This window comes from Polynucleobacter sp. HIN11 (assembly GCF_030297675.1).
Taxonomy (GTDB): domain Bacteria; phylum Pseudomonadota; class Gammaproteobacteria; order Burkholderiales; family Burkholderiaceae; genus Polynucleobacter.
On sequence record NZ_AP028142.1, the window covers coordinates 1,258,304 to 1,315,974 of the forward strand.

The 57,671-nt window shown below is 50.3% G+C and carries 38 protein-coding genes (2 of these 38 running past the window's edge); 10 read left to right on the plus strand and 28 right to left on the minus strand.

Features of this window, described 5'->3' with window-relative positions; all coding sequences use genetic code 11:
* The 4 genes in view from bchL to bchF are tightly spaced (at most 18 nt apart) and all read right to left on the minus strand, a layout consistent with a single transcriptional unit that may run on beyond the window.
* A protein-coding gene (gene bchL / locus QUE60_RS06565) for a ferredoxin:protochlorophyllide reductase (ATP-dependent) iron-sulfur ATP-binding protein (protein WP_108508824.1) crosses the window boundary here: on the minus strand, window positions 1-493 show its 5' portion. The gene continues 413 nt to the left of window position 1, outside the view; only the first 493 of its 906 coding nucleotides appear in the window; the start codon lies at window positions 491-493; its stop codon lies off the left edge, out of view.
* Window positions 494-511: 18 nt separating this feature from the next.
* The gene (gene bchB / locus QUE60_RS06570; RefSeq protein WP_286226469.1) at window positions 512-2,110 is read right to left on the minus strand and encodes a ferredoxin:protochlorophyllide reductase (ATP-dependent) subunit B; all 1,599 of its coding nucleotides are present in this window, start codon (window positions 2,108-2,110) and stop codon (window positions 512-514) included.
* Between the two features lie 8 nt (window positions 2,111-2,118).
* A complete protein-coding gene (locus tag QUE60_RS06575) occupies window positions 2,119-3,423 on the minus strand; it encodes a ferredoxin:protochlorophyllide reductase (ATP-dependent) subunit N (protein WP_286226470.1) in 1,305 nt (434 codons plus the stop codon).
* Window positions 3,420-3,908 carry a 2-vinyl bacteriochlorophyllide hydratase gene (gene bchF / locus QUE60_RS06580; protein WP_286223292.1) on the minus strand — a complete coding sequence of 163 codons (489 nt, stop codon included), beginning with the start codon at window positions 3,906-3,908 and terminating at the stop codon, window positions 3,420-3,422. Before bchF ends, QUE60_RS06575 begins: the two co-directional genes overlap by 4 nt.
* Before the next feature lie 284 nt (window positions 3,909-4,192).
* Here bchF and QUE60_RS06585 point away from each other — a divergent pair, with 284 nt between their 5' ends.
* From QUE60_RS06585 to QUE60_RS06605, 5 genes are read left to right on the plus strand one after another with little or no spacing between them, the layout of a single operon-like run.
* Complete coding sequence (locus tag QUE60_RS06585) at window positions 4,193-5,089, plus strand: cobalamin B12-binding domain-containing protein (RefSeq protein ID WP_286226471.1); 897 nt, start codon at window positions 4,193-4,195, stop codon at window positions 5,087-5,089.
* A gap of 25 nt (window positions 5,090-5,114) precedes the next feature.
* Entirely contained in the window at window positions 5,115-6,530 is a 1,416-nt protein-coding gene (ppsR, locus tag QUE60_RS06590; RefSeq protein WP_286226472.1) for a transcriptional regulator PpsR, read from the plus strand.
* Window position 6,531: 1 nt separating this feature from the next.
* Complete coding sequence (locus QUE60_RS06595) at window positions 6,532-7,218, plus strand: spheroidene monooxygenase (RefSeq protein ID WP_286226473.1); 687 nt, start codon at window positions 6,532-6,534, stop codon at window positions 7,216-7,218.
* Window positions 7,211-8,758: a 1-hydroxycarotenoid 3,4-desaturase CrtD gene (gene crtD, locus QUE60_RS06600; RefSeq protein WP_286226474.1), complete on the plus strand. Its 1,548-nt coding sequence runs from the start codon at window positions 7,211-7,213 to the stop codon at window positions 8,756-8,758. Before QUE60_RS06595 ends, crtD begins: the two co-directional genes overlap by 8 nt.
* A 26-nt stretch (window positions 8,759-8,784) precedes the next feature.
* The gene (locus tag QUE60_RS06605; protein WP_286226475.1) at window positions 8,785-9,627 is read left to right on the plus strand and encodes a carotenoid 1,2-hydratase; all 843 of its coding nucleotides are present in this window, start codon (window positions 8,785-8,787) and stop codon (window positions 9,625-9,627) included.
* An 11-nt stretch (window positions 9,628-9,638) separates the two neighbouring features.
* Here QUE60_RS06605 and QUE60_RS06610 read toward each other — a convergent pair whose 3' ends face one another.
* From QUE60_RS06610 to QUE60_RS06675, 14 genes are all read right to left on the minus strand, one after another.
* Window positions 9,639-10,706, minus strand: coding sequence for a phytoene/squalene synthase family protein (locus tag QUE60_RS06610; RefSeq protein ID WP_286226476.1), 1,068 nt, complete (start codon window positions 10,704-10,706; stop codon window positions 9,639-9,641).
* Window positions 10,703-12,232: a phytoene desaturase gene (locus tag QUE60_RS06615; protein ID WP_286226477.1), complete on the minus strand. Its 1,530-nt coding sequence runs from the start codon at window positions 12,230-12,232 to the stop codon at window positions 10,703-10,705. Before QUE60_RS06615 ends, QUE60_RS06610 begins: the two co-directional genes overlap by 4 nt.
* Before the next feature lie 64 nt (window positions 12,233-12,296).
* On the minus strand, window positions 12,297-13,358 hold the full coding sequence (gene pufC, locus QUE60_RS06620; protein WP_286223300.1) for a photosynthetic reaction center cytochrome PufC: 1,062 nt from the start codon (window positions 13,356-13,358) through the stop codon (window positions 12,297-12,299).
* A gap of 9 nt (window positions 13,359-13,367) precedes the next feature.
* Window positions 13,368-14,366: a photosynthetic reaction center subunit M gene (pufM, locus tag QUE60_RS06625; protein ID WP_286223301.1), complete on the minus strand. Its 999-nt coding sequence runs from the start codon at window positions 14,364-14,366 to the stop codon at window positions 13,368-13,370.
* Window positions 14,367-14,387: 21 nt separating this feature from the next.
* Window positions 14,388-15,212 carry a photosynthetic reaction center subunit L gene (gene pufL / locus QUE60_RS06630; RefSeq protein ID WP_286223302.1) on the minus strand — a complete coding sequence of 275 codons (825 nt, stop codon included), beginning with the start codon at window positions 15,210-15,212 and terminating at the stop codon, window positions 14,388-14,390.
* Between the two features lie 79 nt (window positions 15,213-15,291).
* Complete coding sequence (gene pufA / locus QUE60_RS06635; protein ID WP_108508839.1) at window positions 15,292-15,498, minus strand: light-harvesting antenna LH1, alpha subunit; 207 nt, start codon at window positions 15,496-15,498, stop codon at window positions 15,292-15,294.
* Window positions 15,499-15,508: 10 nt separating this feature from the next.
* Entirely contained in the window at window positions 15,509-15,733 is a 225-nt protein-coding gene (locus QUE60_RS06640; RefSeq protein ID WP_199908496.1) for a hypothetical protein, read from the minus strand.
* A 30-nt stretch (window positions 15,734-15,763) separates the two neighbouring features.
* Window positions 15,764-15,913 carry a light-harvesting antenna LH1, beta subunit gene (pufB, locus tag QUE60_RS06645; protein WP_108508840.1) on the minus strand — a complete coding sequence of 50 codons (150 nt, stop codon included), beginning with the start codon at window positions 15,911-15,913 and terminating at the stop codon, window positions 15,764-15,766.
* Window positions 15,914-16,024: 111 nt separating this feature from the next.
* A complete protein-coding gene (gene bchZ, locus QUE60_RS06650; protein ID WP_286226478.1) occupies window positions 16,025-17,503 on the minus strand; it encodes a chlorophyllide a reductase subunit Z in 1,479 nt (492 codons plus the stop codon).
* Window positions 17,503-19,038 (minus strand): chlorophyllide a reductase subunit Y, encoded by a 1,536-nt coding sequence (bchY, locus tag QUE60_RS06655; RefSeq protein WP_286226479.1) that lies wholly within the window; start codon window positions 19,036-19,038, stop codon window positions 17,503-17,505. The genes bchZ and bchY overlap by 1 nt, the downstream gene beginning before the upstream one ends.
* A gap of 4 nt (window positions 19,039-19,042) precedes the next feature.
* On the minus strand, window positions 19,043-20,065 hold the full coding sequence (locus QUE60_RS06660) for a chlorophyllide a reductase iron protein subunit X (protein ID WP_286223305.1): 1,023 nt from the start codon (window positions 20,063-20,065) through the stop codon (window positions 19,043-19,045).
* Window positions 20,062-21,012 (minus strand): chlorophyll synthesis pathway protein BchC, encoded by a 951-nt coding sequence (bchC, locus tag QUE60_RS06665; protein WP_286223306.1) that lies wholly within the window; start codon window positions 21,010-21,012, stop codon window positions 20,062-20,064. Before bchC ends, QUE60_RS06660 begins: the two co-directional genes overlap by 4 nt.
* Window positions 21,013-21,160: 148 nt before the next feature.
* Window positions 21,161-22,345 carry a methyltransferase gene (locus QUE60_RS06670; RefSeq protein WP_286226480.1) on the minus strand — a complete coding sequence of 395 codons (1,185 nt, stop codon included), beginning with the start codon at window positions 22,343-22,345 and terminating at the stop codon, window positions 21,161-21,163.
* Window positions 22,332-23,252, minus strand: a complete 921-nt coding sequence (locus QUE60_RS06675; RefSeq protein ID WP_286223308.1) for a polyprenyl synthetase family protein — start codon at window positions 23,250-23,252, stop codon at window positions 22,332-22,334. Before QUE60_RS06675 ends, QUE60_RS06670 begins: the two co-directional genes overlap by 14 nt.
* 131 nt (window positions 23,253-23,383) lie before the next feature.
* Here QUE60_RS06675 and bchO point away from each other — a divergent pair, with 131 nt between their 5' ends.
* Complete coding sequence (bchO, locus tag QUE60_RS06680) at window positions 23,384-24,256, plus strand: alpha/beta fold hydrolase BchO (protein ID WP_286226481.1); 873 nt, start codon at window positions 23,384-23,386, stop codon at window positions 24,254-24,256.
* Window positions 24,257-24,262: 6 nt separating this feature from the next.
* Here bchO and QUE60_RS06685 read toward each other — a convergent pair whose 3' ends face one another.
* Both QUE60_RS06685 and bchI read right to left on the minus strand, forming a co-directional pair.
* Window positions 24,263-26,062, minus strand: coding sequence for a magnesium chelatase subunit D (locus tag QUE60_RS06685; protein WP_286226482.1), 1,800 nt, complete (start codon window positions 26,060-26,062; stop codon window positions 24,263-24,265).
* A gap of 3 nt (window positions 26,063-26,065) precedes the next feature.
* Window positions 26,066-27,085: a magnesium chelatase ATPase subunit I gene (gene bchI / locus QUE60_RS06690; RefSeq protein WP_286226483.1), complete on the minus strand. Its 1,020-nt coding sequence runs from the start codon at window positions 27,083-27,085 to the stop codon at window positions 26,066-26,068.
* A 95-nt stretch (window positions 27,086-27,180) separates the two neighbouring features.
* On the opposite strand from bchI, the gene QUE60_RS06695 reads away from it, so the two are divergent.
* The 3 genes from QUE60_RS06695 to QUE60_RS06705 are packed head-to-tail and all read left to right on the plus strand — an operon-like array spanning window position 27,181 to window position 28,587.
* The gene (locus QUE60_RS06695; protein WP_286223312.1) at window positions 27,181-27,639 is read left to right on the plus strand and encodes a phosphate-starvation-inducible protein PsiE; all 459 of its coding nucleotides are present in this window, start codon (window positions 27,181-27,183) and stop codon (window positions 27,637-27,639) included.
* A 2-nt stretch (window positions 27,640-27,641) separates the two neighbouring features.
* Window positions 27,642-28,370 (plus strand): class II aldolase/adducin family protein, encoded by a 729-nt coding sequence (locus QUE60_RS06700; protein ID WP_286223313.1) that lies wholly within the window; start codon window positions 27,642-27,644, stop codon window positions 28,368-28,370.
* 28 nt (window positions 28,371-28,398) lie between these two features.
* Window positions 28,399-28,587: a 4-oxalocrotonate tautomerase gene (locus QUE60_RS06705; protein ID WP_108508852.1), complete on the plus strand. Its 189-nt coding sequence runs from the start codon at window positions 28,399-28,401 to the stop codon at window positions 28,585-28,587.
* On the opposite strand, the gene QUE60_RS06710 is transcribed toward QUE60_RS06705, so the two are convergent.
* The 3 genes from QUE60_RS06710 to QUE60_RS06720 all read right to left on the minus strand — a co-directional run bounded on the left by QUE60_RS06710 (window position 28,584) and on the right by QUE60_RS06720 (window position 30,247).
* Window positions 28,584-28,889, minus strand: coding sequence for an addiction module antidote protein (locus QUE60_RS06710; protein ID WP_286226484.1), 306 nt, complete (start codon window positions 28,887-28,889; stop codon window positions 28,584-28,586). The genes QUE60_RS06705 and QUE60_RS06710 overlap by 4 nt on opposite strands.
* The gene (locus tag QUE60_RS06715) at window positions 28,870-29,181 is read right to left on the minus strand and encodes a type II toxin-antitoxin system RelE/ParE family toxin (RefSeq protein ID WP_286226485.1); all 312 of its coding nucleotides are present in this window, start codon (window positions 29,179-29,181) and stop codon (window positions 28,870-28,872) included. The genes QUE60_RS06710 and QUE60_RS06715 overlap by 20 nt, the downstream gene beginning before the upstream one ends.
* A gap of 91 nt (window positions 29,182-29,272) precedes the next feature.
* Window positions 29,273-30,247 (minus strand): cobalamin B12-binding domain-containing protein, encoded by a 975-nt coding sequence (locus QUE60_RS06720; protein ID WP_286226486.1) that lies wholly within the window; start codon window positions 30,245-30,247, stop codon window positions 29,273-29,275.
* Between the two features lie 243 nt (window positions 30,248-30,490).
* On the opposite strand from QUE60_RS06720, the gene QUE60_RS06725 reads away from it, so the two are divergent.
* A complete protein-coding gene (locus QUE60_RS06725; protein WP_286226487.1) occupies window positions 30,491-34,309 on the plus strand; it encodes a magnesium chelatase subunit H in 3,819 nt (1,272 codons plus the stop codon).
* Here the strand turns inward: QUE60_RS06725 and QUE60_RS06730 are convergent.
* The 5 genes from QUE60_RS06730 to QUE60_RS06750 all read right to left on the minus strand — a co-directional run.
* The gene (locus QUE60_RS06730) at window positions 34,306-34,629 is read right to left on the minus strand and encodes a type II toxin-antitoxin system PemK/MazF family toxin (protein WP_286226488.1); all 324 of its coding nucleotides are present in this window, start codon (window positions 34,627-34,629) and stop codon (window positions 34,306-34,308) included. The two genes, QUE60_RS06725 and QUE60_RS06730, sit on opposite strands and share 4 nt — an antisense overlap.
* Complete coding sequence (locus QUE60_RS06735; RefSeq protein ID WP_286226489.1) at window positions 34,626-34,838, minus strand: antitoxin MazE family protein; 213 nt, start codon at window positions 34,836-34,838, stop codon at window positions 34,626-34,628. The genes QUE60_RS06730 and QUE60_RS06735 overlap by 4 nt, the downstream gene beginning before the upstream one ends.
* A gap of 84 nt (window positions 34,839-34,922) precedes the next feature.
* Window positions 34,923-35,762: an aldo/keto reductase gene (locus QUE60_RS06740; protein WP_286226490.1), complete on the minus strand. Its 840-nt coding sequence runs from the start codon at window positions 35,760-35,762 to the stop codon at window positions 34,923-34,925.
* Window positions 35,763-35,769: 7 nt separating this feature from the next.
* Window positions 35,770-36,579 carry a peptidylprolyl isomerase gene (locus QUE60_RS06745; RefSeq protein WP_286226491.1) on the minus strand — a complete coding sequence of 270 codons (810 nt, stop codon included), beginning with the start codon at window positions 36,577-36,579 and terminating at the stop codon, window positions 35,770-35,772.
* 44 nt (window positions 36,580-36,623) lie between these two features.
* Window positions 36,624-57,671, minus strand: the 3' portion of a protein-coding gene (locus QUE60_RS06750; protein WP_286226492.1) for an autotransporter-associated beta strand repeat-containing protein. 23,547 nt of this gene lie beyond the right edge of the window; 21,048 of the gene's 44,595 nt are visible here — the last part of the coding sequence; its start codon lies off the right edge, out of view; the stop codon is at window positions 36,624-36,626.

Here is a 57,671-nt window from a genome sequence, read left to right on the forward strand (position 1 = left end):
CACACACCACATCACCCAAGACATCAAAAATCACCACATCGGTGTCATCGAGTAAATGATGTTCTTTCAGTAACTTCACGGTCTGGCCTACCACATAGCCACCGCAGCCCGTACCTGCCGGAGGGCCACCGGCTTCCACACACATGACACCGTTGTAGCCTTCGTAGACAAAATCCTCGACGCGCAATTCTTCTGAATGAAAATCAACCTTCTCTAAGACATCAATCACAGTCGGCATCAATTTTTTAGTAAGCGTGAAGGTGGAGTCATGCTTTGGATCACAACCAATCTGAATCACACGCTTACCTAATTTGGAAAAAGCCACGGAGAGATTGGAGGAGGTCGTGCTCTTACCAATTCCACCCTTGCCATAAACCGCAAAGACTTTTGCCTTCCCAATCTTTAAATTGGGATCAAGTTGTACCTGAACACTGCCCTCTCCGTCAGCTCGTCGTGACTTCATCTCACTTACGGGAATATTGACTACGTTCATAACATGGCTCCAGTGCGCTTAGCGTCCAAAATGGGCTTTTGCGTCATACAAAGTTTCTAAAGAAATCGTTGGTAAACCGCGCTCAATCGCAAAGCGCTCGGTATTGCGCTTGGCTTTACCGCGCACAAAGAATGGGATCTTATTGAGCTCTTTCTGTGCTTCTGGCTCCCACACACTCTCAGTAACAGGGGCGCCATTAGCTACTGCTACCTCAGGAACCGGTGCAGGCTCAGATGCAACGCTCGCTTCGTTCGCGGGGGTGCGCTGATGTCCATGGCCCAAATGGGATGGAGCTGCGCCATCATGAAACTCAAAGTCTTCGCGGAACATACCAATCAAGTGCTCTTCTAATCCCATCATCAATGGATGGACCCAGGTATCAAAGAGAACATTGGCTCCCTCAAATCCCATTTGTGGCGAGTAGCGTGCTGGGAAATCTTGCACATGAATTGGTGCTGAGATAACAGCACATGGAATCTTCAGACGTTTAGCGATATGGCGCTCCATCTGGCTACCCAGAATCAACTCAGGCTGTAGTTCGGTAATGCGTTGCTCGACCTCTAGGTAATCATCCGTAATTAAGGCTTCAATGCCATACTGACTTGCGGCCTCTCGCACTTCCCTGGCCAATTCTCGGCTGTAGGTACCAAGACCAACGACCTGGAAGCCCATTTCTTGGGATGCAACTTTTGCAGCCGCAATTGCATGAGTTGCGTCACCAAAGATGAAGACACGTTTATTCGTTAAATAGGTTGAATCCACCGATAAGGCATACCAGCGTGCGCGTGAGCGTTTTGTCAACTCATCGATATCGCAATGGATTTGCGCTAGGGTGCATACCTCCTCGATAAAGGCACGTGTTGCATTAAATCCGATTGGGATGGTTTTAGTACTGGGCTGCCCAAAGTTTTTACTTAACCACTGGGCTGCACTATTAGCCACCTCGGGATAGAGCACCACGTTAAAGTCTGCCTCATGCAGGCGTGAAATGTCTTCAGGTTTAGCACCCAAGGGTGCGACAACATTGACTCTCACACCAATCTGTCGTAGTAGCTTCCGAATTTCCACCAAATCATCGCGATGCCGAAATCCTAAAGCGGTTGGTCCCAAAATATTGCAACTTGGTGGCAATCCAGCAGGCCGTGGTTTACGTTTCTCTCCAGGAGATAAAACGTAGTCTTTACCTAGCAAACGTACCATTTGATAAAAAGTTTCTGCGGCGCCCCAGTTTTCTTTCTTCTGATAGGCGGGCAATTCCAATGGCAATACAGGAACTGATAATTGCAGTGCAGCTGCTAATCCACCTGGATCATCCTGAATCAATTCAGCGGTACATGACGCACCCACCATGAGTAAGTCGGGCTTAAAACGTGCGTAAGCAGAACGCGCTGCATCTTTGAACAACTCAGCGGTATCACCACCAAGATCACGTGCCTGAAAGGTGGTGTAGGTCACTGGTGGGCGCTTGTTCATGCGCTCGATCATGGTGAAGAGCAGATCTGCATAGGTATCGCCCTGTGGTGCATGCAGGACGTAATGCACGCCCTCCATTGCCGTTGCGATACGCATCGCACCAATATGAGGCGGTCCTTCGTAGGTCCAGAGCGTTAATTTCATGAGCTCTCCTAAGCCGCCAATTTAGTTCTGCGCACCAATGGCCGCGCAAAGAGTTCAGCGAGATCAGCCGCTTGATCAAACCCTTGAATCGGTGTGAACACCAATTCAATTGACCACTTCGTAGTCAACCCCTCAGCCTCGAGTGGATTTGCCAAACCCAAGCCGCAAACCACCATATCGGGACGATAATTACGACAGCGATCAAGTTGCTTCTCCACATCCTGCCCTTCTGATAGGCTCACTTCAGCTGGCAGTAAAGCGAGCTCCTCGGCCAGATGTTGGCGATGGATATAAGGCATCCCGATTTCAGTAAGCTGCATGCCCAGTTCGCGGTGCAAAAATCTCGCCAGAGGGATTTCCAATTGCGAATCTGGAAAGAAAAAGATTGAGCGGCCGCTGAGTACTTGTCGTTGGCGCTCCAGCGCCAAGTTTGCGCGTTGACGTTTAGGTGCAATCACCTTCTCAACATGATTTGGATCAATTCCAAATGCCTTCGCTGCGGCAACAAACCACGCCTCTGTCCCCTCCACACCAAGTGGGAATGGGGCTGGAATTCGCTTTGCGCCCATATCATCGAGGACTCGAGCAGTTTCGGTTAAGAATGGTTGTACAAGCAAGTACCGAGTATTTGGTCCTAGGCAGGGAATATCACCAGACCGTCTGGGCGGAAAGAATGCATATGACTCAATGCCCAGCTCATTAAAGATTCGGGAAAACTGATCTTCCACAACATCGGCTAAGCAACCAACAATCAATAGATCCACTTCCCTCTGTGCCGGATGATCTTGTGCATGCCGCGGAATTTCTTTGGCAAGTGCAGCCAGGCAAGCATCCTCACCCTGTGTGAAGGTGGTTTCAATGCCACTACCAGAGTAGTTGAGAATACGCACGCGCGGTGTGTACGTTTTACTTAAACGCTCGGCGGCGCGGGATAGATCGAGTTTGATGACTTCCGATGGGCATGAGCCGACCAGGAAGAGCATTTTGATATCGGGTCTGCGAGTGAGGAGCTGATCAACCACGCGATCGAGTTCCTCGTTGGCATCAGCCAATCCTGCCAAGTCATGATCATCGATGATCGCCGTAGCAAAACGGGGTTCCGCAAAAATCATCACGCCCGCAGCCGATTGCACCAAGTGTGCGCAAGTTCGAGAGCCAACCACTAAGAAAAATGCGTCCTGGATTTTGCGGTGCAGCCAAATAATGCCGGTTAGACCACAAAATACTTCGCGTTGACCACGTTCTTTGAGGATTGCGCGATCTTGCGAATCGCACGCAGCGGCACCGGACTGTAAAGGGATGACACGGTTCATGCCATCACCCGCTCTGTTCCTTGACTTGACTCTTGCAAACGAGCCTGGCGCAGTTTCCATAAAAACTGAGCGGCATTGATCACATACGCCAAATAAGCCGATAAGGCCAACACCATCAGTGCGCGGGGCTCTAAAAACCCAAACGTTAATGCGATTAGGTAGGCGGTGTGCAATGCCAAAACCAGCATGCTAAACACATCTTCCCAATAAAAAGCGTGGGCAAAAAGATACTTACCGAATACCTCTTTCTCCCAAATGCTGCCGGTGATCATGATCGTGTAGAGAATCAAGGTTTTAATCACGATCGAGACATTGGCGGCAAACTCGCCCTGCCCCGTGATTAAAAATCGAATCACGAAATACAAACTCACCAAAAAAATGACAAATTGCACAGGCGCCAAGATCCCCTGAACCAAGGTCCACTTCGAACGATCTCGTCGAATTCGCTCTTCGGGTGTATAAAGGGGGTGAATTTGACTTGCCATGTGCTTTTTTCCTTACGCAGCCTGGCTCCTATGTAAATATGTAAACCTAAGTTTACGCTTTTTTATGTAGACAAATCTAGGAATAAACCCTTATATATGTCAAATTATTTTGACAGTTTAGACTCCTAGTGGTAAACCTTAGGGAAATTGGTCAAAAAAGGAAGGTTTTTGGCCTGGATTAGCCTATTTTTAGTTGGATTTCTGAAAGGAGTCATCTAAAAAAAGGTGCTTGGAATGCGATAAATATTGCATCGCAACATATGTAAATGGCTTAGGGGTTAAGAGTGGATCAATTTAATCTACCGAGAAACAATAATCAGGCATCAGAAGGCAAGGAAGGCCAACCATGGCACGAAAAACCGCGCTTCAATACCCAGATTTCCCAAAAGGTGGATTCGTCCACCTCCCATGAGCTCACCAATCTACTTAATAAAACCATCGAGGCACAAATTATTCCCCGCCTCCTAATGCAGCATGGCCACAGCCACCCGGATGTTGCTTCCAGAATAACTGGGGTGCCGATATCCAGTGATGAGGTCAAACACTTTGCTGAATTGCTCATTCATAGCTCGAACGATATTTGCCTAGGCTACATTCAAGCCATGCGCCTTGAAGGTCGGGGATTAAATGAGATCTATCTCGACTTAATTGCACCGGCAGCAAGGCGCTTAGGCTGCTATTGGGAACTCGATGAGCAAAGTTTTACAACCGTGACCCTTGCCCTCGGTCGAGTTCAGCGCATCATGCAAGAACTTAGCCCGGACTTTCGGAATAATGAAAGTGAACACAAAACCCTCTCAGGGAGAGCCTTGTTATTTGCAATGCCCCACTCCCAACACACCATGGGGGTGTTGATGTTGAGCGAATTCTTTATCCAGGCAGGCTGGGATGTCGCGACAGTAGCCAACCCCTCCAAAGAGGAAATCCTTACGCTTTGCCGTAAGCAAGCATTTGATATTGTTGGAATCTCAATTTCGTATGAGCTGCAATGGGACGCTATGCAGGAATTGGTCCAAGCGATTCGGAAATGTTCAGCTAACTCCCAAATTGGGATTATGGCTGGGGGCGCACTCTTTAATGCTAAGCCAGAATTAATGGATCAATGCGCTGCAGACATTTGCACTTTGAGCGCCCCAGATGCGGTAATTGCCGCTGAGAATATCTTAAAATCGCGAGTTTAAGAAAAACGAATAAAAGACTGAGATCGTGACCAATATTGCCAGCACCGTCCACACCTTTGGGCAGCTCAACCCGGAAGAGATTGCTAATCTCGTCGAGGCTTCGGCAGATATCTCGCTCACCCTGAATTCAGAGGGTGTGATTCAAAGTATTGCGTTTGGTAACCCAGATTTACGAAGCCCCAACTTAGAAAACTGGGTTGGTAAATCTTGGATCGATGTGGTCACTGTAGAAAGCCGTCCGAAGATTCAGGCGCTCTTAACGGATGCCAATGAATCCTCCCTCTCGCGCTTTCGGCAAATTAATGTTGCGATGCCGGGCGCCAGTGATTTGCCCCTCCTTTGCGCAACACTGAAAATTGGGAGCACAGGACAGATTATTGCGCTCGCTCGTGATTTACGCGAGATCTCCCTCCTACAACAACGCTTAGTCGACGCACAGCAAGCGATTGAGCGTGATTACACTCGCCTGCGCCAACTTGAAACGCGGTATCGTGTTTTATTTGAAATGGCCTCCGAGGCCGTATTAGTGCTTGACGCAAATACGTTCAAGATTGTTGAGGCCAACCCTCGTGCTGCTGATTTGCTAAATGAATCCATTAAAAAACTCAACGGTCGCTCTTTAATTGACTATTTAGCCAAGGGCGATCGCATTCAAGCGCAGTCATTACTCAGTAAGGTTGCATATACAAGCACTGCGGCTGACCTCAGCACTCAGCTTTTAAATGGCCAAGAGGCATTTTTATCAGCCGCACCGTTTCGCAATGAAAATCAATCCCTGCTATTAATCACGATTAAGCGCTCGGGTGAATTTGTTGACCGTCAAGATGCAGGCGCACAATCATTAGTGATTCAAGCGCTCGAAAATGCGCCCGATGGCTTTATTGTGACCAACTCAGCCGGGAAAATATTAACAGCGAATCAAGCATTCTTGCGCCTAATCATGGCTGATAAGCTTGATCAAATCTTAAATGAGCCTCTGGAGCGCTGGCTTGAGCGTTCGAGTGTCGATTTACGAGTCATGCTCTCCAATCTTCAAGAAAAAGGATCCATTAAGTTATTTGCAACCTCGATTCGAGACTCGTTTGGTACTTTGCATCCGGTTGAGATCTCTGCTGTATCGGTTGCCTACCCACATGCATGCTTAGGATTTACGATTCGTGAGGTTGGCTCACGCATTCGCTCAAAGATCCAACCCGAAGAGTCAATTACACGCTCGAGTGAAGAACTCACACAACTGGTTGGCCGCTTACCTTTAAAAGAAATTATTAACGAGACGACTGATTTGATTGAGCAGCTTTGCATTAAAGCCGCACTCGAGCTCACGCGTGGCAATCGGGTCTCTGCTTCTGAGATGCTTGGTCTCTCTCGGCAAAGTCTCTACATTAAATTACGTAAATATAATCTGAGCGATCAAAGCAAAGATAGCGACATCGAGGAATAAGATGTCTTCACAGGTAGCAGTCATGAGCTTGGTCAGCATCCAACCGCAAGCCAAACTCGCCGGCATTGCGCGTCTGATGTTCAACCGATTTAGCACCTATCGACCAAACGGCTTATTACTCCAAAAACACATGGGGTCTGGGAAGAATGCCGGGTTCTCGGTGAGCCCCAGTGGAACCCATCAAGGTTTATTTAGTCTCTTTGATTCTTTGGAGCATGCAAATGCATTTGTTCGCGAATCCCCCTTGCTAAAGTGGTATCAAGAACATGCCCATGAACTATTTACCGTCAAATTGCGTGCTTATTCAGTTAAAGGCCAATGGTCTGGCCATCAATTGAGTGAGTCGATTGCTCCACCAAGCTCAGGGCCAATCGCCTCACTTACGCGGGCATCAATTAAGCCCTCAAAAGCAATATCGTTTTGGACCAAGGCACCACCTGCAGAAGTTGATTTATTGCATACCGAGGGCTGCCTAATCTCTGCAGGTGTTGGTGAGGCGCCGATCTTACGGCAAGCAACCTTTACCATCTGGGAATCTCAGGCAGCGATGGATACTTACGCGCGCTCGGGCGCACACTTGGCAGCCATCAAATCCGCCATGCAAGGTCAATATTTTTCGGAATCCATGTTTGTGCGCTTTCAACCATTTGACGCAACCGGTTCATGGAAAGGAAGAACGCTTGCCTAAATCCCTTGGTAATCAACCCATTGTGGTGATCGGTGGCGGCATCGGTGGCTTAGTGAGCGCTCTTGAACTTGCTAGCGCCGGTCTAGAGGTCATCGTGGTTGAGAAAGAGCAAAGCCTTGGGGGCAAGATCCGACAGATTGATTGTGCCGGTCATGGAGTGGATTCTGGGCCAACCGTATTTACCATGCGCTGGGTCTTTGACGGCATCTTTGCCAATGCAGGCACACGACTAGAGGATGTGCTGCGAATAGAACCTCTCAAAATTTTAGCCCGCCATGCATGGAGCAAATCCGAGCGTTTAGATCTTTTTGCCAATCGTGATGAATCGGCTAAAGCAATTGAAGATTTTGCCGGTGCTGCAGAGGCAAGGCGCTTCATTGATTTTTGCGAACAAACCCGCAAACTCTATCGCGCCTTAGAAAAACCCTATATGTTGTCGCAACGGCCCTCGATGATGGGCATGATGAGTGATTTAGGACCAACTGGCTCAAAAGCACTGTATGAAATTGGTCTATTTAATGATCTTTGGAAAAGTCTAGGTCGCTACTTTAAAGACCCACGCTTGCATCAACTCTTTGGGCGCTACGCCACCTATTGCGGTTCCTCACCGTTTCAGGCGCCTGCGACCCTGATGCTCATCGCAGATGTGGAAATGCAAGGGGTCTGGGCGGTGCAAGGCGGCATGATCGCCATTACTCAAGCACTTTCGGATCTGGCGCGCTCCAAAGGGGTACGCTTGATCTGCGGCGTGAACTGCGAAGAGATTATGCAAGGTAACCGTAAGGTCTCAGGGGTGCGTTTAAGTAATGGCGAGACGATTCAGACGCAAGCCGTTATCTTTAATGGCGATGCCATGGCCCTACAAACTGGCTTATTGGGTGAAGCCAATCGTCAAGCCTCTCCAATTACCCAAACCACCCGCTCGCTATCCGCAATTACCTGGTCGATGTTTGCGAAGCCTCAGGGTTTCCCACTGATTCGGCACAATGTATTTTTTGACTCAGACTACGATAGCGAGTTCACGGATATCTTCTATCGCAAGCGTTTGCCACAAAAGCCAACGGTTTACATTTGCGCCCAAGATCAAACCGACCATCATCTTTCGCACCCCGAAGGAGAGCGACTCCTATGTTTAGTCAATGCGCCAGCCACTGGTGATCACCAACAACCTACTCAAGCCGAGATTGAATCATGTCAAGAAAAATCCCTTTCCCTACTCGAACACTGTGGCCTCAATCTCTCATTAGCGGATGCAACGGTAACGCGCACTACGCCACAGGACTTTCATCGCCTCTTTCCAGCAACCGGTGGGGCTCTGTATGGCCAAGCGAACCATGGTTGGATGGATACCTTTCGACGGCCAGCAGCCCAAACAGCGATTTCGGGTCTTTATCTAGCGGGGGGCAGCGCGCATCCGGGAGCGGGAGTGCCCATGGCGGCCCTCTCGGGTCGTATGGCGGCCGCAACCCTGATGGGTCACCTCGGTTTGACCAAGCGGTCGGGTCGGGTGCTTATCTCTGGTGGTACGTCGATGCCTTAAGTGATGATGGCAAGCATGGTCTGGTCATGATTGCATTTGTGGGGAGCGTGTTCTCCCCATACTATGCCTTAGCACGCCGTCGCCATGCCCATGTTGATCCAGAAAACCATTGTGCGATTAATTTGGCGATCTATAGTCCGGGTAATAAGCGCTGGACCATGACCGAGCGTAGCGCAGCGAGTATTTCTCGGAATCAAACTGAGTTTGTGATTGGACCTAGCAGCCTCCATTGGAATGGTGACCATTTGCGGGTTGATTTTGTGGAACGCGCTATTCCCTTTGGTCAACGCGTCGTTGGGCACTTCAAACTATACCCAAAACAATTATTTAATTTCTCAACCCATCTAGATGATCAGCATAAGCATCGCTGGGGGCCATTGGCACCTAGCGCGCGTATCGAGGTTGAACTAGAGTCACCTAACATCAAGTGGCAAGGCAATGCCTATTTTGATTCTAATGAGGGGGATGAACCGATTGCAATTCCGTTTAAAGATTGGGATTGGTCACGTGCACAATTAAGTGGTGAGCGTACTGCAGTCATCTATGATGTGCGCCAGCGTAATGGGATAGAACGAGTCTTGGGGCTCATTTTTACTCCGGATGGTCGCATTGAGCACTTTGAACCCCCTCCTCGTCAAGCTCTTCCCAAAACAGGTTGGCGGATTCAGAGGCAAATGCGTAACCCGAAGGATGCCCAACTCAAGATCTTGGAAACACTGGAAGATACGCCTTTTTATGCACGCTCGGTTCTCAGCAGCGAGCTACTCGGTGAGCGTGTGACTTCATTTCATGAGACGCTCGATGTTCCAAGACTCTCATCTTGGGCCGTGCAGTTTATGTTGCCGTGGCGGATGCCGAGGGTGAAATAATTGATTCGCGGTTAACGCAGTGGTTGAATAAAACGGTCGGCCACGGTCATTTCTGCCTCCCGCTTTCGCTCTTCCACCCGCTCGAGTAGATCAACGACCCAAGTCAGTCTTTCGTGAATAGTTCCACCGTAATGACGGATGTGCGGTGTTTTATTCACCGCCTCAATCAGGAACTGAATCGAGGGATGTGCTTCTGGGTTAAAACGTCGGATCGAGAACTTCGCAATGATGGCTGAAGTAGCATGGGTTAGCAAAATGAGTTTACGTTGCTTTGAGACCACTGCGCGGACCGATACGGAATCCAGGTTCAAGCGCTCGACTTCACGACCAATCTCCGCATAAATCAGACGTGCTGCAGCAATCGCTGGGCGACAGTCCCACGGCAAGTCACCAATTCCAATCTCGGCTTGCGTGTAGAGTTTGTCGGCCTCTTTGAGAAGTCGCGCCACTACGCGTGAGATTGCTTCATTAAATTGTGGGTTTGCTAACCACTCCTTGGGTTCAAGCCCCTCCTCCCTCATCCACTCGATGGGCAGGTAGATCCTGCCGTTCATCGCATCTTCACCCACATCACGCGCAATATTGGTTAATTGCATCGCAAGGCCAAGTTCACAAGCACGCGCCACGGTCTCGGACTCACGCTTTCCCATGATCAAACACATCATGGCGCCAACCGTACCAGCGACGCGCGCACAGTAATCTAGCAACTCATCAAAGGTCTCGTAGGTGCGGTATTGCGTATCCCATGTATACCCCTCAATCAATGCGAGTGGTAACTCTTTAGGGATATCAAAGGCACGCACCACCTCTGCTAGCGCCCGATCAGCCGCCTCATCAATCGGTTGACCAAAATAGATGGCATCTAATCGCTTTTGTAGAGTGATAATCGATTGCTCAGTAGCGTCTGCTGCATCGGCAATATCATCGGTGATCCGACAAAATGCATACAGAGCCGTAGCAGGATCCCGTACGCGACTGGGCAATACACGCGAGGCAGCAAAGAAGGATTTGGAGCCATCACGCATGGTTTCTACGCACTCACTGAGGTCCTGATCAAAGCGCTTCGAGCTGCGATTCATTGCGCATACCCCTTCGCCACATTAATGGGATGGGGAACCACTGACATTAAAGCCTTCGCAGATGACAAAACACCCGGAATTCCGGCGCCAGGATGGGTGCCGGCACCCACCATATACAGTCCTTTTACATCTTCGCTACGGTTATGCGGTCTAAACCACGCACTTTGCAATAAGAGCGGCTCAAATCCAAAGGCAGCACCTTTGACTGACAACAACCGATCCTGAAAATCCTGCGGTGTGGTGCAAAACGAGGTGGTGACATGTTTTTGAAAACCAGGCAGTACTGATTGATCTAGATACTCTGCAATCGCCTGGCGATAAGACTCTGCAGTCTCTTGCCAGTTTGTGCCACTGTCTAAGTTTGGCACGGGTGACAAGACATAAAAGGTGTCATGACCAGCAGGTGCAAGACTCGGATCGGTCGCGGTTGGACGATGTAAATAGAGACTGAAATCTTTCGCCAGCACTTTACGTTTGAAGATATCTTCCAGCAACTCGCGGTAACGCTTGCCCAGCAAAATCATATGGTGGGGGACGTCAGGATATTGCTGATTGGTTCCAAAATACCAAACAAACAAACTCATTGAATATTTGCTACGAGCTACTTTCTTATCGGTCCAAACCTTGCGATGCTGCGGTTCAATCAGCTTCTGGTAGGTCCAAGCGGCATCAGCATTCGAGACCACGATATCGGCTGGCACAAAATTACCATCTGCTAGCGTAATACCAACGGCTTTGCCATCACGCACCTCAATGCGCTTTACCTCCTGGTTGCATTGCACATCCACCCCTAAATCGGCCAATAAACGAACTAAGCCCTTAATCAGGGAGCCGGTACCGCCCATGGCTGAGAACACGCCGTGCTTGCGCTCCAAAGAATTAATGAGCGAGTACACCGCCGTTACCGAGAAAGGATTGCCGCCGATGAGAAGCGGATGAAAACTCATCACTTGGCGTAACTTGTCGTTCTTCAAATGTCTTGCAACCAGTGTATAGATGCTCTCCCAGGCCTTCATCTTCACCATCGATGGGAATGCCTCAAATAAATCACTTAGGGAGTCAAAGGCGACATTACTGAGTTCTTCAAAGCCCAGTTGATAGCATTTCTCGGCCTCAGCTAGAAAACGATCATAGCCCGGCAAGTCTGCTGGACTAAACTTAGCAACCTCATCACGCATGCGCGCCAGATCGCCTGTGTAATCAAAATGGCTGCCGTCATCAAACCGAATTCGATAAAACGGATCCATCAGCCGCAGATCAACATCATTCTCAAGTTTTTCACCACATAGCTCCCATAACTCTTCAAGTAAAAAGGGAGCCGTAATAATGGTGGGCCCGGCATCAAAGGTATAACCGTCGCGTTGATGTACATAGGCGCGCCCACCGGGCTTATCGAGCTTCTCAAATACCTTCACGCGGTAGCCCTTATGCGAAAGCCGAATCGCTGCAGCTAAACCACCAAAACCACTCCCAATCACCGCCGCAATCGGGCGGTCATCACTGGGTAGATAGGTTCGTTTGAGCATGGCTTCCTAATTTAGAAAAAAATGGCGCCACGAAGGACGCCATAAGTACCGGTTACATCATTCCTTACTTCATCGCTACAGTATTGCTCTTCTCAGCAGGCTTTGGTGCAACGCGCGGTGCAGGCGTGCCTGTTAAGAATGGGTAATCTTTGAGCATCGAAACTCCGTAGAGAGGCTTATAGGCTCCCTGATGACAGGTTGCGCAATTCGCTTTTGCCACATCCCCTTCGGGTCCCAATCGATGGGCCGGGAATACATTGGTAATCGGCACCATATAGTTGTTATTAATGTCACGTGCCATCCGAATGCCATACCATGCGGTCATCCGCTGCGGTGGACTTTGCGACCACTCAGGCATGGCACGGGTATTGTGGCAATACGCACAATTCACACCCAATGAGTTCGACATATGCACCATCAAGCCAAATACTTTTTCAGTATCCTGGATGCTGTTCTTATTGCCAGTGGGTAAAGCCGTTGGTCCATTCATGCGAATGTTTTCAGCTTTTAATAAGTAAGGGGTGAATGGGTCATAGGGCAAATCACTCCCACCCACTGATTGTGAGGGGGTATTTTGGCCATTCTTGCCCGTTAAGAACCCACTGCCCTGAGGCTTAGCAGGATCGGTAAACCAAACGTTTTGTGGAATGTTGTTTCCACGGTGGCAGGTATAGCAGGTCACCCCGGTATCTGCCACATGGGATTTCCATTCCACGTTAATTCGTTGGGTCATCTGAATCATCTTGCGCGAGACAATTTTTGTGTAATTCGAGTCTTCAGCAAAATTTGCGACGTTATGGCAGTAGGCACAACCTTGCTCAGGGGCAACCCAGCTGGTCATTGCCACCATAAAGTTTGTGAACTGGGCAACGCTCAGATTTCCTAAGACCTTGACGTTTTTGTAGACAGCGCCAGCTTTTGGACCATCCGCATCAGCAGGAATCGATACCGGTACCTGATTCTTTTCTGCCTGCGCCTCTAACGTACGTGGGTTGTACACCATTGCCATACCGGTGCCACGGAAGCCACTCTGCACTGAGTCCACTGGCGGGCGTTCACATGCCGTCAGAAATAATGTGGCTCCGGCCAGAGCAGCAATGCCCAATATGCGTTGAATTGAGTTCATGATTGCTCCTTATTTCGCAACAGGTGGAGGTGGCACAAATGTTGCTGCTGGATCAACCGTGGGGATACTATAGACATCAGGGTATGCAGGTGCAACCCCATGTTTCACAGCCCACAAGTACCAGTTATCAACCACAGTACCGGTTAATAAAATGCCGATGCCGCCAGTGAGTGGCACTAGCACGGCAAACCACCAGGCCCAACGGTGAATCGACTCCATCGTGGCGTTAAAGCCCATGGTCCATCTCCAGAATAATCCGGCACGCTCCGATGCAGTACCGCGATCCACAATTTGCTCAATCTCGCGCTCACCACCATAGCGACCAACCGCTAAGATGGTTGCGCCATGCATGGCAAATAACAGTGCTGATCCATACAGGAAGGCAATGGAGAGCATATGAAATGGGTTGTAAAACAAATTACCGTAACGCAAAGAGAATGCAGCGGTCCAATCTAAGTGCGAGAAAATACCAAAGGGCACGCCTTCACTCCAGCTGCCAACTAATAGCGGTCTAAAGAAGCCTAAGACGAGGAACAACCAAATTGCTGACAAGAAAGCCCAAGCAATATGGGTACCCATACCAAGTGCAACCGCACGTCGGTAGGTTCGCCACCACCATAACAGTACCGATGCAGTTAAGAATGCACCGGCCATCATCCACCAACCGCCTTCAGAGAGCGGCATGATGAAGTTCAGGCCATGCTTCGGCAAGGGCGGATCAAGCGATAACCAAAAGAGTTGGCGCACAAACTGGATAGGATCCCAGTTCACCGAGGCCAACATATTCCAGCCAATGATCTGAAAACCGATCATGCCAAAGAATAAAGAGGCGATGCCAATGGTTCCCAAATAAATGGGGCCAATCTGCGCATTGCCTAGACGCCCAAATAAATGGACTAAAAAGGGTTTGCCAATCCGCTCGCGCTCATCCTTTCTGGGATTAAGTGGTGAGCCATGATGCGGTTCAGCAACCACCTGAACCTGGGTAAATAAATTTTGATAGTCCATATTCTTATCCCTCGATTCTTTTTATGACCAAATGGGGAGGTTTAACCACCAACCCCACCACTCTGGCCAACCACGAGTCCAAAATGGCCCACTAATAACAATGCAAACGGCACTCCAAAAGACCGCCGCCAATGCCAAGAACAAACCAAGTCGGTGGATTCCTAAGGTACCAACGGAGTAGCCAATCAAATCTCGAAAGAAGGTATCTTCGTGCTCGGGGGTTTTAACAAACTCGCCTTTTTGCGGATTCGTTGACGACAGCACTAATGCACCGTGCATGGCAAGTGCAAGGGTCGTCGTAAAGAATAAGGTGATCGCAATCATGTGCGCGGGGTTGTAATGAAAGTGCAAGTATTGATAGCCGACGTTTGAGACCCAATCGAGGTGACTCAAGATACCGTAGGGGAATCCATGCCCCCAAGCGCCCATCAATACGGGACGAATCACAACCAGCGTGAAATACCCAAAGACCGCGACTGAGAAGGCGAATGGCACATGAAAGCCCATACCTAATTTGCGACAGATCTCGACTTCACGAAGTGCCCATGATCCAAATGCGCCTAGCGCACAAATCGTAATTAACTGCCACAGTCCTCCCTCCATCAGTGGAGCGGGTGCTAGGCCGTATTTCAAATCGGGCGGGGCGATATTAATCTGCCACAAGTTCCAAGTTGGTCCTTGCGATGCGCCCCACAAAATGAGTGCAGTGCCTAAAAAGGTAAAGAAGATCGTGGTGATACCAAAAAATCCGACATAAAAAGGGCCCACCCAAAAGTCGAATAAATCTCCGCCAACCAGGGTTCCCCCTCGTACTCGGTACTTTCGTTCAAAGCTGAGCATGGCCATTTTTTAGTCCTTCCTTTAATTGGTAGATAAGACTCGATATGTAGTCAAGTCCTATCCACCACGGTTTTCATGATGCTTACTACTTTGCTGCTGGTACTGCTGGTGGTTTAGCTGCTCCACTGTTACCAGTTTGTTTTACATACTCAGCCTGACTTAAACCATCAAGCCAATTAAAACGAACTGTGCTTAGCAGAATCAAATGAATCATTGCTGCCAAACCGAACAGGAAGATTCCTTGAATAGCCATAGCCCGTAATGGGTCATATAGTTTCCAAATTCTCCACATGGTATTTCTCCTAAGTTAAATACGACATAAAGCTATAAACCGCAGACCTTACGCCGTCGATCATTGACTTCTCTTCCGATCCTGGTAACCAGGATCTCCACTGACCCGGTAAGAACACAGTAAAGAGCGCGAGTACAAAACACACCACAAAACACAAGACAAAAATCGTCTTGAACGTGATTGAATCGTTCTTAGCGATCTCCTGTACCGAGTGGTTTAAATGGATATCTTTCATATCGTTACCTTTACGTTGTTACTTCCGATTTCAGTAGAACCAAGGACGCCAAGCCCACACCAAAATGTGAGCAATGACCGCTATTGCAGTAAACCCGACCAAACCTTGGACATAAAACTGGTGAAATTCTTTCGCCTCGTCGTCGGTAAGACCAGAAATAGAGCCTCTGTGATCACTCATTCGAGATCCCTCCTTCAAAATTAGCCTTTCGGCTAGCACCGCGCAAAGCCCGCGCGACAAGGGCATATGGCATGGAACTGCCACATTGGGGATGGAGCAAAGTAGTCAGATTCATACTTTCTCCGATATGGGGTTGGGTGTTTTCTCTTGCACAATCTCAGGACAAGACAGGCGCACGCGCTCTGCAGTGACTCGCGCTTCACCTGAGGATTCGGTATCGCGCTCGACGCGATCACGTAATTGCTTGGCTGCCGAGATTTGCACTAAGACCGGTTGTTTCTGAACATAATTAGCAACCATGGTTTGTGCGTCGCTATCCCACAAGAAGGCATTCGCTGCTTGACCACGTGCCAAGGTGGAGTCGACCTTATCCATTTCAGTACCTAAGGGCAAGATATGGAACAGTGCATCAAAGAGCCCATTGCAAAACTCTTGGATTAAATAGGTTGCGCCGGCGTATCCCATGAATGGCGTGCCAGTATGGCGCCGAATAATTGCGCCAGGAAATGATGCAGGAATATACATACTCTTACCACCCGCTTCGGCTAGATACATTCGTTCGTTGTAACTACCAAATAGTACGAGAGGTGCTTTTTCTTTTACCAATTTACGAATTTCTTCGCTATCGGTTTTCTGACCAGGCTTACGTGAAATGGCAAAGCTGCATGGCAGCCCCATCTCCTCGCTCAAGAAATGAGAGATCCCGCGCGTGTAGGTCTCGTTTGCAACAATCGCAAAATTTGCGGTCCCAAAAAAGTCCTGCGTCACCGAGCGCCACAGATCCCAAATTGGCTTAATCGTGGTGTGCTTCTCACGCTCAATAAATGGCTCGGGATCAAGATCAAGCAACTCACCTAGTTTGCGCAAGAACTTGGTCGTACTATGAAGACCAATCGGTGCCTGTAAATAAGGGCGATCAAGGGCTTCGCAGAGCATGCGCCCAAACTCGCGGTACATGCAAATATTGACATCGGCTTCGACTAAACGCGACACATCGGCTAAGTGACTACCGAGTGGAAACACCATATTGATCTCGGCGCCAATTCCTTGGACTAAGCGACGGATCTCAGCCAAGTCGCTCGGCATATTAAACGTGCCATAAGCGGGACCAATAATATTGACGCGTGGCTTCTCCCCTTCTTTGCGGGGTTTGCGTGCCGGCACATTCTTAATGCCATACTCTGACCATAACCAATACATTGCGCGATTAGCGCACTGCCACTGGTCTTCATCAATCGTACGCGGTAAGAAGCGGGCAATGGCTGTACCTTCAGGTGTAACACCACCACCAATCATCTCGGCAATTGATCCGGTTACAACCACGGCAGGTAAATCAGGATCTAAGGTAGCATGAGCGCGCTTCATCGAACCTTCGGTTCCCTCGCGCCCCAATTGCTCTTCTGCTAATCCGGTGACTACGATGGGCAACTCATGCGGCGGTAAGGCATCGGTGTAATGCAAGACCGAGGTAACGGGTAAGTTCTCACATCCTACTGGCCCATCAATAACCACCTGCAATCCCTTGATGGCCGTGAATACATATACGGCCCCCCAGTAGCCGCCAGCACGATCGTGATCAATGACGTACATCAGATCATCTCCTCGGCTTTGCGCTTCTTGATCGCTTTTTCTAACTTGCGACGGGTCTCGGCTTTGAACTCAGGACGATCTTTGGGAACGCTTTCCCAAACACCGGCATTATGACTCGCACCCACTTCACCAAAGAAGGCTTTCATCTCATCAAAGCGTGCTTGATTTCCAATCGCGGCATTAATTACTTGCGCTAGCGATCCAGCGCCTGCAGGCCCCATTAAAGGACGTGCTGAAATGAGGTTCGTGAAATACAGACTAGGGATCGATGCTTGCTTGGCTGCTTGTACTACCGGCGTGGTACCAATGGCTAAATCGGGTTGATACTCGGCCATCGCTGCTAAATCCTGCTCAAGTGAGGCGCGGAACTGCACTTGCACACCTTTTGCTTCTAACCATTCCCGATCCGCATCACTCCAGACTGTGCGGGGACAGGCAGATCCAACATACCGAACATCTGCACCACTCTCAATGAGTAAGCGTGCGACTAGAAGTTCAGAGCCTTCGTAACCACTTAAGGTAATACGACCTTTAATCGGGGTTGCGCCAAGCACTGCTTTAATCGCTGGCAAGATTTTGTGTTTAGCGGCATTAATTCGGTCTTGCGGTGTATTGGTTACTTTGCCAATCGCTTCTAACCATGCAGCAGTTCCCTCGTAACCAACCGGCGCAGATCCAACGATGGGTCGACCTGCGGCTTCAAACTCCCGAATACTGGCTGTATAAAACGGATGAATCGCTGCGACTGCTTTGCAATCGAGCGCTTGATACAACTCACGCCATTCACGCGTTGGTACTGTAGCGCCTACCGCAAGATCCATCGGCTCCAACATGGCGCCAATCACTGCGGGATCGGCTGGGAACATCTCTCCTAAAAGCGTGATGGTCGGTTTGGTTTGCACGCCAGTACGCGGCGCTTGCACGGGACCAGCCATGATTTCATGGCGGGCGTATTGCAACATGGCACCGGCTAGTACATCTTTTGCCTCAGCATGGGTTGGCACACCAAAGCCTGGCACATCAATACCAATAATACGTACCCCATTAATTTCTTTAGGCAGCAACTGCAGCGGTACGCCACTTGCAGTGGGGACACATAAATTAATAATGACAATCGCATCGTACTTGCTGGGGTCGGCCTGTTCGTGCACCGAGTCCCGAATATCTTCAAAGAGTTTTCCAGTGACCAGGGTCTCGGAATTAAATGGCACATAACCCACGCTACGACGCGCACCATAGAAATGCGAGGTAAACGTTAAGCCATACACACAGCAGGCAGAGCCCGACAAAATGGTAGCGGTGCGACGCATGCGCAATCCAACCCGCAATGATCCAAAGGCTGGGCACATACTTTGTGGTTGATCGTGCGGCCCTTTGGGATAGTCCTGTGCATAGCGTTGCAATACCTCCGCTTTGCCTGCAGACTTTGCTGCATCCATCATTTGCTTTTCACCCGCATGGCATCCCACGCCATCCCCTTGGGATGGATCGTTGACCAACTGCTCGGGCACGATGGGAATGATGGGCTTTGTCATGGATTTAAACTTTGTCGTACACCACTTCAAGGGTTTTCTTGACGACCGCGTCTTTGCCCATCATGTCGACTTCGGTAGCGGGCTCAAGTACGTAGTCACGGCCAGTAATGTCTGATGAGAAGAGTCCTAAGAGATCGTCTTGGCTGAGCGGCTTGGGTCGTACCGGCGGTGCATCGGCAACATTGGTCGCCAACTCTTCAAACAGCGGTCCCCACTGCGTACCAGGACGGCCGATGATTTCATAGCTAGCACTCTTACGCCGAATATCCTCATGCGCAGGAATCGCTGCCAAGACCGGAATGCCTACTTTTTCTGCGAAGGCTTGGGCTTCACCGGTGTTGTCATCCTTATTGATCACCATGCCTGCGACACCGACATTACCGCCCAGCTTACGGAAATACTCTACGGCGGAGCAGACATTGTTGGCAACGTAGAGGGATTGCAAATCATTGCTACCCACCACGATCACTTTTTGACACATATCGCGTGCAATCGGCAATCCAAAACCACCGCACACCACATCGCCTAAGAAATCTAAGAGAACGTAATCAAATCCCCAATCATGAAAACCCAACTTCTCCAAGGTTTCAAAACCGTGAATGATGCCGCGACCACCGCAACCGCGCCCTACTTCAGGGCCACCGAGTTCCATCGCAAATACGCCATCGCGTTTAAAGCACACATCGCCAATCGATACAGAATCACCCGATAACTTTTTCTTCGAGGAGGTTTCAATGATCGTTGGGCAGGCTTTGCCTCCAAACAATAAGGAGGTCGTATCACTCTTCGGATCGCAACCAATTAGCAGTACTTTCTTACCTTGCTGCGCCATCATGTAAGAAAGATTGGCGAGGGTAAAACTTTTACCAATTCCGCCCTTGCCGTAAATGGCGATGATTTGGGTTTCTTTGGTCACCGGTCCTTTGTGGACTGGGTCTGGTTCCATGTCAGCCTCTTTTTTGAGATTGACAAATTGCACCGTTGCTTCGGCTGGCACACCTTCTAATTTTGCGGTTGCTGGACTCATTGCAAGGTTCTCCAATCAAGGACCATCTTTAAACAATCTTTATCGCTAAACGCTTGGCGATAGGCTTTATCCGCATGCGCAGGTGATGCATGATGCGTAATTAATCCATCTAGTGAGAGTCGACCCGACTCGGCTAAATGTTTCACGGCTAATAAATCCTTAGGCTGCCATTGCGCTGCTACTCGAATGCGGGCTTCGCGCATAAATGCTTGTGGGAATGAGAAGGTCATGGGTGCGTCATAAAAGCCAGCCAGGACAATTTCACCGCCGGGTGCCAGACACAAAATCAAGGTATCCAGTAATGAAGCGTCGCCACTCACATCCACAATCGTTTTGTAATACCGTTTTTGGTCTGCCTTTGGATCAATCACTTCATAACCAATTGCTCCTGTGCGACGATCAGCATCGGTTTCCCAAACCACTGGGCTTTTTCCAGCAAGTACGGCAATGCGTGCAATCAGGCGGCCCAAAACACCATGGCCAATAATCAGATCAGGCTGTTGACTGCCTTCTGCCGATGTGACGTGATGCGCAGTTGCTGCCAATGCAAACAAAACGGCTTCTGCGCCTAATTTGTTGTCCACGCCAATCACCCGACTGGCCGGCACCACTACGCGTGATGCTGCGCCACCGAAGAGACCTTTCACATCACCGAAGCAACGCGCCCCAGGTACGAATACACGCTGACCGGGCTGATACCCTGACCGAATCCCTGCTTGATAAATTTTGCCGACGGACTCATAACCCGGAACGAGTGGATAACCCATACCCGGGAAGTGGGGCATGCGCCCACTCCATAGAAGTTTTTCAGTGCCTGTACTAATACCGCTCCATTCAATATCAACCACAACATCCGTCTCGGTGACGGGTGATAACTTCAGCTCACTCAAGACAACGCTCTCGGGCTTCTCGAGCACGATGGCCTTTGCTTGATAGATTGTGTTCATAGTGTCATTTCTTATTTACATATTTTATGTGTAAATATTTATTTACATGACTCATTCTTCACCACTTTAGGGATAATTCATCTAGGGGTTTCTACTAATGACCCCTAGTATTTACAAGGCTTTTTGGGCAAAAATTGGCTTTTAAACTCTAACCCACTGAAATCATTGGCTTTTTACAACGCAAGATCTGTGCATTCAAGGGGATAGCGGATGGCAATAGGCGAACAGCCTCAAAGCCGGCCTCGATCAGCATTTGGGTAATTTCCGCTTGGGAACGCGGTCTACCCCGACCCATTGCGAGCAAATAGAAGCCAAAGTAGGCATCCCCCATTGCTTCTTGCCCCGGGGTATTAGCCATTGGTTCTGCCAAAATCAAGCTTGCCCCTGGCTCTAAGGCATTGAAAACATTACGTAATAAGATTTTGACCCGGGAGTCATCGTGATCAAAAATGACTCGAATGAGGGTGGCCACATCCGCGCCCTTGGGCAATTCACCATCAAAGAAATTCCCCCCAATCGCTCCGATGCGCTTCGATAAATCCGTCTTAGCAATCTGAGTGTTTGCTAACTCAGCCACACCAGGAAGATCAAAAATCGTGCACTGCAACTGCGGATAAAGTTTTGCAAGTTGAGTCGCAAACGCGCCCTGCCCACCACCAATGTCGAGTAATTGGCGGTGCTTAGCAAACGAGTAGGCATCGATTACCTCGGCGGTAACTAAAGGTTGAGTGTGCGCCATGAGCTTTGAATAGTTCGCAACGCGCTCGGCCGATAGCGATTCTGGTTTGGGATCGTGGGCGTGATCGATATAGGGCCAATACTCGGCCATCGCCGCTTTCCCAGAAATATCACCGCGCAAGAGTGCCAACGGATCTTGCAGATCACGATAGAAATCGCCGTGATGAATAATCATATCGACGAGTGCACGATTACCAACTAAAGGCGCCCCCAGCATGCCAAGTGCATAGTGCTCGTTATCTCGTTTTGTTAAAAGACGAATGGCAACTGCTGCGTCGAGTAAACGATTGAGGCCTGCGGGCGGTAACGCAATGCGCTCTTGCAATTGTGCTTTAGACAAAGAGCCGTTTGCGAGCAACTCAAACAAATTGACTTTGACACAAGCCAATAAGATTTGGGAGTACACAAAGCCCGCCATCACATCAAAGAGTGCGGAGGCCTGACGCCGCACGACCCAGCGTGTCAATGGAAAGCGCGCAGCCCAGCGCTGAAATCGGGGTGAGGCAATGACACTATTACGCCAATCGGCGAAGGTGTCTTTCAATGAGCGGTGATGGGTTTGCGTGTCTTCGGACACACGCTCAGACAGTGGCATGGTGATGCAGCGGTCGACTCGTATTGATAAACCATGCTTCCGGAATCAAGCGTTCTGCCTCTTTTGCGACCAGAGTGCGTAGCATCTTCTCGCCTTTACACGACGGTATCGAATGAATTGCTTTGTAGACCAACTCATCAAAATGCTGAACCGCGCCCACCAATCCAAGATCTCGCGCAGAGCTTGGTCGATCATGAGCTAAATCTTGACCTTGTGGTTTACCCATCGTCGCTTGATCAGCCAATACATCGCGAATGTCATCGGCTACTTGATAGGCCTCACCCAACCACTCACCGAGTGGTTTCCAAGTATCGGCATCCGCTCCTGCGGCTTGTGCGCCCGCTGCGGTTGCCGCCTCAAAGAGTGAACCGGTTTTTTCTTTTTGGTATTGCGATAGTTGGACTTTGGATTCGCACTCCCACGCTTGACCCGACACAATGCCGTGCGGCGCACCGACGGATGCGGCAATCGTTTTTAGAAGTGGTGCTAAGCGCAGTGGTGAGCGCATGCTGCACGAAGCCATGTATTGAAATGCCAACACAATCAGTGCATCACCCGCAAGCACGGCAATGCGCTCACCAAATGCGGCATGTACTGAGGGTTGGCCACGGCGCACCATGGCATTATCAAAACAGGGCAAATCATCGTGCACCAGGGATGCACAATGCAATAGCTCAATCGCGCCCGCAGCGGCAATCGATAAATCCGGATCGTCATCGCCGCAGGCGGCAGCGACCGCTAAACACAGTTGCGGCCGAATGCGCGCACCTCCTGGGAACACGGCATGATGCAATGCCCTTTGTAAATTTTGTGGGGCTGTCTTAGACTCTGCGATGGCAAGCGCTTGATGCAAGCCCTTTTCAATGCGTTCTTGCATCGCTTGACTGGGGCTGATTTTTGAGCTCATGGCCGGCTTTCAGAGTTAATCGGGTCGCAATACGGGTAAAAAAGTGTAAATATTTTTTTACACTTATCATGATGATGAATATAGTCAGCTAATGCAAGAGGGTCAATCAATCATATCTAGGGAAAACCCTAATGAGTACCATTAATCGCATTCCCTACGACTGGCCAAACCGCCAAATTAGCCGCTTCGTCACCGTGGGCGATCTCACTTGGCATGTGCAAATCTCGGGCAAGGGGCCGATGATTTTGTTACTGCATGGCACCGGTTCCTCCACACACTCCTGGGGCGAACTCACGCCTTTACTCAATCAAGAGGCGCAAGTTCTTAGCGTCGATCTACCAGGGCACGCCTTTACTCTGGGAGCTTCAGTGGACTCCTTACGACTCGAGCAGATCGCGAGTAATTTGATTGCATTGATTGGTGAACTCAAAGTGCCGTGGCCGACCATTGTCGTTGGTCATTCTGCTGGCGCTCCCTTGGCACTCGCCTTTGCTAATCTGGCACCCACCAAACCACAAGTGATTATTGGTCTAAATCCCTCACTAATTCCGCCGCCGCCGAGCTACACCCAATTTTTTGGACCCATGTTGGGGCCAGTCACTAAATCAGCAACGCTGGCATCGATTCTGGCAAAGCTTGCACCACTCTCAGGTATGACCGATCGATTACTAGATTCCACCAATACCAATTTGCCAGAAACAAATCGCAATTACTATCGGCGCCTCTTTCAATCACCTGAGCATGTGCGCGGTGCCATGAACTTTATGGCCTCGGCCAACATTGATCAAGTACTTAAAGCCGGCTCAAACCTTTCAAGCAAGTTAATTTGGGTGATTGGCGAGAGTGATCAATGGGTCCCAGAAATGGGCTTGAAGAAAATCATCAGCCAGTACTTTCCTAAATCCACCGTGATCTATTGGCCAGGTGGTCACATCATGCACGAAGTGGAAACTGCCAAGACCGCTGATCTAATCTTGAGTGAGCTGCGCGCCCTTAAGAAGTAATTGGCTCTAGGTATGCAAAACACCTAAGACTGCTTGCGAGAGTTCGTGCGCGCGCGCATGCGGTAAGGGCAAATAGTACGAACCAATCAGTCGGGCAATATGCCCCCCCTCCTCGCGCGCTTGCGGCGAGGTATCGATCCATAAACTGCGTACCTTGATCTGCGATGCTAGCTTTGCGGATTGCTCAGCATCAACTTGCGCTTGGGTGCGACCTGGTGTGCCGTCGCGTGCAATATTGGCGCGACCATCGGTTAAGAACACCAAGGTGGGGGTCATGCCTTTTTTAAGTGACCCCTTCGCCAGTGCAAAAGCTGTATCAATCGCAAGGGCTAGCGGTGTGCCGCCCCCACCAGGCAGTGACGCTAATGAGCGCTTCGCTCTAACCAGGGAACGAGTTGGACTTAACAACAGTTCTGCTTCGCTTCCCCGAAAACTAATGAGTGCTACCTGATCACGTCGCACATAGCACTCTGCAAGCAGTAACTCCACTGCACCTTTTGCTTCAGCTAAACGATTGATCGCCGCAGAGCCCGAGGCATCGACCACAAACGTGGTGAGTGTTTGATTACGCTGTCGATAGCGTTTTACGCGCAGATCATCCTTACGAATGAGGATTTTTGGCTGAGACGGATTCTGACTACTCTTAAGTTGGGCCTGACGAATCCGCTGCCAGGGTACTGCAGCGCGCAGAGTATCCATCAAACTCAATCGTTGATTACCAGAGGGCATACCGGGCTTTGAGCCCATTGGTCGACCACGCAGATGACTCAATTGACTCGCGCCTGCCTTACCAGCTGAGTGATTTTTTTGGCGTACCAGCGCGAGTTGAGTGAGTCGATCAAGCAGCTCGCGAGGGATCGCTGCCTGTGCGGCTTCTAATACTTGATCTTCAAGAACTTCTGTCTCTTGATTCTGAGATGAAGTCTCCTCTGAATTAGCTTCCTCGTTTTCTTCGGGGTCTGGTTCAGGATTGGACTCATCCTCAGCCTGAGTCTCGTCGGCCATATTAGGTATTTGGGTTGCTTTCGGTAGCAGTACCAGGGTCACCGCGCGCTCAAGATGTTCTTTGCTTAGCTCACTCTCATGCCATTCGAGATCCATCGCGGCCAAGTACCTCGCAGCTCTTGCTGCAAATTGCACCGCGCGCAAGGAAACAATGCCTAACTGCGCCGCAATTCCGACGAGCGCGGCGTATTGTTCATCACTGAGGGTGATTTGCTCTACCCGCCCTTGAATCGATATGCGATCGAGATCAATGAACTCTGCATCGAGTTTGGCATCTGGTAAGTCATGCCATGCGATCGAGTCCAAATCAATATAAAACGCGCAGCGCTCGATCAATTTTGGATTCACACTCTCGTCTTCTTCAATACTTTCATCAAGAGCGATCACTCCCATCGCGCAGGCAATGCGTTCTCCATGACCATCACGCTCAACCTGAATGGCGCCATGATCGAGGGCGGCTGCAATACGGGCCACTGTGCCTGCTTCCACTCGCTCAGCCATTGGCAAAATCACGAGGCTTTGATCACAATGACTTAAGAGCCCCGGTCGAAAGATTGGCTTCCCCGAGATGATGGTGGCTTCAATATCCAAACCACCTAGTAAGTTCTCATCTGAGATACCGCTGGGGATCTTCCGTAATGGTGTTGCTAAACCATGATGGCGTGCAAGCTGTTCAAGGGTTTGTAACCAGCGCTCGCGCACAGGTCCGGAGCGCGCATGCACAATCACCCCACCAAATTCATGGGGTGCGAGAGTCATTAACTGCGCAACGTGCAGGCAAGTTAACCAGTAAGGGTTCATGCCTTAAGCAAATAACTCATCAAGTGCCCGTTGCACACGCGTTGCCGAACTGGATTCGTCGAGAGGGTTGCGACGCAAGCGATGTTGTAGGGCAGGCACTGCAATGCGCTTAAGATGATCGCGCGTGACTTTATTTTTCCCATCGAGGGCAGCGACTGCGCGTGAAGCGCGCAACAGCGTGAGTTCGCCGCGCAGGCCATCGGTACCAAGATGCGCGCACAGCGTACTAGCATCGTGTAGCAATTTGTCATCAACCTTAACGCTGGCTAGTTTCTTGCGCGCATTGGCCATCATCTCCCGAATCTTCGCGTCTTCTTTATCCCAGATTTTCATGAAGGCCTCGGGGTTACGCTCAAAGGCATCACGTCGTTTAATGATCTCGACACGGCTGGGCATATCGCTTGGGGTTTTCACCTCCACGGCTAGGCCAAAACGATCTAAGAGTTGGGGGCGCAACTCGCCCTCCTCGGGGTTGCCACTGCCCACCAATACAAAGCGAGCAGGATGGCGCACACTCAAGCCTTCGCGCTCCACCACATTTTGTCCCGAAGCAGCGACATCAATGAGTAGATCAACTAAGTGATCATCCAACAAATTAACCTCATCAATGTATAAGAATCCGCGATTAGCTTTCGCTAACAAGCCGGGCTCAAAGGCTTTCTCACCAAGTGTTAAAGCTTTCTCGATATCCAACGCACCCAGTACACGATCCTCAGTCGCGCCCAAGGGAAGATCAACCACTGGAACGGGGCGCAGCTCCGTTTTGGGTTTGGTTTTTGCTCCCGAACTGCAAATAGCACATAGGCCTGCCATCGCTTTGGGATCGCATCCATACGCGCAGTCTTTCACAACGGTCATGGTGGGTAAGAGTGATGCGAGACCTCGAACCGCAGTTGACTTCCCGGTGCCGCGATCTCCCATCACCAGTACACCGCCAATACTAGGCTCTAATGCAGCTACCAAAATAGCAAGCTTCATATCCTCTTGGCCCACAATGGCTGAGAAGGGGTAGTTACGGGTCATGCAAGCGCTCCTTGAATAAACTTTATTGGTTTGTTGCCAAATTAAGGTTAAATATAAGGCATCTAACGGGCAATGAGCCCATTTAAGGAAAAACGATGAGCGATAAGACCCCAAAGAGCATTAAAAGCGTTGAAGAGCGCATCGAGTCTTGGTTTATTCCAACGGGCAATCTTTTTGTTTCCTTATTTCATCGAATTGCCCTCTTTGCAATTGGCGCGGCCACCGTATGGGCCGCTGGGATGAGCTTTCTGGAAATGATGCATAAGCCCTATGCCTCAGTTCAAGATTTACTCCTTCTATTTATTTACCTAGAAATTGGTGCAATGGTGGGCATTTACTTTAAGACCAATCACATGCCCGTGCGCTTCTTGATTTACATTGCCATTACTGCCGTCACGCGGCTGATCATCGATCTGGTTGGCACCAAGCATGAGGCGGACATGGGCATCTTGCTAATGGGCCTTACCATTTTCGTCTTAGCACTCGCCAATGCATTAGTGCGTTATGCCTCCAATAAATTTCCCAGTAAAACTGATCATCCGGGTGGTGATTAAACGTGAGTCCTGCAGAACAACAAACCCGGATTGATTTAGCAGCCTGTTACCGTTTGTGTGCATTTGAGGGCTGGGATGATTTGATCTATACCCACATCTCAGCAACGGTTCCCAATGAACCTAATCACTATCTCATCAATCCGTTTGGCTATCAGTTTGATGAAATCACCGCATCGAATTTGGTAAAGGTCAATACCCAAGGTGAGATTGTGGATCCCAACTCACCCTACCGCGTTAATCCCACCGGCTTTGCGATTCATGGGGCAGTGCATCGCGCCCGCCCCGATGCGAACTGCGTGATGCATTTACATAACACCGCTGGGATTGCGGTATCCGCTCAGGAGAACGGTTTATTACCACTCTCGCAGCATGCCATGCGCTTTATGGGACATCTGGGATACCACGATTACGAAGGTGTTGCTCTCACCGAATCCGAAGGAAAGCGCCTTACTGAATCCCTTGGTAAACACCCTGCCATGCTATTGCGTAACCACGGCACACTCACCGTAGGTCGCACGATCGGCGAAGCCTATGTGGTGATGGCCACTCTGATTAAAGCGTGTGAGATTCAGATTGCTGCACTCTCGAGTCCACAATTGCATCTGCCCAAGCAAAGTGTGATCCAGAAAGCCGCCGATGAGTTACATGATGGCGGCGCCGAAGAAGGAATACTAGAGTGGCCCGCCCTACTACGAATGCTCGATCGCTTTGATGAGAGCTATAAAGATTAATTAACTAAATCACGAACAAGGAGTTGATATGCCCACATTCAATGTGCAAATGTTTGAAGGAAGAACAGTCGAGCAAAAACGCAAATTTGTTGCTGAGGTAACTCGTGTCACCTGCGAAACCTTAGGATGCAGCCCTGGATCGGTTGACATCATCATCACCGATGTGAAGAAAGAAGACTGGGCTACCGGTGGGAAGCTGTGGTGTGATGCGGATTAGGCATGAATCGCAATACGCAAGCCAAGCGCTTGCACCACTCGATATACCGTATCGAATCGAGGCTTCGAGCGAGGGCGCAGAGCCTTATAGAGTGCCTCACGTGTTAGGCCGCTAGACTCTGAAATAGCTGTCATCCCCTTTGCGCGAGCAATATGTCCAAGGGCAGCCGCCAATTCTGCATCATCACCCTCAGCTATTACTTGGTTTAAATACTCCGTAATTGCCCGTTTATTTTTTAGCAATCGAACAATATCAAACTCACGAATTTCTTGCTGTTTATTTTTATGAATCTTTTTCATCATTCATTAATTCCTTAATCATCTGCTTTGACTTCTTGATATCAGCCTTTTGACTATCTTTTGTACCACCATAAAGCATCAAAATGCTTGGCTCGATATCTTGATAAAAATACATTCTCCAGCCGTTACCAAAAAATTCTCTCATTTCAAATAAGTATTGAGCTAATTTTTTAATATCACCCAAGTTCCCACGTCGAACTCTTTCTAGCCTTCTTGCAAGGCGAATTTGTACTGAAAAGTCCTTGATGCCAGAAAACCATTTGCGGAAAGTCATTGTTTCATACACTTTTATCATGCATGAATTTTATAAGACATATTGTAATCGAACGGATACAGTATAGCAACTACCTTACGGTACTCAGGGAATTACTTTTAGAACTTTTTACCTAATGGTGTTGATTTTTCTCTAAGAAAAACTCTGCCTGCGCCAGAGCTTCTTCCGCATCAAGTCCTACGATATCGGCTGCAATACCTTGTCTTAATTCGGGCCGGGCAATGAAAATTGGACCGCCGACCATCACTCCAATTTTTGGATTTAGAGATTCTTCTTTTAGCAGTTGAATGAATCGTTTGAGGGCAGGTATTTGGTCTTCGGTACTTACTGATAAGCCGACCAAGTCGAAGAATTGGGTTTTAATCGCCACAATAATTTCACCTTCACTCGCGGCTAATTCGCCCCACACCTTCCAGCCGCCGCGTCTAAAGAACTCTGACACTATGAATAAACCCAAGGTATGCTGCGATCCAGGTAAGGGCACTAGCATTGCATGCGGCGCTTTTTCATCCGTCCTGGCAAATTCCTGAAACAGTGGGCTGAAGTCATAAATCAATTGCTTAATGCGCCACATCGCAGTAGTGACCTGTGTAAACGTGGCGCGATCCTCTTCCCACATCACACCCAATCGTCTTGCAACAGGTGCTAGTAAGCGAAGATAGATTTCATCGAGCGGTACACCCTGCTCATAGAGTTCTTGTACAAAATCTGCCGCTTTAGTTGCGTCATCTCGCAATACCAACTCCGTTAGCTCATGAACACGGCTCTCATCATTGAGCCGAATACTCATTACGGGAGAGCGATTAGCTTCTGGCGAGCTTGAGTGACTTACAAGTAATCGCGGGATGACATTGGTTTCAATGGTTTGCATGAGCCAATCCAAGTGCTCATCGGGTCTAGCATTTAACCGTAGCGGTCGACTCCCCAAACTAGTCGATAACTGACTAATACGGTGGCTGTGCTGATCGTTAGCTGACTCTTGGGCACACTCTTCCCATTCGTCCTGACTTGGGTTGATGTTCTGGTGCTCCTCAGGCTTTGAAAGTAATTTTGCCCTGAGGAGACTTGCGTAACGCCATAAAGCCATTCACACTCCAATTTTCTTCTGTGGCGCTTTAGGCTAGCCCTGCTGTAATGAAAATTAGGCCTATTTTTGCGTCGATTTGTCTTGTGTCATTTATAGATCGTTCAGAAATTTATCTCCATGAATGTTTACTTTTAAGGGTTAACCCTAGTTTTAGGTGCTAATACAGTTATAAGTGTCAATATAAGTTGACACATTTAGCACAATTCAATATAAAAAGAGGAGTCCCACCCGAGTTAGGCAGCCATGGCCGTTCAATCCAAGTCCAAGAAGGAAGCCGTACCCATTCGTTTGGTATTGGTGACCATGGACACGCACTTAAATAGTGCGGCACGACGCGCCCAATTTCAGCTCCAACGCGCCATTCCAGGCCTGTCCTTGCAGATCCATGCCGCAAGTGAATTTACCGGCAATCCTGAGTTGATTGATAAAGCGGTGCATGACATCGCCCATGGCGATATTGTGCTCGCCACCATGTTATTCATGGAAGATCACTACCTTCCAGTGTTTGAAGCTTTAAAAGCGAAGCGCGATGATTGCGATGCGATGGTCTGCGCCATGTCAGCTGGGGATGTGGTGAAGCTCACCAAGATTGGTAAACTTGATATGAGTAAGCCCGCCAGTGGGCCGATGGCAATCCTCAAGAAACTGCGCCCCAAACCCAAGACCGAGGGCGAGAAGCAAACTAGTTCGGGCGCCAAGCAAATGAAAGTGCTGCGCCTCATTCCGCAAATCCTCAAATGGATTCCGGGGACGGCACAAGACGTGCGGGTGTATTTCTTAACACTGCAGTATTGGTTGGGTGGTTCCGAAGAAAACTTATTCAATCTCTTTAGTTACCTCATCAACCGTTACGCCTCTGGTCCGCGGGAGGTCCTGCGTGGTTTAGCAAAGCCCACCGATCCGGTGGAGTATCCCGATTTGGGTGTTTATCACCCGCGCATGAAAAATCGTCTGAGTGAAAAACTCTCTGACCTTCCTAAAGTAATCTCCGATAACAAACGTCGTGGTCGGGTTGGTCTTTTATTACTGCGCTCCTATTTAGTTTCTGGCAACAGTGGTCACTACGATCCCGTGATTGCTGCATTAGAAGCCCATGGCTTGCAAGTGGTGCCTGCTTTTGCTGCGGGTCTTGATGCGCGCCCTGCCATTGATACCTATTTCATGAAAAACAATCAGGTGACGGTCGATGCGGTGATCTCACTGACCGGCTTCTCCTTAGTTGGTGGCCCAGCGTACAACGATGCCAAGTCGGCTGAAGAGGTACTTGCGAAGCTTGATGTGCCTTACATCGCTGCCCACCCCGTAGAGTTTCAGACGCTCACGCAATGGGGTGGTTCCGATCGTGGTTTGATGCCAGTCGAGAGCACCATCATGGTCGCAATTCCGGAATTGGATGGCGCCACCCAACCCATGGTCTATGGCGGTCGGCCCGGTGCGGCAGGTACGACCTGCACCGGTTGCCATCAACGCTGCACTTTTACCGAAGACCATAATCCACAAGATATGTTCACCTGTGTTGAGCGCACTGCGATGTTAGCTGCACGCACTGCCAAGTTGGTGGATCTGCGCAACTCCGATAAAGCCAATCGCAAACTGGGTCTGGTGATTTTTAACTTTCCGCCTAATGCAGGGCATACGGGCACTGCCGCTTATCTCAACGTTTTTGAGTCTTTGCACCAAACCATGTTGGGACTCAAAGCCGACGGTTATACCCTCACCGTGCCAGAAACCCCTGAAGCCTTACGCAAAGAAATCATTGAAGGCAACGCTCAGCAATATGGCGCAGAAGCCAATGTGCACACCATCATTAGTGCAGATGATCATGTCAAGCGTGAGCGTTGGCTTGGCGAGATTGAAGCGCAATGGGGACCAGCTCCGGGTAAGCAATGGAGTAATGGCTCGGGTATTTTTATTTTGGGTGAGCAATACGGCAACGTCTTAGTGACCGTGCAACCCGGATTCGGATTTGAGGGCGATCCGATGCGCCTACTCTTTGAAAAAGGCTTTGCGCCAACGCATGCGTTCTCTGCGTTTTATCGCTACTTGCGGGAAGACTTTGCTGCCAATGCTGTTCTGCACTTCGGCACCCACGGCGCCCTTGAATTTATGCCGGGTAAGCAAGCAGGCATGAGTGGTTCGTGCTGGCCCGATCGCTTAATTAACGATCTACCCAACTTTTATCTCTATGCATCCAATAATCCTTCGGAAGGTGCTCTTGCCAAACGGCGTGCAGGTGCCACACTCATTAGCTATCTCACACCACCTGTGACCCAGGCGGGGATTTATGCGGGACTTGCCGATCTCAAAACCTCGATTGAGCGCTGGCGTGGTCTCTCGCCCGAGCAGCGTGGCGAGGAAGAGGATCATGATTTGGCCGCTCTCATTCAGGCGCAGGCAGCGCAGATGGATTTGTGTAAAGCGGAACCGCTGTGGGATGTGCGCGATGCGAACTTTATCCAACAGCAAATCACCAAACTCTATGAGCAGATTTTGGAGTTGGAGTACACCTTAATTCCGCATGGCATGCATGTGGTCGGCTCCACCCCCAGTGAATCCGAGCGTGTCGATTTACTAAGCGCCATGGCGATTGGTTCTTTCAGTCAGGCCTTACCAAATTCAGCGATTACGCAATTGGTGCAAGGTAAACCCATTCAAACCATCGTGAATAAGAATAAAGACCTTCAAGAGCTCGCTCGAGAGGAAGCGATTGCGATTTTGGAGAAGCTCCAACACTGGGATCAGCAGATCCAAGAAGAGACCGAGATCCCCAGTATTCTGAAGGCGCTTGATGGTCGCTTTATTCGTCCTGCGCCGGGTGGCGATGTGATGCGTAACCCCGAGGTCCTACCATCGGGGCGCAATTTACACGGCTTTGATCCTTTCCGCATTCCAAGTGCTTTTGCGGTCAAAGATGGCGCCAAGCAAGCCCAGAAGATTTTGCAACGGCATATCGATGATGCAAAAGCCCTCCCTGAATCGATTGCTCTTGTGCTGTGGGGCAGTGACAACCTCAAATCCGAAGGTGGGCAAATTGGTCAGGCCTTAGCACTCTTAGGAGCACTCCCCCGCTTTGATGGCTATGGTCGTTTAGCAGGAGCCACACTCATTCCACTGGCAGAACTCGGACGCCCCCGCATTGATGTCGTGATTACTCTCTCGGGGATCTTTCGTGATCTGATGCCCTTGCAAATTAAGCTCTTAGCTGAAGCAGCCTATCTGGCTGCTGCGGCGGATGAGCCAATCGAGCAAAACTTTGTTCGCAAACACGCGCTCGCTTATATGGCAGAGCACGGCTGTGATTTGGAGACCGCAGCACTGCGAGTCTATGGCAATGCCGATGGTACGTATGGAGCGAATGTGAACCACTTGGTCGAGCACAGTGTGTGGGATGAGGACGATGAACTCGCCGAGACCTATATGCGTCGCAAGGGTTTTGCCTACGGTAAATCCGGTAAACCTGTATGTAATAACGCTCTTCTGAAAAGCGTCTTAGCCGATGTCAGCATGAGTTATCAGAACTTGGAGTCGATGGAACTCGGGGTGACTACCATCGATAACTACTTTGATACCTTAGGTGGTATTACCAAGGCTGTGAAACGCGCCAAGGGGGGTGAAGAGATCCCGGTGTACATCGGTGATCAAACCCAAGGTGAAGGGGTGGTGCGCACGCTCTCCGAACAAGTATCGCTCGAGACCCGTACGCGTATGCTTAATCCCAAATGGTTTGAGGGGATGTTGAAGCACGGTTACGAAGGTGTGCGTCAGATTGAGGTTCACATCACCAATACCATGGGTTGGTCAGCGACTACGGGGCAAGTGCAACCCTGGGTTTATAAGCAACTCACGCAAACCTTTATTTTGGATCCGAAGATGCGGGAGCGCTTAGCGCAATTGAATCCCACCGCGTCCGCACGCATGGCAAACCGTCTCATGGAAGCCTCGAATCGCAACTACTGGCAACCCGATGATGAGATGCGTGCGGCCATGAAGCAAGCGAGTGAAGAACTTGAAGATCGTCTTGAGGGGGTATTTGAGAACCCCACGATGCAACGCGCTGGTTAAGCAAACCCTAAAAATATTGCCAGCGCACGATTAATCGCTAGCATTTCTTCATCCGAAGCACGCCCAATTTCTCCGCCAATCTTGTCTACTGGTATGGTCTGAATTTTGTCCACCATCACCTCTGAACGTTTCTCTAAACCATTCATTGAGGAGGGTTCAATTGGTACCCTAAACAAAGGAGCGTTTCGTAGTTCACTTGATAAAGGCAGCACAGATACCGATGGATGCTGATTAAATAAATCCGATTGAACGATTAATGCGGGTCTTGGTTTGCCATAGGAGCCCGGTGTGACAACCTTTACAAAATCACCTCGCCTCACTTCCAATCCTTGGTATCACGAACCTCATCAAGCCACTCATTGATTTCAGATTCGAGTGGATCATTTTTTAACATTTGCGACTGACGGCGACACTCCTCTGCAAAAGAGGATTGGCGTGTATCTGGAACCCAGATTTGGATAGGACGAAGCCCTGCCGCACGTAATTGCGCCCGGTGTTTTTGGACTCTTAAGTTAGTGGCAACTGGCATTGATTACCTTTTAAATATTAGATTTTCTGTTACATGTAACATTATACTCCAAATATCGTTACATGTAACACAACCATATCCTTATTAAAGGATATGTAGTGGGGTCTTTTTATGAGGAGGATGGAAAAGCTGATCAAGCGCTTGTAGTAAAACGGCCTCGAGTACCAAGTTCGCAGCCGCTAAATTTTCCTTAAGTCGCTCTAGATGCACCGTTTTTGGAATCGCTACCGCATTGGGTTGGCGCAAGACCCAAGCGAGCGCGACTTGTGCTGGAGTCAAGCCAGCCTCTTTAGCAATTGCAATGAGCTTGGGATCATGTATTAACTCTCCGGCTCCCAATGGCGAGTAAGCCATCAATGCCATGCCCCTTTCTTGCATGAGCGGGATCAAATCGTATTCAATGCCACGGCCATTGAGAGCGTAATAGACCTGATTGCATACCGTTTGATAGGGACTGCCGACATTGCGCTCCGCTGCGAGCCAATCATTCACATCTGGCGCATCAAAATTACTGATGCCATAACTACGAATTAGTCCTCGTTCCTGGAGTTTGATCAATCCCTCAAGCGTCGCTTCATAAGAATAAGAGCCTTGCCAATGCAAGAGATAGCAATCCAGATAGTCACACCCCATCCGCCTAATTGAGCGCTCACAAGCCGTGATGGTTCCTTTGGTGCTCGCGTTACTGGGTAATACTTTACTGACAATTTGGAGATGGACACGCGTACTTTTACCAACGCGTTGCAATGCTTTACCAATTAAGGTTTCAGCTTGACCAGAGCCATACATCTCGGCAGTATCAATGAGTTGATAGCCCATCTCAATGGCGGACGCAATCGCATTGATTTCTTGGGCTTCAGAGCGGGCGCTCTCACCCATTTGCCAGGTACCAAGTCCAAGGCGAGTCTGAAACTGAAAACTCATACCACCCTTACATCACAATCTTGGCGTTTTGACGCAGGCGTCGCACGGTCTCAGTGAGGTACTGCTGCACAATCGCTTGACGCAATTGCGGTTTCGACTCTTCAAGGGTCGGGATCTTCATGGCACGCTTATCATCCAAGCGCACAATCACCCAGGCGCTCCCAATCTGAATGGGCTTTTTAGCAAACTCGTTTTTATTGAGAAGGCGCAAGGTTTGCAAGACATTTGCATTCATTTGCGAAGCATTAACCCACCCCACACTACCCCCCTCTTTTTTTGTGGCTGCATCGGCTGAGAACTCACGTGCCAACTGGGCAAACGAATCGCCCTTTTGTAAGCGACTCATGAGAATCATGGCTTCACTCTCTTTAGCGGTCACAATTTGGCTAAAGCGGTACTGCACTTCGCCCCCTGTATCCACAATTAATTTCTTTTGACGCTCGTACTCAGCCTTGAGTTGCTCGTCCGTGATGGGGTTCTTTTGAAAGTGTTGATCAATATAGAGTTGCAATAAGAGAGTTTGCTCAAACTGATCGACCTGTGAAATGAATTCAGGGGATTTCTCAAGACCCTCTTTCTTGGCTTCTTGGACTAGGAGCTCGCGATTAATGAGCTCCTCCTTAATAGCTTGCCGCAGTTCGGGCGAATCTTTTGCTCCCCGTTCGATGGCATTTTTAAGAGCCACATCAAAAATTTGCTGAGTGATTGGAGCGTTGTTGACCGAGGCAACAAAGGCTAATTCTTTTTTTTCAGGATTAGCTAATCCGAAAATTGGATACAGTAACGCTAAAAGAAGAGTGAGACGAATCAGTTTCATCAACCAATTGTACGAAAAAATGCTTTTATGTTGAATGGGTCAGCTTAACGACAGGCTACAGCTAGCGGCTCTTGTGCACAAAGTTCGTCATCAACTGGCGGTCTTGTGGTTGGCTGTTCACTTCCCGCAAGGGAGCTTCCAGCCGATCCAGTACCTTGACTTGACTTCACAGACTCGTCCATTACCACGGTCACTCCACTGCGAGTAGTGGTTACTTCATTCAAACTCAGCATATTGCTAAATTTGAGCGTTGTTTGCAAGTTTCCACCGCTTGCTGCCGCAGCGCGTTGGGCTGCAAGTTGGGCATCGCGACGCTCAATCCAAGGACGACTTACTCCACCGAGTCGAACCCCGGTTCCGGTGAAATTAGTATTACCATCGATCACCATGCGGGTTGATCCATCACCCACCACATTAAATTGTCCATTGAGTTGAGAAACATCGTAATTAATTGACCCACTACGCGTTGAGGTGAAGGTCATCGTAGAGCCTGATGCGCTTCCCGAAACACGCATTTCGGCAGTACTGTAATTTTGCTCAGCTGCTGTTTGCACAGCTTCTTTAACGGTGATGATTCCAGCAACGGACTTCGTGCCACCCGTGATATCACTCAATTGCAGGGTTTGGAAATTAGTCGAGAAGAAGGGTCGAATATTTCCTACAGGGCCATTGAATGTGACGAGTGGCACGGTATCGGGGATATTGGCATCTACGATACCCAACCATACTGCTGCGACTAATAAGGTATATGTATCGGTGGTATCTGGATTAACAGGTCCATTGAATTCAACCTTTGGATCCATTGATAAGAAGGTTCTGGTTTTTGCGCGCGATGATGTAGTGAAACCTTCAACTGGTCTAGTCGATTGCACAAACCGATCGAATAAGAATCCGGGGCGACCGTTATCACTAATGAGAACGTTACCAGTGTAATACTGCTCACGATGGGTCAGCACATCACCCTTAATCACAATATCCCGACCCGTTACTCTTAAGACATCAATTGGAGAGGCGGAGCCGATGCTATCACCGATCGTTACGGTTCCGCTTGGGGCGCTTACTGTTAATGATGTGACTTTTGATACCCCATCAATTAAGCCATTAAAGCTAATGTCGGATCCTGTACTTGAGATCGATACTGAAGAACCACTCGCTGGAGCAATGACAACATCACCGCCATAGGATTGTGAACCCGTTGACCGAATATCCGTCTGAATCACCACCCGTCCAATAACACGTAATGTCGATAAGGTGACACCGCTATCTAACGCTAAGTTACCCAAACTAACAACCAAGGTACTGTTTGCCAACGCATTAGGATTAGCAAGAGTCAATTGGGAGTTATTCATCACCAGATTACCGGTAAAGGAGTTATCCCCTGAGAGAACCAGCGCTCCTGATCCAGTCTTAATTAAGGAACCATTACCCCCAATCGAACCCGTGATGTTGGCACTTGGGTTGCTACCATTAATAGTCAAATTCGCATTTAATAGGATGGTTCCTGAGCCATTGATTACGCTGGCAATCTCATCCGCATCAATACTGTAGGTGGCTCCGGCCGTAACAGTTACAACCGTACTATCCGATAAGCTACCGGTCACACCTAAGGTACCGGCACTGATGGTGGTGATACCAGTGTAGGTGTTGTTACCGGAGAGGATTAAGGTACCAGCACCGGCTTTCGTAAAGGCTCCACTACCAGCCATGATGCCGCCATAGGTTAAGGTGGTTGCCCCATTGACATTGATGGTGCCGCCAGAGCTACCTAAGGTAATACCGCGATTGGCGCTTAAGGTAAAGGTAGCGGTGCTGTTTAAGGTACCGCCATTGAGAACCAGATGTCCAGGTGTGGCACTCGCTGGTGCGGTACCTAAGTTGGTATCCGTACTAATCGCCAAGGTACCCGCATTAATGGTGGTGGTGCCGGTGTAATCGTTATTGCCTGCTAGGGTGAACGTGCCGCTACCCACCTTCACGAGGTTACCCGTACCACTCATCACACCGCTTAAGGTGGTGTTGTTGCTATCACCGGTGGTGAGTGTGAAGTTATTGAGGTTGACATTACCAGCGCCTTGTACCGAGGCGATGGTGTCGTTGGCAGCAACGTTATAGGTAGCGCCACTGGCTACGGTTACGGCGGTGCTATCCGATAAGGCGCCGGTCACACTTAAGGTACCCGCATTAATGGTGGTGGTGCCGGTGTAATCGTTATTGCCTGCTAGGGTGAACGTGCCGCTACCCACCTTCACGAGGTTACCCGTACCACTCATCACACCGCTTAAGGTGGTGTTGTTGCTATCACCGGTGGTGAGTGTGAAGTTATTGAGGTTGACATTACCAGCGCCTTGTACCGAGGCGATGGTGTCGTTGGCAGCAACGTTATAGGTAGCGCCACTGGCTACGGTTACGGCGGTGCTATCCGATAAGGCGCCGGTCACACTTAAGGTACCCGCATTAATGGTGGTGGTGCCGGTGTAGGCGTTGGTATTACCTAGAGCTAAGGTGCTGCTACCTGCTTTCTCTAGAGAGCCAGCACCACTGATTCCACCACTGTAGGTTTGATTGGTATTGCTGTTGACCAGCAAGATGCCATTATTAGCAATCGCACCAGCGTAGCTACCATTACCTAAAGTACCGGTCACTGTAAACGTACCGCCGGTAATCGTAGTGTTACCGGTGTAGGTGTTATTACCCGCGAGGATTAAGACACCATCTAAGCCAACGTTCGCGGAGAGTGTGAGTGCGCCAGAGCCGGTAATAACTCCAGACACAGTAATTGTGGTGCCGTTATTGACCTGGATGGTGTTGCTACCGATTAAGGTAATGCCACGGTTGGCAGCAAAGGTGATATTCGCACCGTTGTAATTAAAGAGTGCACCGCCATTGAGGGTTAATTGATCGGCAACCGCACTGCCTGGTGCAGTACCTAAGTTCGCGTCTGAGCCAATATTGAGCTGACCGCCAGCAATGGTGGTCTTACCGGTATAGGTGTTATTACCCGAGAGGATTAAGGTGCCAGCACCCTCTTTGAGTACCGAGCCTGAGCCACTGATCACGCCACCGAGCTCTTGGTTAGCACTGCTATTGATGTGCAAGATACCGTTGTTGACGAGATCAGCAATATAAGTACCACTACCTAAGGTACCGGTCACACCTAAGGTACCGGCACTGATGGTGGTGATACCAGTGTAGGTGTTGTTACCGGAGAGGATTAAGGTACCAGCACCGGCTTTCGTAAAGGCTCCACTACCAGCCATGATGCCGCCATAGGTTAAGGTGGTTGCCCCATTGACATTGATGGTGCCGCCAGAGCTACCTAAGGTAATACCGCGATTGGCGCTTAAGGTAAAGGTAGCGGTGCTGTTTAAGGTACCGCCATTGAGAACCAGATGTCCAGGTGTGGCACTCGCTGGTGCGGTACCTAAGTTGGTATCCGTACTAATCGCCAAGGTACCCGCATTAATGGTGGTGGTGCCGGTGTAATCGTTATTGCCTGCTAGGGTGAACGTGCCGCTACCCACCTTCACGAGGTTACCCGTACCACTCATCACACCGCTTAAGGTGGTGTTGTTGCTATCACCGGTGGTGAGTGTGAAGTTATTGAGGTTGACATTACCAGCGCCTTGTACCGAGGCGATGGTGTCGTTGGCAGCAACGTTATAGGTAGCGCCACTGGCTACGGTTACGGCGGTGCTATCCGATAAGGCGCCGGTCACACTTAAGGTACCCGCATTAATGGTGGTGGTGCCGGTGTAATCGTTATTGCCACTGAAGATCACCGTACCTAAACCACCCTTAGTGATGCTGTAGGGGCCGGAGATCACACCACTCAAGGTGAACTGATCGCCTACGTTGGTGGCGCTAATGGTACTGTCAGCCGTTAAGGTGATATTACCCGCCAAGGAACTAGTAACATCCTTGAGAGTGCCGCCACTTAGGGTAATAGCCTCAGCGCCAACAGTCACGTTATAGAGATCTAAGGTGGCGCCACTAGCAATTGTGGTGCCACCAGCGGTAGTACCCAAACCATTGTTATGGGTGACAACAACAGTACCCGCATTAATGGTGGTGGTGCCGGTGTAATCGTTATTGCCTGCTAGGGTGAACGTGCCGCTACCCACCTTCACGAGGTTACCCGTACCACTCATCACACCGCTTAAGGTGGTGTTGTTGCTATCACCGGTGGTGAGTGTGAAGTTATTGAGGTTGACATTACCAGCGCCTTGTACCGAGGCGATGGTGTCGTTGGCAGCAACGTTATAGGTAGCGCCACTGGCTACGGTTACGGCGGTGCTATCCGATAAGGCGCCGGTCACACTTAAGGTACCCGCATTAATGGTGGTGGTGCCGGTGTAGGCGTTGGTATTACCTAGAGCTAAGGTGCTGCTACCTGCTTTCTCTAGAGAGCCAGCACCACTGATTCCACCACTGTAGGTTTGATTGGTATTGCTGTTGACCAGCAAGATGCCATTATTAGCAATCGCACCAGCGTAGCTACCATTACCTAAAGTACCGGTCACTGTAAACGTACCGCCGGTAATCGTAGTGTTACCGGTGTAGGTGTTATTACCCGCGAGGATTAAGACACCATCTAAGCCAACGTTCGCGGAGAGTGTGAGTGCGCCAGAGCCGGTAATAACTCCAGACACAGTAATTGTGGTGCCGTTATTGACCTGGATGGTGTTGCTACCGATTAAGGTAATGCCACGGTTGGCAGCAAAGGTGATATTCGCACCGTTGTAATTAAAGAGTGCACCGCCATTGAGGGTTAATTGATCGGCAACCGCACTGCCTGGTGCAGTACCTAAGTTCGCGTCTGAGCCAATATTGAGCTGACCGCCAGCAATGGTGGTCTTACCGGTATAGGTGTTATTACCCGAGAGGATTAAGGTGCCAGCACCCTCTTTGAGTACCGAGCCTGAGCCACTGATCACGCCACCGAGCTCTTGGTTAGCACTGCTATTGATGTGCAAGATACCGTTGTTGACGAGATCAGCAATATAAGTACCACTACCTAAGGTACCGGTCACACCTAAGGTACCGGCACTGATGGTGGTGATACCAGTGTAGGTGTTGTTACCGGAGAGGATTAAGGTACCAGCACCGGCTTTCGTAAAGGCTCCACTACCAGCCATGATGCCGCCATAGGTTAAGGTGGTTGCCCCATTGACATTGATGGTGCCGCCAGAGCTACCTAAGGTAATACCGCGATTGGCGCTTAAGGTAAAGGTAGCGGTGCTGTTTAAGGTACCGCCATTGAGAACCAGATGTCCAGGTGTGGCACTCGCTGGTGCGGTACCTAAGTTGGTATCCGTACTAATCGCCAAGGTACCCGCATTAATGGTGGTGGTGCCGGTGTAATCGTTATTGCCTGCTAGGGTGAACGTGCCGCTACCCACCTTCACGAGGTTACCCGTACCACTCATCACACCGCTTAAGGTGGTGTTGTTGCTATCACCGGTGGTGAGTGTGAAGTTATTGAGGTTGACATTACCAGCGCCTTGTACCGAGGCGATGGTGTCGTTGGCAGCAACGTTATAGGTAGCGCCACTGGCTACGGTTACGGCGGTGCTATCCGATAAGGCGCCGGTCACACTTAAGGTACCCGCATTAATGGTGGTGGTGCCGGTGTAATCGTTATTGCCTGCTAGGGTGAACGTGCCGCTACCCACCTTCACGAGGTTACCCGTACCACTCATCACACCGCTTAAGGTGGTGTTGTTGCTATCACCGGTGGTGAGTGTGAAGTTATTGAGGTTGACATTACCAGCGCCTTGTACCGAGGCGATGGTGTCGTTGGCAGCAACGTTATAGGTAGCGCCACTGGCTACGGTTACGGCGGTGCTATCCGATAAGGCGCCGGTCACACTTAAGGTACCCGCATTAATGGTGGTGGTGCCGGTGTAATCGTTATTGCCTGCTAGGGTGAACGTGCCGCTACCCACCTTCACGAGGTTACCCGTACCACTCATCACACCGCTTAAGGTGGTGTTGTTGCTATCACCGGTGGTGAGTGTGAAGTTATTGAGGTTGACATTACCAGCGCCTTGTACCGAGGCGATGGTGTCGTTGGCAGCAACGTTATAGGTAGCGCCACTGGCTACGGTTACGGCGGTGCTATCCGATAAGGCGCCGGTCACACTTAAGGTACCCGCATTAATGGTGGTGGTGCCGGTGTAGGCGTTGGTATTACCTAGAGCTAAGGTGCTGCTACCTGCTTTCTCTAGAGAGCCAGCACCACTGATTCCACCACTGTAGGTTTGATTGGTATTGCTGTTGACCAGCAAGATGCCATTATTAGCAATCGCACCAGCGTAGCTACCATTACCTAAAGTACCGGTCACTGTAAACGTACCGCCGGTAATCGTAGTGTTACCGGTGTAGGTGTTATTACCCGCGAGGATTAAGACACCATCTAAGCCAACGTTCGCGGAGAGTGTGAGTGCGCCAGAGCCGGTAATAACTCCAGACACAGTAATTGTGGTGCCGTTATTGACCTGGATGGTGTTGCTACCGATTAAGGTAATGCCACGGTTGGCAGCAAAGGTGATATTCGCACCGTTGTAATTAAAGAGTGCACCGCCATTGAGGGTTAATTGATCGGCAACCGCACTGCCTGGTGCAGTACCTAAGTTCGCGTCTGAGCCAATATTGAGCTGACCGCCAGCAATGGTGGTCTTACCGGTATAGGTGTTATTACCCGAGAGGATTAAGGTGCCAGCACCCTCTTTGAGTACCGAGCCTGAGCCACTGATCACGCCACCGAGCTCTTGGTTAGCACTGCTATTGATGTGCAAGATACCGTTGTTGACGAGATCAGCAATATAAGTACCACTACCTAAGGTACCGGTCACACCTAAGGTACCGGCACTGATGGTGGTGATACCAGTGTAGGTGTTGTTACCGGAGAGGATTAAGGTACCAGCACCGGCTTTCGTAAAGGCTCCACTACCAGCCATGATGCCGCCATAGGTTAAGGTGGTTGCCCCATTGACATTGATGGTGCCGCCAGAGCTACCTAAGGTAATACCGCGATTGGCGCTTAAGGTAAAGGTAGCGGTGCTGTTTAAGGTACCGCCATTGAGAACCAGATGTCCAGGTGTGGCACTCGCTGGTGCGGTACCTAAGTTGGTATCCGTACTAATCGCCAAGGTACCCGCATTAATGGTGGTGGTGCCGGTGTAATCGTTATTGCCTGCTAGGGTGAACGTGCCGCTACCCACCTTCACGAGGTTACCCGTACCACTCATCACACCGCTTAAGGTGGTGTTGTTGCTATCACCGGTGGTGAGTGTGAAGTTATTGAGGTTGACATTACCAGCGCCTTGTACCGAGGCGATGGTGTCGTTGGCAGCAACGTTATAGGTAGCGCCACTGGCTACGGTTACGGCGGTGCTATCCGATAAGGCGCCGGTCACACTTAAGGTACCCGCATTAATGGTGGTGGTGCCGGTGTAATCGTTATTGCCTGCTAGGGTGAACGTGCCGCTACCCACCTTCACGAGGTTACCCGTACCACTCATCACACCGCTTAAGGTGGTGTTGTTGCTATCACCGGTGGTGAGTGTGAAGTTATTGAGGTTGACATTACCAGCGCCTTGTACCGAGGCGATGGTGTCGTTGGCAGCAACGTTATAGGTAGCGCCACTGGCTACGGTTACGGCGGTGCTATCCGATAAGGCGCCGGTCACACTTAAGGTACCCGCATTAATGGTGGTGGTGCCGGTGTAGGCGTTGGTATTACCTAGAGCTAAGGTGCTGCTACCTGCTTTCTCTAGAGAGCCAGCACCACTGATTCCACCACTGTAGGTTTGATTGGTATTGCTGTTGACCAGCAAGATGCCATTATTAGCAATCGCACCAGCGTAGCTACCATTACCTAAAGTACCGGTCACTGTAAACGTACCGCCGGTAATCGTAGTGTTACCGGTGTAGGTGTTATTACCCGCGAGGATTAAGACACCATCTAAGCCAACGTTCGCGGAGAGTGTGAGTGCGCCAGAGCCGGTAATAACTCCAGACACAGTAATTGTGGTGCCGTTATTGACCTGGATGGTGTTGCTACCGATTAAGGTAATGCCACGGTTGGCAGCAAAGGTGATATTCGCACCGTTGTAATTAAAGAGTGCACCGCCATTGAGGGTTAATTGATCGGCAACCGCACTGCCTGGTGCAGTACCTAAGTTCGCGTCTGAGCCAATATTGAGCTGACCGCCAGCAATGGTGGTCTTACCGGTATAGGTGTTATTACCCGAGAGGATTAAGGTGCCAGCACCCTCTTTGAGTACCGAGCCTGAGCCACTGATCACGCCACCGAGCTCTTGGTTAGCACTGCTATTGATGTGCAAGATACCGTTGTTGACGAGATCAGCAATATAAGTACCACTACCTAAGGTACCGGTCACACCTAAGGTACCGGCACTGATGGTGGTGATACCAGTGTAGGTGTTGTTACCGGAGAGGATTAAGGTACCAGCACCGGCTTTCGTAAAGGCTCCACTACCAGCCATGATGCCGCCATAGGTTAAGGTGGTTGCCCCATTGACATTGATGGTGCCGCCAGAGCTACCTAAGGTAATACCGCGATTGGCGCTTAAGGTAAAGGTAGCGGTGCTGTTTAAGGTACCGCCATTGAGAACCAGATGTCCAGGTGTGGCACTCGCTGGTGCGGTACCTAAGTTGGTATCCGTACTAATCGCCAAGGTACCCGCATTAATGGTGGTGGTGCCGGTGTAATCGTTATTGCCTGCTAGGGTGAACGTGCCGCTACCCACCTTCACGAGGTTACCCGTACCACTCATCACACCGCTTAAGGTGGTGTTGTTGCTATCACCGGTGGTGAGTGTGAAGTTATTGAGGTTGACATTACCAGCGCCTTGTACCGAGGCGATGGTGTCGTTGGCAGCAACGTTATAGGTAGCGCCACTGGCTACGGTTACGGCGGTGCTATCCGATAAGGCGCCGGTCACACTTAAGGTACCCGCATTAATGGTGGTGGTGCCGGTGTAATCGTTATTGCCTGCTAGGGTGAACGTGCCGCTACCCACCTTCACGAGGTTACCCGTACCACTCATCACACCGCTTAAGGTGGTGTTGTTGCTATCACCGGTGGTGAGTGTGAAGTTATTGAGGTTGACATTACCAGCGCCTTGTACCGAGGCGATGGTGTCGTTGGCAGCAACGTTATAGGTAGCGCCACTGGCTACGGTTACGGCGGTGCTATCCGATAAGGCGCCGGTCACACTTAAGGTACCCGCATTAATGGTGGTGGTGCCGGTGTAATCGTTATTGCCACTGAAGATCACCGTACCTAAACCACCCTTAGTGATGCTGTAGGGGCCGGAGATCACACCACTCAAGGTGAACTGATCGCCTACGTTGGTGGCGCTAATGGTACTGTCAGCCGTTAAGGTGATATTACCCGCCAAGGAACTAGTAACATCCTTGAGAGTGCCGCCACTTAGGGTAATAGCCTCAGCGCCAACAGTCACGTTATAGAGATCTAAGGTGGCGCCACTAGCAATTGTGGTGCCACCAGCGGTAGTACCCAAACCATTGTTATGGGTGACAACAACAGTACCCGCATTAATGGTGGTGGTGCCGGTGTAATCGTTATTGCCTGCTAGGGTGAACGTGCCGCTACCCACCTTCACGAGGTTACCCGTACCACTCATCACACCGCTTAAGGTGGTGTTGTTGCTATCACCGGTGGTGAGTGTGAAGTTATTGAGGTTGACATTACCAGCGCCTTGTACCGAGGCGATGGTGTCGTTGGCAGCAACGTTATAGGTAGCGCCACTGGCTACGGTTACGGCGGTGCTATCCGATAAGGCGCCGGTCACACTTAAGGTACCCGCATTAATGGTGGTGGTGCCGGTGTAGGTGTTGGAGTTGCTTAAGGTTACGGTATTCGTACCGACTTTATTTAAATTGTATGCATTACCACCGTCGCCAATCACACCGCTAATCGTTAGATTCTGAGTGCCGCCTATGGATGTATGGCCCATGAACGTGAGGCTACCGCTTGCTAAACCAGTTGTGCCACTCGTACTAGTCAGCGCCCCGACCGTAGCGCCTGTACCAGCACCAATTAAATTGAGATTGTTCGCAACGGTATAACCTGCTAAATCAAGTGTTGCACCACTAACAACAGTAATTGCACCTGTACCAAAAGCACCAGTGCTGATTGAGCCACCACTCATCACAGTACTAATTCCAGCCTTTAAGGTTCCACTGTTGACATTAGTGCCGCCCGAGTAGGTGTTGGCGTTCGTCATCAATAAAGTGCCATCACCTGTTTTGATAATGGAACGACTGCCGCCCGTCTCAGAAATTAATCCTGAGACTGTTAATGTACCGCTCGTAACATCAAAGGTGGTGTCGCTCGAGAGCACTAAAGCGCCGGAGAACGCGCCAGAGCCAGAGGAAGTTGCGATCGATCCACCATTAAGAATGACTGGCTCTACGCCAATATCCGCTTGAAGATCTAGAACACCCCCATTAAGAGTAATACCTTGATCGGTTGATCCCAGCCCAGCTGAATTCGTGACTACCAGTGTGCCGGACCTAAGAGTTGTTAAACCTTGATAAGTATTCGTGCCAGACAACGTATAGGTGGCTGAACCCATAAATTCTAGGGTGCCCGTTCCGGATATCGCACGTCCGACTGTTTGCGCTCCCGCTAAATTAAAGATGAGATTGCCATTGTTCGTAATGGCATCAGTACCGATGGAGTTGGTGCTGCCACCAACACCAACTTGTAGCGTACCAGCGCTAATCGTGATGGTGCTTGCATTATTTGTACCAGCAAGTATTACGCTGCCCATTTGGCCATCGCCATTAATCATGAGTGGATGATTGCCAGTGATTACTCCACCGAAAGTCAACGTCTTTCCGCTGTTTGCAGCCAGTCCGCCGCCAGAGCTTCCCACGGTAATGCCGCGATTACTATCTAGGCTAAAGGTTTCGCTAGCTTGTAAGACCCCATTATTGAGGGTGATTGCTGAAGAATTGAGGGAGCTAATTACACCCAAGGCGGCATCGTCATGAATCACCACAATACCGCCATTAATGGTGGTTGTTCCCGTAAAGGTGTTGTTCGCACTCAAGGTTAAGATACCGGCACCCGACTTAGTTAAGGCACCACTTCCAGTAGCAATGCTAGAGCTGACCACAGTATTACCAGCCCCACCAATTGTTAAATTAGTATTCGAACCACTAACTGCGCTCCCGATACTAAGGGTGCCGGAGGCATTCACACTGAAGGTCATAGAACTGCCAAACGTGATCGTGGAATCACTATCACCCAAAGTGCTCGTTCCGCCAACAGTGAAGCCGCCATTCATCGTGATTGTTGATGGGCTCAGTGCTGTTAAGCCATTACTATAAGTTTGCGTTCCTCCGCTCGCTCCAAGCGTTAAGGTACCGGTGTTACTGAAGGTCACCGCATTGGTGATCGTGCCGGTGGTAGCGTTGAGCGCCAGGTTGTACCCTGCACTATTGGTGTTCAGAGTGGTGGCGGTGAGTGCGCCATTGAAGGTGATGGTACCGGCGGTATCGGTCAGGGTTACGGTAGTAGCGCCAACAGTACTACTGAAGGTGGTGCCACCTGAGTTGGTAATGGTAAGTGTGCCGATATTGGTACCAATCGCACCACTGACGGTCACTGCACCAGTGGTGTTAATAGTGAGGTTTGCGCTACCACTGGATGGTCCCGTTACGGTGGTGAGGCTAATCGGGGTGGCTACACCAGTGCCAATGGTGAGGTTGTTATTAAGATTAATTGCACCGGTGGTAATTTGACCGGTAGAAGTACCACCAATCGTGGAGGTACCACCGATGGTCAGTGCGGTATTGCTATCACCCAAGGTAATCACGCCAGTACCGGCTGCACTCACCGTACCGTTAACAGTGATGGCACTCGGAGCCGTGGCAGTAACACCACCAGTAAACGCAGTGGTATCACCACCATTACCTAAGGTCACCGTACCAGTATTGGCAAAGGTGGTTGCACCGGCGATGCTATTCGTAGAACCATTAAGTACGACGTTATAGGCAGCCGAGCCAGCACCGACGGTCATACCGGTGGACAGGGTGAGGTTGTCACTGAAGGTGATGGTGTTATTCGCGGTAGTGCTAGTGATTGCAAGCGATGCTGCACTCACGGTGCCACCGAAGGTGGTGCCACCTGAGTTAGTGATGGTGATCGTGCCGATGTCGGTACCGATGGTGCTGGAGATGGTGACGGCACCGGTGGTGTTGATCACAATGTTTGAGCTAGCTCCACCTACAGTTCCCGTGATAGAGGCTACCGTAATCGCACCAGAGTTACCACTTCCCAAATAAAGCGTAACCCCATTACCTAAAATCACATTGTTTAAGGTAATCGCAGATGTTCCAAAATCAAAGGTGCTCGTTTGATTGAGGAAGCTTGTGGTGCCACCCAAATTAAAGGAGCAATTCACTGCACCAGTACATTGAGTAGGATCGCCTGCCGTAAATGTTCCAGCGAGAATATTATTTCCAGTGGTATGCGTGATGCCGCGTGAGAATGTGAGGGTATCGCCCGTCGCATCTCCGTAGTAAACGTCTCCAGTTGTATTGAGTGTGACCGCATTAGTCACATCAGTAGTTGTACCGAAGAACTTAATATCAGCAGTACCGCCAGCATTGGTTAATGTTCCCGCATAGAGATTATTGCTAAATTCAATAGTGCCGGAACTGGTTGTCAATGCAAGCGTTGAGATGCGATCACCAGTGCCACCGACCGAGCCGCCAAAAGTAATGCCGCCGGAGTTGGTGATGGTCAAGGTACCAATATCCGTACCAATGCTGCCACTTAAAGTAACCACATCGCTGGTATTGATCGTAATGTGCGATTTAGCACCAGCGGCAGTTCCCGAAATCGAACTTAAGGTCATGGGTGTGGCCGCGCCAGCGCCAAGCGTCAAGGTGGCGCCATCATCTAAAGTCACCGCCCCTAACGTAATTCGGCCCGTAGTGGGGCTTAAGGTAGTGCTGACCTCAAAGCGGACTGGTACATTGATAAACAACTCATTGGCAGTAGCTGAAATTGTCTGGGCTTTAATCGTGACTGCAGAAGCGTTGGCGATCGATAGGCCGCCCACAAAACTAAAGGTATCCGTCGCGAAGTCACCCAACCGAATCGTGCCTGTATTGTAGAACGTGGCAGTTGTTGTAATAGTTGTAGCACCAACCGCTAAGGCAATGTTGTTCAGCGCGATGGCAAAGGCATTGGATCCACTACTTGCACCAACGACCAGAGCTTGTGCAACGATGGTGCCATTGACCGTAATGGTGCCAGTCTGACTTGCATCGCCTAAGGTGAGCGTACCGATTTGAGTGGAGGAGCCGATCACACCGGAGAGTGTCACCACTCCACCCTTCGATTTAAGAGTGAGCGCCTCAAGACCAGCAGAAGTTCCTTGAATAGGACCATGGATCGTAATCGCTGCACCAGCACCTGCATTGGCATAGGTATTGATCACAGTATTAGCTGCTAAGGTGGTGGTAACTGCAGTTGCACCAATCGAAACCGCCGCACTGTCAGTGTTGATGGTTCCGGCCAGAGTAATTGCCGATGGCGCAGTCGCAGTTAATGCAGCACCAAAACTGAGTGTTCCTCCGCTCGCACCGAGCGTTAAGGTACCGGTGTTGCTAAAGGTCACCGCATTCGTAATCGTACCGCTGGCGCCATTAAGCGCTAAGTTATAGGCTTGGGTGGCGGTATTGAGTGTGCTGGTAGTGAGTGCATCATTAAATGTGATCGTGCCGACAGTATTGGTGAGTGTTACCGTCGTAGCATTTACGGTACCACTAAAGGTCGTGCCACCAGAATGGGTGATGATAAGCGTACCCACACCGGAGACCGAGGAGCCAGTAATTTCTGCACCCGCTACACCACCGGTGACGAGTGTCAGGTTATATGTTGCACCAGTCACTGCACCGATGCTGAGATCAGCCACGTTGGTGGTGGCGTTGGTATTCAGTGTCGTCGCAGCGCCTAAGGTAATCGCACCGAAGCTCATCGCCGCATTGCTGCTGCTAATGGTACCCCTGATGGTGCGTGCACTTGGTGCGGTCGCTGTTAAACCACCGGTGAAGGCTAAAGTTCCCCCACTTGCTCCAAGCGTTAAGGTACCGGTGTTACTGAAGGTCACCGCATTGGTGATCGTGCCGGTGGTAGCGTTGAGCGCCAGGTTGTACCCTGCACTATTGGTGTTCAGAGTGGTGGCGGTGAGTGCGCCATTGAAGGTGATGGTACCGGCGGTATCGGTCAGGGTTACGGTAGTAGCGCCAACAGTACTACTGAAGGTGGTGCCACCTGAGTTGGTAATGGTAAGTGTGCCGATATTGGTACCAATCGCACCACTGACGGTCACTGCACCAGTGGTGTTAATAGTGAGGTTTGCGCTACCACTGGATGGTCCCGTTACGGTGGTGAGGCTAATCGGGGTGGCTACACCAGTGCCAATGGTGAGGTTGTTATTAAGATTAATTGCACCGGTGGTAATTTGACCGGTAGAAGTACCACCAATCGTGGAGGTACCACCGATGGTCAGTGCGGTATTGCTATCACCCAAGGTAATCACGCCAGTACCGGCTGCACTCACCGTACCGTTAACAGTGATGGCACTCGGAGCCGTGGCAGTAACACCACCAGTAAACGCAGTGGTATCACCACCATTACCTAAGGTCACCGTACCAGTATTGGCAAAGGTGGTTGCACCGGCGATGCTATTCGTAGAACCATTAAGTACGACGTTATAGGCAGCCGAGCCAGCACCGACGGTCATACCGGTGGACAGGGTGAGGTTGTCACTGAAGGTGATGGTGTTATTCGCGGTAGTGCTAGTGATTGCAAGCGATGCTGCACTCACGGTGCCACCGAAGGTGGTGCCACCTGAGTTAGTGATGGTGATCGTGCCGATGTCGGTACCGATGGTGCTGGAGATGGTGACGGCACCGGTGGTGTTGATCACAATGTTTGAGGTGGTGCCGTCTGCAGTGCCCGCAATCGAAGAGAGGTTAATAGCATTGGCAATGCCCGTACCAATGGTGAGGGTCACACCATCGGCGAGGGTGGTAGCACCCAAAGTGATGGCGCCAGTGGAGGTGCCGCCTACTGTTGTATTAGCCAAAATGCTAACTGCTGTTGTACCCAAATTAAGAGCACTTGAACCAGATGTAATCGCAATAGTTCCGGATAAATACTTCGCACTTGGCGCAGTCGCAGTTAATGCAGCACCAAAACTGAGTGTTCCTCCGCTCGCACCGAGCGTTAAGGTACCGGTGTTGCTAAAGGTCACCGCATTCGTAATCGTACCGCTGGCGCCATTAAGCGCTAAGTTATAGGCTTGGGTGGCGGTATTGAGTGTGCTGGTAGTGAGTGCATCATTAAATGTGATCGTGCCGACAGTATTGGTGAGTGTTACCGTCGTAGCATTTACGGTACCACTAAAGGTCGTGCCACCAGAATGGGTGATGATAAGCGTACCCACACCGGAGACCGAGGAGCCAGTAATTTCTGCACCCGCTACACCACCGGTGACGAGTGTCAGGTTATATGTTGCACCAGTCACTGCACCGATGCTGAGATCAGCCACGTTGGTGGTGGCGTTGGTATTCAGTGTCGTCGCAGCGCCTAAGGTAATCGCACCGAAGCTCATCGCCGCATTGCTGCTGCTAATGGTACCCCTGATGGTGCGTGCACTTGGTGCGGTCGCTGTTAAACCACCGGTGAAGGCTAAAGTTCCCCCACTTGCTCCAAGCGTTAAGGTACCGGTGTTACTGAAGGTCACCGCATTGGTGATCGTGCCGGTGGTAGCGTTGAGCGCCAGGTTGTACCCTGCACTATTGGTGTTCAGAGTGGTGGCGGTGAGTGCGCCATTGAAGGTGATGGTACCGGCGGTATCGGTCAGGGTTACGGTAGTAGCGCCAACAGTACTACTGAAGGTGGTGCCACCTGAGTTGGTAATGGTAAGTGTGCCGATATTGGTACCAATCGCACCACTGACGGTCACTGCACCAGTGGTGTTAATAGTGAGGTTTGCGCTACCACTGGATGGTCCCGTTACGGTGGTGAGGCTAATCGGGGTGGCTACACCAGTGCCAATGGTGAGGTTGTTATTAAGATTAATTGCACCGGTGGTAATTTGACCGGTAGAAGTACCACCAATCGTGGAGGTACCACCGATGGTCAGTGCGGTATTGCTATCACCCAAGGTAATCACGCCAGTACCGGCTGCACTCACCGTACCGTTAACAGTGATGGCACTCGGAGCCGTGGCAGTAACACCACCAGTAAACGCAGTGGTATCACCACCATTACCTAAGGTCACCGTACCAGTATTGGCAAAGGTGGTTGCACCGGCGATGCTATTCGTAGAACCATTAAGTACGACGTTATAGGCAGCCGAGCCAGCACCGACGGTCATACCGGTGGACAGGGTGAGGTTGTCACTGAAGGTGATGGTGTTATTCGCGGTAGTGCTAGTGATTGCAAGCGATGCTGCACTCACGGTGCCACCGAAGGTGGTGCCACCTGAGTTAGTGATGGTGATCGTGCCGATGTCGGTACCGATGGTGCTGGAGATGGTGACGGCACCGGTGGTGTTGATCACAATGTTTGAGGTGGTGCCGTCTGCAGTGCCCGCAATCGAAGAGAGGTTAATAGCATTGGCAATGCCCGTACCAATGGTGAGGGTCACACCATCGGCGAGGGTGGTAGCACCCAAAGTGATGGCGCCAGTGGAGGTGCCGCCTACTGTTGTATTCGAATTGACGGTAATCGGAGCGCCCAGATTAATTACACCGCTTCCAGCAGCGGTAATCGTTCCTCCAAGATGAATGCGGCTCGGAGCCGTGGCAGTAACACCACCAGTAAACGCAGTGGTATCACCACCATTACCTAAGGTCACCGTACCAGTATTGGCAAAGGTGGTTGCACCGGCGATGCTATTCGTAGAACCATTAAGTACGACGTTATAGGCAGCCGAGCCAGCACCGACGGTCATACCGGTGGACAGGGTGAGGTTGTCACTGAAGGTGATGGTGTTATTCGCGGTAGTGCTAGTGATTGCAAGCGATGCTGCACTCACGGTGCCACCGAAGGTGGTACCACCTGAGTTGGTGATGGTAATCGTGCCGATGTCGGTACCGATGGTTGTTGTAACACCAACCGTACTAGTTGAATTAATCACAATGTGCGATGTTGTACCGCTAGCAGTACCCGCAATCGAGTTAATCGTAATGGTTGCAGGTCCGCCATTACCCAGGGTAATCGTTACACCATTGGCCAGAGTAATGTTTCCGAGAACAACGGCATCCGAGGGATTGATATAGGTAGTATCGGCACTAAGTGTCAAGCCACGGCTAGCGCCCAAGTTATAGCGATAGGTGGTATCAATACTTCCCACCACCGTATTGCCTGTGCCAGTGAGGGTTAACTCATAGAGCGCGATCGTGCCACCAACATTTCCAAGCGTAATGGTGCCGGAACCGTTGGCAATGGTTAATGAGTAAGTGCCGGCCACTGTTCCGGTACCGCCATCAATCGTGCCCGTCGTGATATTGGCATTGGTGGTGGTAACTGTTGGGCTAAAGAACAGTTGGGTTGTACGTGAGGTGCCCCTTAGATCAATCGCACCGGTAGTGGTGAGGCTACCCCGCAATTGATTAATACCGGTACCGAAAAGGGTCAGGCTCTGAAGGCTTGTGCCATTACCCACATTTGCCAAATCAATGATACCTGCTCCATTAGAAATGTTTAAGGTAAAAGCGCCATTAGTATCGCCCAGAGTAATTGTTCCTGCCGAGTTACTCGTAAGCGTTGTAGCAGCTACGAGGGAATTCGTACGCGAAGCTCCCTTAAGATTAATGTCGCTAGTAGCGGTAATTGCGCTTGGTAGGGTATTTGCTCCAGTTCCCTGCAAATCTAGCGAACTGATTGCTACATTGCCGCCAATAACTCCACCAAAACTAATCGCTCCAGTACCCGCATTAATGGTGAGTGCTCTTGCTCCATTGATGGTGGTGGTTGAACCACTAAACGTAATATTAGAATCGCTCGCCGTCAGCGTAATAGCGCCGGTAGATAAAGTGATGGGGCCGGTATAGGTTTGTGTGCCGCCTGATGTGATGTTTTGTGCGATGGTGTATCCAGCGGTACCACTTAAGCTTAAATTACCGGTAGTTGTGATACCAACCGTAGTTACAGAGCCGACGGTATAAGCCGTGTTCTGTGCATAGCTTAGAACACCCGTATCAGCAGCTAAAGTCGTAATCGCATTACTTGTGCGACTTAAGGTAAAGGTACCCGTTCCCAATAAACGTAAACCGCTTGCTGAAATATTTTGACTCTGCGTTACTGTTCCTGTTGTGCTTAATGTCAGATTGCCGCTCGTAGTCAGTCCAGCGGTTCCGACTGTACCAATCGCAAAGTCGCCATTCTCGGTAAATGAAACAGTGCCAGTATTACCGGCTAAAGTAGTAATCGCGTTACCAGTGTTGGTGAGCGTGTAAGTACCGCCGGTGCCGAGAAGTTGCAGGCCGGCAGCAGAGAGATCTGCCCCACTATCTTGGGTTACCGTGCCACGCGTATTTAAGGTCAAGGTATTAGTGGTACCAGAGCTACCAAGAACCGATACCGCACCTGTAAATTGCATCCCACCATTTGAGCTAGCACCGCCATTAATCAGGGTGAGGGAATCATTAAAGGTGTAAGCACCGATCGTGATCTTGCCTGTGCCGCTCGCACTACCAATCGTGATAGATGAGAAACCGTTTTGTAAATAATCAAGCTCGGCACTCGTGAGATTGAGAGAGCCGTCTGCTCCAGCCAAACCAATCGTCGTAGTTGCGGTACGAGGGGCAATGGTTAAGGTGTTTGTTCCCGAGATGTTAGCGCCCAGGCTGATAGCATCAGCGGCGATTGAAAGAGCGCTACCGCCCATATTAATCGTGCCACCTGCCCCAGTGATCACTGAGCCGGCAGTAAGTGCTGTGGTGCTCAAAATATTCATACCTCCAACAGCGCCATTAATGGTAAGGACTCCAGAGCCTACATCTATCGTTAAAGTTCTAGCAGTGCTCGTTGCACTATTGACAGTTGAACTAAAGGTAATGTCGGCATTGCTCGCTGTGAGCGTGGTGTTAGTGCCAATGGTCAGGGCACCACTATAGGTTTGTGAACCCGAAGTCGTGATTGCATTGGTGTTAATTGTGGTGGCGCCACTGATGGACAGATTCTTGGCCGTACCCGTGAGTACGACGGTGTCGGAGTCGGCATTACCAAATACAGCGTTACCAGCAATACTGAGTCCATGGGCTCCAGAGACCGTGCCATTAAAGGTTGCAGTACTAGCCGTTAGAGTTGCACTATTTCCGAGGCTGACATTGTTGGCATAAGTTTGTACTCCACCGGTCGTATCAATTGCCCCACCATTAATTGCGGTGGTACCAGTAGTACCATTTTGCACTACCGAGGCTGCCACGACAGTTCCTGAGAACGTGCTTGTTCCGGTGCTTGTCAAGGCGATATTGCCAAGTCCGCGAGAACCCCCCACTGCTCCTGTGAAGGTAATGTTTCCACTACCAGTGCTAATCGTAATATTGCGTGGGGTAGCACCATCACTATTCACAGTACCGCCAAGAACGACTTCGCCAGTAGTTACCGCATAGGAAATCGCTAGAGAAGCTCCCCCTGAATTGTGCCCCTGAGTATGGGTTACATTTGTGACGTAACCTGCATTGGTGTAAGAGGATCCACCCCCACCGCCAGATCCATTGCGAGTACCAGAGCCATGATCGTTGCCGCCGGCTCCGCCGCCACCACCAAAATAACCGCCACCGCCACCACCGCCGCCGGGGATATTTGACCACCCACCGTTGATACCTCGAGCACCAGAACCCCCCGCCAATGCTGTACCAGAAGACGCGTTTGTACCAGGCGATGCAATTGTGCCTCCTGCTCCACCAGCGCTTTGGGTACCACCGCCGCCACCAGTTGAGCTGAACTGACTATTATTTGAATTTGTTCCAGACGCGCCAGTTAAGCCGCCGCCGGCACCGCCGGACACGCTACCGCTACCATCCCTTCCACCACCTCCGCCCGCAATAACTAAGGCGTTAGCCTGAGCAACAGAATTTAAAAAGAGTCCTGCGTAGTTCCCGCCAGAGTACCCAGCCGGGAAGGATCCGGAACCTGCGCCCCCAGATGCTCCCCCAGCAAAATTAATTAAAAGAGTATCGCCACTGGATACAGCAACCGTAGCCTGCACACGCCCACCTAAACCTCCAGAACCGCCCCCTCTGGCACCCATTGCATCAACTGTTAGCGATGTAACTCCAGTGGGGACTACCCATGTTGTATTGTTGGTATAGGTAGTTGTTGCGGCTGGCGACTCGGCAATACTAAAACTGGTATTTGTTAATAATGTGATTGGAGTGTCAGCATCACCAATCGTAAAGCTCGCAGAAGTTGAAGCAAAACTTCCTGCCAGCTTCACCTCAGAGGGAGCGATAGCTGTCCCGCCTGCTGTAAAGGTGTGACTATCTGTGCTCGATGCACCGAGTTGCAATATTCCAGTGTTATTGAAAGTAGTCGCATTCGAGATAACTTTTGCAGCTCCGGTTAAGAGCAAATCATAGGCGCCTGAATTCACAGTCAAGGTAGAAGCATAAATATTTCCACCTATCGTTACGCCCCCCGTTTGTGCACCAGTGGCGGCAATTATGACGTTACCTAATGCGGCGCCTGAAACGCCTATGGCTCCGGCAACGCTAATTACACCCGAACCCGAAGAGAGCGAGAGATTGATTCCGCTACCTGTGATTGCGCCACCAAGGGTCAAGTTTGCATTTCCACTGGCCGTCGAGATATTGGTATTCGAGCCCAATGCAATACCGGTGCCAGCATCACCAATTTCAACCGTACCTGCAGCATTGAATGTGCCATGTAAGGTAACCCCACTTGGCGTCGTTGCAGTGAAACCACCGGTATAAGTTTGAGTTCCTCCACTCACGCCCAGCCTTAAGGTGCCGGTGTTCGCAAAGGTAACTGCATTAGCAAT

Bases quoted from the DNA above. Each gene is read 5' to 3' on its own strand.
- QUE60_RS06610 (WP_286226476.1), bottom strand. From the start codon at position 10,706: ATGAATCGCAGCTCGAAGCGCTTTGATCAGGACCTCAGTGAGTGCGTA.
- QUE60_RS06705 (WP_108508852.1), top strand. From the start codon at position 28,399: ATGCCCACATTCAATGTGCAAATGTTTGAAGGAAGAACAGTCGAGCAA.
- QUE60_RS06640 (WP_199908496.1), bottom strand. From the start codon at position 15,733: ATGAAAGATATCCATTTAAACCACTCGGTACAGGAGATCGCTAAGAAC.
- QUE60_RS06605 (WP_286226475.1), top strand. From the start codon at position 8,785: ATGATTGCATTTGTGGGGAGCGTGTTCTCCCCATACTATGCCTTAGCA.
- pufM (WP_286223301.1), bottom strand. From the start codon at position 14,366: ATGGACTATCAAAATTTATTTACCCAGGTTCAGGTGGTTGCTGAACCG.
- QUE60_RS06575 (WP_286226470.1), bottom strand. From the start codon at position 3,423: ATGAACCGTGTCATCCCTTTACAGTCCGGTGCCGCTGCGTGCGATTCG.
- QUE60_RS06745 (WP_286226491.1), bottom strand. From the start codon at position 36,579: ATGAAACTGATTCGTCTCACTCTTCTTTTAGCGTTACTGTATCCAATT.
- bchI (WP_286226483.1), bottom strand. From the start codon at position 27,085: ATGACCCGTAACTACCCCTTCTCAGCCATTGTGGGCCAAGAGGATATG.
- QUE60_RS06685 (WP_286226482.1), bottom strand. From the start codon at position 26,062: ATGAACCCTTACTGGTTAACTTGCCTGCACGTTGCGCAGTTAATGACT.
- pufL (WP_286223302.1), bottom strand. From the start codon at position 15,212: ATGGCCATGCTCAGCTTTGAACGAAAGTACCGAGTACGAGGGGGAACC.
- QUE60_RS06675 (WP_286223308.1), bottom strand. From the start codon at position 23,252: ATGAGCTCAAAAATCAGCCCCAGTCAAGCGATGCAAGAACGCATTGAA.
- QUE60_RS06715 (WP_286226485.1), bottom strand. From the start codon at position 29,181: ATGATAAAAGTGTATGAAACAATGACTTTCCGCAAATGGTTTTCTGGC.
- bchF (WP_286223292.1), bottom strand. From the start codon at position 3,908: ATGGCAAGTCAAATTCACCCCCTTTATACACCCGAAGAGCGAATTCGA.
- QUE60_RS06735 (WP_286226489.1), bottom strand. From the start codon at position 34,838: ATGCCAGTTGCCACTAACTTAAGAGTCCAAAAACACCGGGCGCAATTA.
- QUE60_RS06695 (WP_286223312.1), top strand. From the start codon at position 27,181: ATGAGCGATAAGACCCCAAAGAGCATTAAAAGCGTTGAAGAGCGCATC.
- bchZ (WP_286226478.1), bottom strand. From the start codon at position 17,503: ATGTACGTCATTGATCACGATCGTGCTGGCGGCTACTGGGGGGCCGTA.
- QUE60_RS06740 (WP_286226490.1), bottom strand. From the start codon at position 35,762: ATGAGTTTTCAGTTTCAGACTCGCCTTGGACTTGGTACCTGGCAAATG.
- QUE60_RS06670 (WP_286226480.1), bottom strand. From the start codon at position 22,345: ATGCCACTGTCTGAGCGTGTGTCCGAAGACACGCAAACCCATCACCGC.
- QUE60_RS06660 (WP_286223305.1), bottom strand. From the start codon at position 20,065: ATGAGTCCAGCAACCGCAAAATTAGAAGGTGTGCCAGCCGAAGCAACG.
- bchC (WP_286223306.1), bottom strand. From the start codon at position 21,012: ATGAACACAATCTATCAAGCAAAGGCCATCGTGCTCGAGAAGCCCGAG.
- QUE60_RS06725 (WP_286226487.1), top strand. From the start codon at position 30,491: ATGGCCGTTCAATCCAAGTCCAAGAAGGAAGCCGTACCCATTCGTTTG.
- pufA (WP_108508839.1), bottom strand. From the start codon at position 15,498: ATGTGGAGAATTTGGAAACTATATGACCCATTACGGGCTATGGCTATT.
- QUE60_RS06595 (WP_286226473.1), top strand. From the start codon at position 6,532: ATGTCTTCACAGGTAGCAGTCATGAGCTTGGTCAGCATCCAACCGCAA.
- pufC (WP_286223300.1), bottom strand. From the start codon at position 13,358: ATGAACTCAATTCAACGCATATTGGGCATTGCTGCTCTGGCCGGAGCC.
- QUE60_RS06720 (WP_286226486.1), bottom strand. From the start codon at position 30,247: ATGGCTTTATGGCGTTACGCAAGTCTCCTCAGGGCAAAATTACTTTCA.
- bchB (WP_286226469.1), bottom strand. From the start codon at position 2,110: ATGAAATTAACGCTCTGGACCTACGAAGGACCGCCTCATATTGGTGCG.
- pufB (WP_108508840.1), bottom strand. From the start codon at position 15,913: ATGAGTGATCACAGAGGCTCTATTTCTGGTCTTACCGACGACGAGGCG.
- QUE60_RS06710 (WP_286226484.1), bottom strand. From the start codon at position 28,889: ATGATGAAAAAGATTCATAAAAATAAACAGCAAGAAATTCGTGAGTTT.
- bchY (WP_286226479.1), bottom strand. From the start codon at position 19,038: ATGACAAAGCCCATCATTCCCATCGTGCCCGAGCAGTTGGTCAACGAT.
- bchO (WP_286226481.1), top strand. From the start codon at position 23,384: ATGAGTACCATTAATCGCATTCCCTACGACTGGCCAAACCGCCAAATT.
- QUE60_RS06615 (WP_286226477.1), bottom strand. From the start codon at position 12,232: ATGCTCAAACGAACCTATCTACCCAGTGATGACCGCCCGATTGCGGCG.